Origin of the sequence: Paenibacillus sp. FSL K6-1330 (assembly GCF_037976825.1) — a bacterium.
Lineage (GTDB): Bacteria > Bacillota > Bacilli > Paenibacillales > Paenibacillaceae > Paenibacillus_AQ.
Map to the genome: position 1 here is coordinate 6,034,505 of NZ_CP150269.1, position 57,671 is coordinate 6,092,175.

General features: G+C 52.0%; 52 protein-coding genes and 1 riboswitch (2 of these 53 running past the window's edge). Of the genes, 10 read left to right on the forward strand and 42 right to left on the reverse strand.

The window, feature by feature from the left end; genetic code table 11:
- From NYE54_RS27445 to cobD, 11 genes are all read right to left on the reverse strand, one after another.
- Positions 1–297 carry the 5' portion of an L-cystine transporter gene (locus tag NYE54_RS27445; RefSeq protein WP_076324600.1) on the reverse strand. It extends 1,098 nt beyond the left edge of the window, so 297 of the gene's 1,395 nt are visible here — the first part of the coding sequence; it begins with the start codon at positions 295–297; its stop codon lies beyond the left edge, outside the window.
- 213 nt (positions 298–510) lie between these two features.
- Complete coding sequence (cobS, locus tag NYE54_RS27450; protein ID WP_339267628.1) at positions 511–1,332, reverse strand: adenosylcobinamide-GDP ribazoletransferase; 822 nt, start codon at positions 1,330–1,332, stop codon at positions 511–513.
- A complete protein-coding gene (gene cobU, locus NYE54_RS27455; protein WP_339267630.1) occupies positions 1,329–1,907 on the reverse strand; it encodes a bifunctional adenosylcobinamide kinase/adenosylcobinamide-phosphate guanylyltransferase in 579 nt (192 codons plus the stop codon). Before cobU ends, cobS begins: the two co-directional genes overlap by 4 nt.
- Positions 1,904–2,974, reverse strand: a complete 1,071-nt coding sequence (gene cobT, locus NYE54_RS27460; RefSeq protein WP_339267632.1) for a nicotinate-nucleotide--dimethylbenzimidazole phosphoribosyltransferase — start codon at positions 2,972–2,974, stop codon at positions 1,904–1,906. The genes cobU and cobT overlap by 4 nt, the downstream gene beginning before the upstream one ends.
- 67 nt (positions 2,975–3,041) lie before the next feature.
- The gene (locus NYE54_RS27465) at positions 3,042–3,827 is read right to left on the reverse strand and encodes an ABC transporter ATP-binding protein (RefSeq protein WP_076324604.1); all 786 of its coding nucleotides are present in this window, start codon (positions 3,825–3,827) and stop codon (positions 3,042–3,044) included.
- Positions 3,824–4,870, reverse strand: coding sequence for an iron ABC transporter permease (locus NYE54_RS27470; protein WP_076324605.1), 1,047 nt, complete (start codon positions 4,868–4,870; stop codon positions 3,824–3,826). The genes NYE54_RS27465 and NYE54_RS27470 overlap by 4 nt, the downstream gene beginning before the upstream one ends.
- Complete coding sequence (locus NYE54_RS27475) at positions 4,867–5,871, reverse strand: ABC transporter substrate-binding protein (protein WP_339267634.1); 1,005 nt, start codon at positions 5,869–5,871, stop codon at positions 4,867–4,869. Before NYE54_RS27475 ends, NYE54_RS27470 begins: the two co-directional genes overlap by 4 nt.
- Before the next feature lie 257 nt (positions 5,872–6,128).
- Positions 6,129–6,331: riboswitch (cobalamin riboswitch) on the reverse strand.
- A gap of 152 nt (positions 6,332–6,483) precedes the next feature.
- On the reverse strand, positions 6,484–7,350 hold the full coding sequence (locus NYE54_RS27480; RefSeq protein WP_339267635.1) for a histidine phosphatase family protein: 867 nt from the start codon (positions 7,348–7,350) through the stop codon (positions 6,484–6,486).
- Positions 7,341–8,318 (reverse strand): adenosylcobinamide-phosphate synthase CbiB, encoded by a 978-nt coding sequence (gene cbiB / locus NYE54_RS27485; RefSeq protein ID WP_339267637.1) that lies wholly within the window; start codon positions 8,316–8,318, stop codon positions 7,341–7,343. Before cbiB ends, NYE54_RS27480 begins: the two co-directional genes overlap by 10 nt.
- A complete protein-coding gene (locus tag NYE54_RS27490) occupies positions 8,315–9,049 on the reverse strand; it encodes an adenosylcobinamide amidohydrolase (RefSeq protein ID WP_339267639.1) in 735 nt (244 codons plus the stop codon). Before NYE54_RS27490 ends, cbiB begins: the two co-directional genes overlap by 4 nt.
- 75 nt (positions 9,050–9,124) lie before the next feature.
- Complete coding sequence (gene cobD / locus NYE54_RS27495) at positions 9,125–10,249, reverse strand: threonine-phosphate decarboxylase CobD (protein WP_339267640.1); 1,125 nt, start codon at positions 10,247–10,249, stop codon at positions 9,125–9,127.
- A gap of 175 nt (positions 10,250–10,424) precedes the next feature.
- Here cobD and NYE54_RS27500 point away from each other — a divergent pair, with 175 nt between their 5' ends.
- Complete coding sequence (locus tag NYE54_RS27500; RefSeq protein ID WP_215163392.1) at positions 10,425–11,426, forward strand: lipoate--protein ligase; 1,002 nt, start codon at positions 10,425–10,427, stop codon at positions 11,424–11,426.
- Between the two features lie 87 nt (positions 11,427–11,513).
- Here NYE54_RS27500 and NYE54_RS27505 read toward each other — a convergent pair whose 3' ends face one another.
- Positions 11,514–12,227, reverse strand: coding sequence for a metal-dependent hydrolase (locus NYE54_RS27505; RefSeq protein WP_076324612.1), 714 nt, complete (start codon positions 12,225–12,227; stop codon positions 11,514–11,516).
- A gap of 285 nt (positions 12,228–12,512) precedes the next feature.
- Here NYE54_RS27505 and NYE54_RS27510 point away from each other — a divergent pair, with 285 nt between their 5' ends.
- Complete coding sequence (locus NYE54_RS27510; protein ID WP_339267643.1) at positions 12,513–13,415, forward strand: DMT family transporter; 903 nt, start codon at positions 12,513–12,515, stop codon at positions 13,413–13,415.
- Positions 13,416–13,453: 38 nt separating this feature from the next.
- Positions 13,454–14,260 (forward strand): Cof-type HAD-IIB family hydrolase, encoded by an 807-nt coding sequence (locus NYE54_RS27515; protein WP_215163395.1) that lies wholly within the window; start codon positions 13,454–13,456, stop codon positions 14,258–14,260.
- Between the two features lie 134 nt (positions 14,261–14,394).
- Here the strand turns inward: NYE54_RS27515 and NYE54_RS27520 are convergent, their stop codons facing one another.
- Positions 14,395–15,156, reverse strand: a complete 762-nt coding sequence (locus tag NYE54_RS27520; protein ID WP_339267646.1) for a TioE family transcriptional regulator — start codon at positions 15,154–15,156, stop codon at positions 14,395–14,397.
- A 220-nt stretch (positions 15,157–15,376) separates the two neighbouring features.
- On the opposite strand from NYE54_RS27520, the gene NYE54_RS27525 reads away from it, so the two are divergent.
- A complete protein-coding gene (locus NYE54_RS27525; RefSeq protein ID WP_339267647.1) occupies positions 15,377–15,787 on the forward strand; it encodes a GNAT family N-acetyltransferase in 411 nt (136 codons plus the stop codon).
- 100 nt (positions 15,788–15,887) lie between these two features.
- Here the strand turns inward: NYE54_RS27525 and NYE54_RS27530 are convergent, their stop codons facing one another.
- From NYE54_RS27530 to NYE54_RS27545, 4 genes are all read right to left on the reverse strand, one after another.
- Positions 15,888–16,667: an MBL fold metallo-hydrolase gene (locus NYE54_RS27530; RefSeq protein WP_339267649.1), complete on the reverse strand. Its 780-nt coding sequence runs from the start codon at positions 16,665–16,667 to the stop codon at positions 15,888–15,890.
- 155 nt (positions 16,668–16,822) lie between these two features.
- Positions 16,823–17,059 (reverse strand): hypothetical protein, encoded by a 237-nt coding sequence (locus NYE54_RS27535; RefSeq protein WP_339267651.1) that lies wholly within the window; start codon positions 17,057–17,059, stop codon positions 16,823–16,825.
- Positions 17,056–18,084: a nucleotide-binding protein gene (locus NYE54_RS27540; protein ID WP_339273679.1), complete on the reverse strand. Its 1,029-nt coding sequence runs from the start codon at positions 18,082–18,084 to the stop codon at positions 17,056–17,058. Before NYE54_RS27540 ends, NYE54_RS27535 begins: the two co-directional genes overlap by 4 nt.
- A gap of 112 nt (positions 18,085–18,196) precedes the next feature.
- Positions 18,197–19,477 carry a serpin family protein gene (locus tag NYE54_RS27545; RefSeq protein ID WP_339267653.1) on the reverse strand — a complete coding sequence of 427 codons (1,281 nt, stop codon included), beginning with the start codon at positions 19,475–19,477 and terminating at the stop codon, positions 18,197–18,199.
- Between the two features lie 186 nt (positions 19,478–19,663).
- Here NYE54_RS27545 and NYE54_RS27550 point away from each other — a divergent pair, with 186 nt between their 5' ends.
- The gene (locus tag NYE54_RS27550) at positions 19,664–20,230 is read left to right on the forward strand and encodes a GNAT family protein (RefSeq protein WP_339267655.1); all 567 of its coding nucleotides are present in this window, start codon (positions 19,664–19,666) and stop codon (positions 20,228–20,230) included.
- A gap of 224 nt (positions 20,231–20,454) precedes the next feature.
- Here NYE54_RS27550 and NYE54_RS27555 read toward each other — a convergent pair whose 3' ends face one another.
- From NYE54_RS27555 to cysT, 4 genes are read right to left on the reverse strand one after another with little or no spacing between them, the layout of a single operon-like run.
- A complete protein-coding gene (locus tag NYE54_RS27555; protein ID WP_339267657.1) occupies positions 20,455–21,513 on the reverse strand; it encodes a sulfate ABC transporter substrate-binding protein in 1,059 nt (352 codons plus the stop codon).
- 35 nt (positions 21,514–21,548) lie between these two features.
- On the reverse strand, positions 21,549–22,613 hold the full coding sequence (cysA, locus tag NYE54_RS27560) for a sulfate ABC transporter ATP-binding protein (protein ID WP_339267659.1): 1,065 nt from the start codon (positions 22,611–22,613) through the stop codon (positions 21,549–21,551).
- 1 nt (position 22,614) lies between these two features.
- A complete protein-coding gene (locus NYE54_RS27565) occupies positions 22,615–23,412 on the reverse strand; it encodes a sulfate ABC transporter permease subunit (RefSeq protein WP_098748656.1) in 798 nt (265 codons plus the stop codon).
- The gene (cysT, locus tag NYE54_RS27570; RefSeq protein WP_071222617.1) at positions 23,409–24,224 is read right to left on the reverse strand and encodes a sulfate ABC transporter permease subunit CysT; all 816 of its coding nucleotides are present in this window, start codon (positions 24,222–24,224) and stop codon (positions 23,409–23,411) included. The genes NYE54_RS27565 and cysT overlap by 4 nt, the downstream gene beginning before the upstream one ends.
- Before the next feature lie 299 nt (positions 24,225–24,523).
- Here cysT and NYE54_RS27575 point away from each other — a divergent pair, with 299 nt between their 5' ends.
- Complete coding sequence (locus NYE54_RS27575; protein ID WP_071222616.1) at positions 24,524–24,925, forward strand: secondary thiamine-phosphate synthase enzyme YjbQ; 402 nt, start codon at positions 24,524–24,526, stop codon at positions 24,923–24,925.
- A gap of 180 nt (positions 24,926–25,105) precedes the next feature.
- Here NYE54_RS27575 and NYE54_RS27580 read toward each other — a convergent pair whose 3' ends face one another.
- The 3 genes from NYE54_RS27580 to NYE54_RS27590 form a co-directional block, all read right to left on the reverse strand.
- Positions 25,106–25,699, reverse strand: a complete 594-nt coding sequence (locus tag NYE54_RS27580; RefSeq protein WP_076324627.1) for a TetR/AcrR family transcriptional regulator — start codon at positions 25,697–25,699, stop codon at positions 25,106–25,108.
- A gap of 6 nt (positions 25,700–25,705) precedes the next feature.
- The gene (locus tag NYE54_RS27585) at positions 25,706–26,338 is read right to left on the reverse strand and encodes a YigZ family protein (RefSeq protein WP_339267661.1); all 633 of its coding nucleotides are present in this window, start codon (positions 26,336–26,338) and stop codon (positions 25,706–25,708) included.
- Positions 26,339–26,444: 106 nt separating this feature from the next.
- Complete coding sequence (locus NYE54_RS27590; RefSeq protein ID WP_098748659.1) at positions 26,445–27,800, reverse strand: glucose-6-phosphate isomerase; 1,356 nt, start codon at positions 27,798–27,800, stop codon at positions 26,445–26,447.
- A 197-nt stretch (positions 27,801–27,997) separates the two neighbouring features.
- Between NYE54_RS27590 and NYE54_RS27595 the strand changes: the two genes are divergently transcribed.
- Entirely contained in the window at positions 27,998–28,894 is an 897-nt protein-coding gene (locus tag NYE54_RS27595) for an NAD(P)-dependent oxidoreductase (protein WP_339267663.1), read from the forward strand.
- A 165-nt stretch (positions 28,895–29,059) separates the two neighbouring features.
- A complete protein-coding gene (locus NYE54_RS27600) occupies positions 29,060–29,986 on the forward strand; it encodes a copper amine oxidase N-terminal domain-containing protein (RefSeq protein ID WP_076324631.1) in 927 nt (308 codons plus the stop codon).
- 130 nt (positions 29,987–30,116) lie between these two features.
- Here NYE54_RS27600 and NYE54_RS27605 read toward each other — a convergent pair whose 3' ends face one another.
- The 13 genes from NYE54_RS27605 to NYE54_RS27665 all read right to left on the reverse strand — a co-directional run bounded on the left by NYE54_RS27605 (position 30,117) and on the right by NYE54_RS27665 (position 50,518).
- The gene (locus NYE54_RS27605; protein WP_339267666.1) at positions 30,117–30,434 is read right to left on the reverse strand and encodes a pyrimidine/purine nucleoside phosphorylase; all 318 of its coding nucleotides are present in this window, start codon (positions 30,432–30,434) and stop codon (positions 30,117–30,119) included.
- A gap of 101 nt (positions 30,435–30,535) precedes the next feature.
- Positions 30,536–32,557 (reverse strand): transketolase, encoded by a 2,022-nt coding sequence (tkt, locus tag NYE54_RS27610; RefSeq protein ID WP_339267668.1) that lies wholly within the window; start codon positions 32,555–32,557, stop codon positions 30,536–30,538.
- 343 nt (positions 32,558–32,900) lie between these two features.
- The gene (locus tag NYE54_RS27615; protein ID WP_339267670.1) at positions 32,901–35,915 is read right to left on the reverse strand and encodes a VWA domain-containing protein; all 3,015 of its coding nucleotides are present in this window, start codon (positions 35,913–35,915) and stop codon (positions 32,901–32,903) included.
- Entirely contained in the window at positions 35,899–37,896 is a 1,998-nt protein-coding gene (locus NYE54_RS27620) for a BatA and WFA domain-containing protein (protein ID WP_339267672.1), read from the reverse strand. Before NYE54_RS27620 ends, NYE54_RS27615 begins: the two co-directional genes overlap by 17 nt.
- Positions 37,897–38,152: 256 nt before the next feature.
- Positions 38,153–39,100, reverse strand: a complete 948-nt coding sequence (locus tag NYE54_RS27625) for a DUF58 domain-containing protein (RefSeq protein ID WP_339267674.1) — start codon at positions 39,098–39,100, stop codon at positions 38,153–38,155.
- Complete coding sequence (locus NYE54_RS27630) at positions 39,097–40,086, reverse strand: MoxR family ATPase (RefSeq protein ID WP_339267675.1); 990 nt, start codon at positions 40,084–40,086, stop codon at positions 39,097–39,099. Before NYE54_RS27630 ends, NYE54_RS27625 begins: the two co-directional genes overlap by 4 nt.
- A 476-nt stretch (positions 40,087–40,562) precedes the next feature.
- Positions 40,563–41,678 (reverse strand): IS110 family transposase, encoded by a 1,116-nt coding sequence (locus NYE54_RS27635; RefSeq protein WP_339267677.1) that lies wholly within the window; start codon positions 41,676–41,678, stop codon positions 40,563–40,565.
- 282 nt (positions 41,679–41,960) lie between these two features.
- Positions 41,961–43,640, reverse strand: a complete 1,680-nt coding sequence (locus tag NYE54_RS27640) for a phage tail tape measure protein (RefSeq protein WP_339267678.1) — start codon at positions 43,638–43,640, stop codon at positions 41,961–41,963.
- A gap of 36 nt (positions 43,641–43,676) precedes the next feature.
- Positions 43,677–44,624, reverse strand: coding sequence for an ABC transporter permease (locus NYE54_RS27645; RefSeq protein ID WP_339267680.1), 948 nt, complete (start codon positions 44,622–44,624; stop codon positions 43,677–43,679).
- Entirely contained in the window at positions 44,621–45,550 is a 930-nt protein-coding gene (locus NYE54_RS27650; RefSeq protein ID WP_076324640.1) for an ABC transporter ATP-binding protein, read from the reverse strand. Before NYE54_RS27650 ends, NYE54_RS27645 begins: the two co-directional genes overlap by 4 nt.
- Complete coding sequence (locus tag NYE54_RS27655) at positions 45,547–47,907, reverse strand: hypothetical protein (RefSeq protein ID WP_339267682.1); 2,361 nt, start codon at positions 47,905–47,907, stop codon at positions 45,547–45,549. The genes NYE54_RS27650 and NYE54_RS27655 overlap by 4 nt, the downstream gene beginning before the upstream one ends.
- Positions 47,908–48,365: 458 nt before the next feature.
- Positions 48,366–49,265 carry a formyltetrahydrofolate deformylase gene (gene purU, locus NYE54_RS27660; protein WP_339267684.1) on the reverse strand — a complete coding sequence of 300 codons (900 nt, stop codon included), beginning with the start codon at positions 49,263–49,265 and terminating at the stop codon, positions 48,366–48,368.
- Positions 49,266–49,396: 131 nt separating this feature from the next.
- Positions 49,397–50,518, reverse strand: coding sequence for a deoxyribonuclease IV (locus NYE54_RS27665; protein WP_339267686.1), 1,122 nt, complete (start codon positions 50,516–50,518; stop codon positions 49,397–49,399).
- Positions 50,519–50,643: 125 nt separating this feature from the next.
- Here NYE54_RS27665 and NYE54_RS27670 point away from each other — a divergent pair, with 125 nt between their 5' ends.
- Complete coding sequence (locus tag NYE54_RS27670; protein WP_339267687.1) at positions 50,644–51,117, forward strand: DUF2621 domain-containing protein; 474 nt, start codon at positions 50,644–50,646, stop codon at positions 51,115–51,117.
- Positions 51,118–51,322: 205 nt separating this feature from the next.
- On the opposite strand, the gene NYE54_RS27675 is transcribed toward NYE54_RS27670, so the two are convergent.
- From NYE54_RS27675 to NYE54_RS27695, 5 genes are all read right to left on the reverse strand, one after another.
- The gene (locus NYE54_RS27675) at positions 51,323–52,333 is read right to left on the reverse strand and encodes a glycoside hydrolase family 130 protein (protein ID WP_339267689.1); all 1,011 of its coding nucleotides are present in this window, start codon (positions 52,331–52,333) and stop codon (positions 51,323–51,325) included.
- 86 nt (positions 52,334–52,419) lie between these two features.
- The gene (locus NYE54_RS27680) at positions 52,420–53,364 is read right to left on the reverse strand and encodes a DUF1861 family protein (protein ID WP_339267691.1); all 945 of its coding nucleotides are present in this window, start codon (positions 53,362–53,364) and stop codon (positions 52,420–52,422) included.
- Positions 53,365–53,406: 42 nt separating this feature from the next.
- A complete protein-coding gene (locus NYE54_RS27685; RefSeq protein WP_339267693.1) occupies positions 53,407–54,942 on the reverse strand; it encodes an extracellular solute-binding protein in 1,536 nt (511 codons plus the stop codon).
- Positions 54,943–55,003: 61 nt separating this feature from the next.
- The gene (locus NYE54_RS27690) at positions 55,004–55,876 is read right to left on the reverse strand and encodes a carbohydrate ABC transporter permease (protein ID WP_326114269.1); all 873 of its coding nucleotides are present in this window, start codon (positions 55,874–55,876) and stop codon (positions 55,004–55,006) included.
- Positions 55,877–55,927: 51 nt separating this feature from the next.
- On the reverse strand, positions 55,928–56,833 hold the full coding sequence (locus tag NYE54_RS27695) for an ABC transporter permease subunit (RefSeq protein WP_339273681.1): 906 nt from the start codon (positions 56,831–56,833) through the stop codon (positions 55,928–55,930).
- Positions 56,834–57,161: 328 nt separating this feature from the next.
- Between NYE54_RS27695 and NYE54_RS27700 the strand changes: the two genes are divergently transcribed.
- On the forward strand, positions 57,162–57,671 hold the start of the coding sequence (locus NYE54_RS27700; RefSeq protein WP_339267696.1) for a helix-turn-helix domain-containing protein. 1,815 nt of this gene lie beyond the right edge of the window; 510 of the gene's 2,325 nt are visible here — the first part of the coding sequence; it begins with the start codon at positions 57,162–57,164; its stop codon lies beyond the right edge, outside the window.

The window sequence follows — 57,671 nt, forward strand, 5'->3', positions numbered from 1 at the left end:
TCCGCCCTTCAGCTTCATGATGGCCGATATGATCGACACCATGATCAGCGGAATGACCATCATTTGCAGCAGCCTAACGTAGCCGTAACCTATCAGATTAAACCAATCGGTGGATTTCACCACCACATCGGAGGTCGAAGTATAGATGAGCTGCAGTGCCACTCCGAACAACACACCCAGTCCAAGTCCGGCAAATACGCGTTTGGTAAACGAGTAATGCTTTCTTTGCATCCAGTACAAAATACCGACCAGCAGAATCAGAACAAGGACATTGATGATAACCCAAAGCGTTTCCATCCTAATGATTCCTCCCATTCTTTAGATAAGGATATAGGTGCTCCATCCTCATGTCATAAGTGCGCTAGTATGTATTCATATCCATTACAGCCCACTCTAAACATATCATTACCCGATTGAGAAAATTCCTGCCCAAAATCGTTGTGTTCTCATCGATGCGGATTATGTCGACTATGTTGATCGGATTACCACTGATATCGCTCTACTATCATATCATGTAAACTTCAAAAGGAGAACCACAAATATTAACACAACCGTTTCAATTAGTTCATTGAGGGCTCCGTAAGTATCCCCTGTCAGTCCTCCAAGTCTTTGGGTCATCCGTTCTGCCGTCAAACTGCCAGCGGCCCAGGCTATGAATGGTATGACAAGGATTCCTCCGATTCCAATCATCCCAAGATTAGTCTCGCCTGCCGTGATCCATAGCAAACCTACAATAACTAGCGTTAACAGGACAGCCATTACGCCTGCCAGCGATCTCCTGCCGGCGGTCAATCCATGAAATAGAGCGGCAAGCCCCTCACTTCCCCGTGCCATCGGCCAGCGATACATCGCATGGACCATAAACCAGCGGCTCCAAACCGGAGCGAGCACCAGCAGCCATGCCTCTTGTTTCCATGCCCCGGCTGACAAATCCCATATAGACATGATCAAGGAAGCTTTCAAAAGGAGCAGCAGCATACACGCCATGACCCCCATTGCACCTACACGGCTATCCTTCATGATTTCCAGCATCTTCTCACGCGACCGATGGCTAAGCAGCGCATCAGCACTATCCATCCAACCATCGAGGTGCAGCCCTCCCGTCAGCGCAACCCATACAACCAGCAGGATGACGGCAGCGGGAAAGGAAGGCAGCACAAAGCTTACGCCCAGTCCCAATCCGACAACGATCATACCAATAACCGCACCCACTAATGGATAAAAAACGACGCTCCGTTGTTGCACTTCCGGCGTAAACGGAATTTCCCTCCGCACCGGCAGCCTCGATAGAAATTGAAAAGCGGCCGCAGCCGCTTCGATTATCTTGCTCATATGAGATACTCCTTGCTCTTGATTTCTATCGGAATTCCCGCAGTCACCAAAAATACTTCATCACATATCTGAGCCAGTCTCTGATTCATGATCCCTGCCCAGTCCCGATATATTCGGCCTAGCGGATATTCCGGAACAATCCCCGACCCCACTTCATTTGTTACCAGAATGACCGTTCCCGGATAACCCTGTACCGCTCTTGCGAGCCTGCCGATTTGAAGTCCCAGCCGTTCTTCCATTGCAGCACTTCCTTCAGGCTCAGCTTGCAGCAGCACATTCGTAAGCCACAGTGTCAGGCAGTCCACTACCACCGCAGGAGCATTAGGTTGCGATTGGCCCAGCGTATCCAGCAGTTCCGGGAGGGCGACAGGCTCCTCGACTGTCTCCCAACCGTAGGCCGAATCATGCCGACGGTCTTGATGAATTCGGATCCGTTCCCTCATCTCATCGTCATAGGCTTGCGCAGTCGCCACATACGTTCCGGACTCCGAGCGCTTCATGCACAACTTCTCCGCGAATGAGCTCTTTCCGCTTCTGGCCCCACCCGTGACCAACACGCTTCCACGATGGTTCATACGGCCCCTCCGCTGATTCCGGCGCTCTCAAACGTCGCCATCTCATGCATGATCCGGCACGCCGCCTCGACCAGATGCAGGCACAGTACTCCGCCTGTACCCTCGCCAAGACGCATGTCCATTTGCAGCATCGGATGCAGCCCCAGCTCTTTCAACAGAAGCACATGCGCCTGTTCATGCGAAACATGAGAGGCAATCATATAGGAGAGGGCGTCCGGGCAGATGCATTTGGCAACCAGCGCCGCCGCACTGGATATGAAGCCGTCAATGATAACGGGACAACCGTGGGCAGCCGCACCCAGGATAAGTCCAGCCAACCCGCCAATCTCGTATCCTCCAACTTTGGCGAGCACGTCGATGGGATCATCGGCATGAGGTCTATTAACTTGTATAGCCTGTTCCACAACTCGAATCTTATGTAGCAGCCGTTCATCGGTTACGCCCGTTCCCCTTCCCACGACTTCAGATGGCTGATTGCCGGACAGAACGGAGAAGATCGCTGCACTCGGTGTCGTGTTCCCAATGCCCATCTCCCCGGTCACGAACATTTGCGTTCCTTGCGACACCAACTCGGCGGCTACCTCTGCACCGGTTACAATGGACTGCAGTGCCGCTGCCTTTGTCATCGCGGGCCCTTTGGCCATATTGGCAGTTCCTCTGCCAACGTTCCGCGACTTCAGCTTCTCATCCTTCAGCTCGATCGCGACACCGATGTCCACACAATGCACGTCCGCCCCCGCCTGACGCGCCAGCACATTCACAGCCGCCCCTCCATTCAGGAAGTTCATGACCATCTGGGGCGTTACCTCAGCCGGAAATGCACTGACTCCTTCTTCACAGACTCCATGATCACCAGCCATGACAACGACGGATTTTTTGGTGAACGACGGCTTCACATTCCCTGTAATTCCCGCTAATTGGATCGCTAGCGCCTCCAGCTTACCCAGACTGCCCGGAGGCTTCGTCAGCGTGTCCAAATAAGCGGCTGTTTCGTTCTGAACCTCGACATTCAGCGGTTTAATGTTAGCAATGATGTGATTTAAACGATTAACGATTGTATTCGTCAATGAAACGACCTCCTTGTATCTTGTTCCTAAATCTTACATCCTAAAGCGGAATATGCGACAACATCGGTCAGGACCACGTGCTATTCGCCGTTAACAGCACCTGCGGAGCACCATTCTCGGGATGGGCCACAATCGAGGGCTCCACCCGGAAAATTTGACGTATATACGCCGCTGTCAAAACTTCTTCCGGCTTGCCAACCCCGGCGATCTTTCCCTGATCAAGCACCAGCAGTTTATCGCAAAATTGGGCCGCCAGATTCAAATCATGCAGTACGCTGATCACCGTAATCCCGGACGAGTTCCGCCACTCCGCCACCATATCCATGAACTGAAGCTGATAGTGGATATCCAGATAGGTCGTCGGTTCATCCAGCATCAGCAGCGAAGGCTCCTGGACCATCACCTTGCCGAGCGCGACACGCTGGCGTTGACCGCCGCTTAACTCGGTAAGCCGCCGTTCTTCCAGACCATTCAGATCCAGCTTTCGGATAATGGCCTCAATAAGCGGGGCTGCATCCTTATCTTCACGGCCAAGCCAGTTCAGGAAGGGGAACCTTCCCATCTCCAACACTTCCCGGACGGTAAAATCGGTAGGATCAAGCCCTTCCTGCTGAAGCACCGCCACGATCCGGGCCAGCGTCTTACGAGTATAGTGTGCAAGCGCCTTGCCCCGAAGCGTCACACTTCCTTGCGTAGGATTCTCCACACCGGATAACAGCTGCATGAGGGTGGATTTACCGCTTCCGTTCGGACCGATGATCCCCCACCATTCCCCTTCGGCAATGTGAAGGTCCACGCCTTCAAGAATCGGCACCTTGCCATATGCTTTGCCAAGTCCTTGAGCTGTAATCATGATAGACCCTCCCTGCGCCGTTTTTTGTTCCGGTATAGCAAATACGCAAAGAATGGAGCGCCTATGAATGCCGTAACCACACCAAGCGGTATTTCCGTTGGTGCCAGCACGGACCGTGCCGCCGTATCGCACCAGACCATGAATATCGCGCCGCCCAGAGCCGACAGTGGAACAATGACGCGGTAATCGGAGCCGGTGATCAACCGGATCATATGCGGTACCACAAGTCCCACGAATCCAATCACGCCGGATACCGACACGGCTGCGGCGGCGAGCAGGGTAGCAACGATGAGCACGCTGGTCTTCAACCGATCCACATTCAAGCCCATATGGGCGGCCTGCCGTTCCCCCAGCGACAAAATATTAAGCGCCCGCGACCTGCTCCATAAGTAGATAAAACCTGCGATAAAATACGGGAAAAGGATGGCCGTATACGACCATCCACGCATGCTCAGGCTCCCCATCGTCCAGTACAGGATCTGGTTTACCGTATCTTTGGACATGACCGTCAGAAAGGAAACGACGGCGCCCAGAAACGACTGCATCACCACGCCGGACAGAATGAGCCCGTGGATCGGCAGTTTTCCTTGGTCCCTCGCCAGCAGCAGAACGGCCCATAAGGTGCCTGCTCCGGTCAGAAACGCTACAAGCGGCAGCGTGTAACCTCCGGCAAAGGAATATTCCATCCCGAAAAAAATCAGGGATGCTGCGCCAAGCGCAGCACCCGAGGATACACCAAGCGTAAACGGATCCGCCAGCGGATTGCGCAATACCCCTTGAAAGGCGGCTCCGGCGACGGCCAGGGAGGCTCCTACGAGCATCCCCAGCAATATGCGCGGCAATCTCACCTTCATTAAGATTTGCTCGGATGAAGCTTCCCAGCCCGGAACGATGGAATCGCCGATTCCCGGCAGCCGGTGCAGCAGCATCGCCCCAATCTCTCTCACAGGCAGGTGCACGGAGCCGATTCCGAGACTGACAACCAAGGTTAACAGTAATAGGATGATGCCGGCCGCACCGAATCCTGCAAGTTTTTTACTCATGGATTCATCAGTTCCGGATAAACGGCCTTCGCCACTTCCACCAACCCTTGCGTCACACGGGGACCAGGACGGCTGAGCAGGTTCGCATCCACGGATATGACCTGATCGTTCTTGATGGCTTCGATCTGATCCCAGCCGCCGCGCTCCTTAATCAGCTGATCCAATGTTTTCTTGGTTGCTTCATCAACCACATCGTCCGTGTACAGAATGACGTCGGGGTTCGCAGCAATAATATTTTCCTCACTGATTTCGAACCAGCCTTCCGCATCGCCGGCTGCGTTGACGCCGCCAGCTAAGGTGATGATCTCATCCATAAACTCGCCCTTGCCGACGGTCCATCCCGGAGAGAATTCCACATACACTTTCTTCTTGTCTTCATCCTTCACGGCTTTCACGGCTTCCGTAACGGTAGCCAATTCCTGCTTCATCTGATCCACGACCGCTTTCGCCTCCGCTTGACGGTCCGTAATTTGTCCGATCAGTTCGATGTTCTCCATCACGGCATCAATGGTTTTCAGATCATTGACGAACAGGGTAACGCCAAGCTCACGCAATTTCTCGGCATTCTGAGCATTCATCGAAGCCGCAAATACCACATCGGCATCGGCTGCAATAATAGCCTCTTCATTCACTTGGAACCCGCCCAATTTAGGCTTAGATTTGGCCGCTTCCGGATAATCGTCATTATCGGACACGCCAACGATTTCCTCATCCAGGCCCAAAGCGAACAGTTTTTCCGTCTCGGACGGTGTCAGGGATGCAATTTTGGCCGGAGCTTTCTCAAACGTCATTTCAACCCCGGTTGAATCCTTAACGGTCAGCGGATACGTCGTTTTAAGCTCTTCGCCGGAATCCGCCGGAGCTTCGTTATTCTGCTCTTCCTGCTGTGCAGGCTGCGTTGTATCCTTCGGCGCCGCTTCTTTGTCTCCACAGCCAATCAAGGCCAGAGCCATCAGTATGGCTACTAGAAGTACGGACCATGTTTTGTTTAATGCTTTCATCTCTTAAAATCCCCCTATGCATAATTGAGAACCTGGCGCTTTCGAGTTTACATTCCTTCGACCGATCCTTACCGGGAGAAAAACATCAATCGTCATACTCCAAAGAAAAGCAAAAATCCCTGACTCCTCGTAAACAAGGACTCAGGGATTACGTTTTAACATAAGGACATCTGGATAACCGTTCACAGATAGCGCCTTAAACTTCCGCCCACACATGCTGCATGGGTCCGGCAAACGTAATCCTCTCCTCGAAGGACCGTCATTCATTCGCCGAGGGCAGGTCTCCTGACTTGCAGGCTGTAACGACTTCTCCGCCTTCCCAAGCGCTATGGCTCAGTGGCATATGAAGAAGTCCCTGCTTCACAGTGGCGGGACCGTGCCGGACTTGCACCGGCTTCCCTATTAACCCGGCAGAAGGCAACAACGCCTTCTGTCCGGGACCCTCGCAAATAATATGAATTTATGTATGTTAGGCCAAGCATGGTTTCTCTGCCCAAAATTATAGGCGATAAACCTTCCTCTTACAACCGAAAGAATCGGTCATTTCAAATGCCTTATGATACGGATTTATCCCGTTATCGCCCATTCCGCACCGATATCATACGATTTCATTTATTCGCTTAACCGCACGCCTTCCCAGCGGTCTCCATCCCATGTCAATTGCAGCTTGAGCTCCTCGCCCGGTGACACTTGCGTTTCCCAGAATTCCGTATGCGGAAGGGTAGCTGCCGCGATCTGCCGGATGACGCCCCCATGGGTGACCACAAGCACATCCAACTCAGCCCTCTGTGTCCCAGAACCATAACCGGCTCGCTCTGCCTCTGCCTCTGCCTCTGCCTCTGCCTCTGCCTCTGCCTCTGCCTCTGCCTCTGCCTCTGCCTCTGCCTCTGCCTCTGCCTCTGCCTCTGCCTCTGCCTCTGCCTCTGCCTCTGCCTCTGCCTCTGCCTCTGCCTCTGCCTCTGCCTCTGCCTGCACAAGGGTATCCGGATCTTCCTCCACATGCAACAGTTCCTTCAAATCCAAATACAATCCGGTCAAGAATGCCTGAATCCGGGAACAGAACGCTTCCCAGCTCTCCCCATTTGGCGGCGTAACTTCTGCGGGGTTATCAATCCAGCGCCGATAGGAGATATCCGACTTCAAGTCCTCGTAGATGTTCCCTTCCCAAGCCCCGAAATCGAGCTCACGCAGCCGCGGATCATACTCGACACCTGGAATAAACCTGCCTGGATCTTCATCATCAGGAATAGCGGACATTGTTGAGTCCGATAAGATAACATTCAGCGTCTGCCTGCATCGAAGGAGATCACTGCAATAGATCCGGACGAACTGCTTGGTACAAAACCTTTCCAGCAGCGGGAGGAGCTGCTGTCTTCCTTCCACCAGAATCCCCTGATCCTCGTGACCGAGATAACGGCGCTCCTCGTTCCACAACGTGCGGCCATGACGGACCAAATGCAGGGTAATCCTCATATCCATAAGCTTCCTCCTGCTGCGGTCACAAGTCCGAGCACCACGGTACCCAGTAACGTAAACAATACTGATACGCCCAGCAGCAGACGATTTGTCACCTGAATATCCTCCGCTTCAAGCGGTCGTTCGGGATCCCCCATGTAAGCCCGGAACGAGATCACGCCTTGATAGGAATTCTCGCCTCCCAGACGAATGCCCAGCGCACCAGCTACAGCCGATTCCGGGAAGCCGCTATTCGGACTGGGGTGCTTTCGCGCATCCCTTCTGACCATCTTGATCGCTTTTTTCCATTGCAGCGAAAACATCGCAGCCACTATGGTCAACAGTCCTGCGGTCAGGCGTGCCGGTATCCAATTGGCGATATCGTCCAGCCTTGCGGATGCCCAGCCGATATGCTGGTATTTGTCGTTTTTATAACCGACCATGGAGTCGAGCGTGTTCACGGCCCGGTAGGCCATCGCCAGCGGCGCTCCCCCGATCAGGGCAAAAAACAGCGGAGCGATGACCGCATCCACGATATTCTCCGCAACCGTCTCCACCGTTCCCCGTACGATCTCCGGCTCATCCAGATGGCCGGTGTCTCGCCCGACAACCATGCTGAGCGCGCGCCTGGCCTCCGTGATATGGTCGGAGCGAAGATGGCCGTAGACCTCCAATCCTGCTTCACGCAGTCCCTTGATGGCAATCGTAGTCGCAATAAGCACGATCTCCACTCCCCACGCAAGCCAAGGATGAATCGCTGCACATAACAAGAGGAGCAGCCACGCCAGCACGAAGGAGCCACCGGCCACGATCACCGGCAGCAGAATGCCCGTCCACTTCAGGCTCTGAGCGGAAGTCGCCCAATGGCGTATCCAGCCTTCAACCCGGCGGATGGCTTTCCCCATGCCAATGACGGGATGGGGGAGCCATCTCGGATCTCCAATCAGCAGGTCCAGTACGACCGCTGCCCAAATGACCCACACGACGGTCATATCCGGTCCTCTCTTTCGGAGACAATGCTTTCCGTAACACTCTCGTAGACAAGGCGGCCGATCATGCCGCCCAGATCGGTTGCGGTTCCGGCATAATGGTGGTTCACGCCATACGCTGCATTGCCGCTGACCCCAAGGACCATCGCGTCCGTCGTCGTTCCGGTCGCGACGGCTCCGGTTTCATGATCCTTCACCCCCAGATCATGTAGCGCCGCGGCTTTCGCTTCCGTCGCCGTCAGCATGGCGTTCACCATACAAGCCGGCGTCATCATCCCATCCACCATCAGCATGATATTAATCGTGCCCGGCTGGTAAGCGGCAAAGGTCGTACGGCTCGACCCAGCGCGGGCTGCATTGCCCACGCCGGCGGTGGTGCAGCACAGGATGGAAGCCTGTTCACTCTGCTCTTCCTGGATGGAGGCATACTTCAGTTTTACCGCGGTCATCAATCCAGCTGTAGATTCAGCCGGATAACCGTGAGCAGCTATAAAGTTAGACATATCGTTCACGGGGGCGCTGCAATCATAATGCTTGTCCACATAACGATTCACGATATGATCCAAGCTTACGAATCCGCCGCCGTATATGGCGCTGCTAATGGACTCAGCTGGCTCCGGAAGCGATATCCGGATATGAGGCTGTTCCAGCTCTGATTCGAGGGACACCACCGCTCCCGGCCACGCATTCGAACGATATAGGTGATTCTTGCCTTTCAGAAAAGGTACTGCCATGTTTCTCTCTCCCTGCTCTCTATGATCTAAATCTGCTTGATCCCCAGCTTCATTGGTATGTGCCGTTTAATACCCTTAAGTTGCGTCTTCAGAAGAAATGCCAAGAACCTCCGCCATAATGGCAAGCAGCCTGTCGTTATCCGCGGCATGTTTAACGGCTAGCCGGATATGACACTCCCCAAGGCCCGGGTACATGGCGCAGCTGCGGACAAGCACGCCGCGTCTTCCCATCTCCGACTGAAACATCTCGGCACGCCATGGCCGCGGAAGCTCCATGAGTAGAAAATTAGCCTCGCCCGGCGTAACGTCCAGCCCCAATGCTCGTAAACCTTGTATGAGCTTCTGACGCTCTGCGCGAATCAATTGCAGCGTATTCTGCTCGTAGTCCCTGCCGCTGCCAAGACAAGCCTCGCCCGCAAGCAGCGCCAGTCCATTGACACTCCACGTCACCTGCTTGCCTGCCATCTTGCGTATCACATCGGGATGCGCGGCCGTATACCCGAGCCGCAGGCCCGGAATCGCATAAAACTTGGTCATCGATCTGACAATCACGGTTCGAGGATAGTCATGAAGCTCTGGCATCAGGGTCTGTCTGTCTCCCAGCGGAATAAAGTCGATAAAGGCTTCATCCAGCACCAGCCAGGTCCCTTCTTGCTCTGCGCATGCCGCTATTTCGCGGATATCCTCAAGGCTGTACTGAACCCCATTTGGATTGTTGGGCTGTCCCAAAAACACGAGATCCGTGCAAGCTATCAGCTCCATCACATCCGCCTTGTCTGCTCTCCAGTCCCTCTCCGGATGTCCGCACACGGAGCGGATGTCCGAACCAAATTTTAAGGACAACTCCCGGTATTCGGAAAAACACGGGTCAACCACGCCCACAGTCCCTGGCGATAGCCCCATCAACAACAGCGCCATGCACTCTGCCGCTCCGTTGCCGACAAGGATTCGCTGGGGATCGGTGCCTAGCTCTGCTGCGAGCAGCTCCTTGAACTTGCGGTGTCCCGGATCCGGATAACGAATGACCGCACTCATTCCCTTTTGTAAGGCCGTAATAACTCCTTGCGGTGGTCCAAGCGGATTAATATTGGCGCTGTAATCCAGGAAAGCCGAGGCTTGCCTTCCGAATGCGGCAGCGGCCGTCTCCACGTCCCCTCCATGGCCGTACACCTCGATCAAGGGTTGTTTTTTGTCGTTCATAAGGGCTCCTCCTGTTCCATGCCCTGGACTCTTGCAAGTCCTGCCGTTATGTAATGCCATCATTATGTCGCTACTGTCCCTGACTCGTCAACATGGAATCCTTTGTCTCTGTCTTAAAATTGGTTTACAATAGTCTGGAAGCACCACATTTTGAATTGTGACGACGGAGGATACTATGCTATTTATCGATAATCAGGGGATCCACGATCCATCCATTAATCTAGCAATTGAAGAATATGCCTTGAAGCACTTGTCCATGGATGAGAGCTACCTTCTCTTTTATATCAACAAGCCTTCCATTATTATCGGAAAGCATCAGAATACGATCGAAGAGATCAACCAGGAATACGTTCGTGACAACAACATTCAGGTTGTACGCCGGTTGTCCGGGGGCGGAGCCGTATACCATGATCTCGGCAACCTGAATTTCAGCTTCATTACGAAGGATGACGGCCAGTCCTTCCACAACTTCCTGAAGTTCACGCAGCCGGTCATCGACTTCCTGCAAAAGATGGGCGTGCCCGCCGAGCTCAGCGGCCGGAATGACCTGCAGGTCGGCGAGAAGAAAATTTCGGGGAACGCGCAGTTCTCGACGCGGGGACGCATGTTCAGCCACGGCACGCTCATGTTCGATCTGAACCTGGATGATGTACAAGCCTCGCTGAATGCCAATCCGGAAAAATTCAAATCCAAGAGCACCAAATCCGTCCGCAGCCGCGTGGCGAATATTAAGGAGCTGCTTGGTACGGATATGACCATTGAACAGTTCCGTGCCGAGCTGCTTCGCTCGATTTTCGGTATGGAGCCGGATCAAGTACCGCAATATGTCCTTCAGGAAAAGGACTGGGAGATCATCAACCAGATTTCAAAGGAACGCTATCAGAATTGGGATTGGAACTATGGACTCTCCCCTGAAAGCAATGTGAAGCATGCCAAGAAGTTCCCGGTGGGCATTATTGATATCCGCATGGACATCCGTGAAGGACATATCGGAGAGATCAAGATTTACGGCGACTTCTTCGGCGTCGGCGATGTCGCTGATATCGAGAACCTGCTTCGCGGCAAACGGTATGAAGAAACTGCTGTGCGCACGGCGCTATCCGGCATCAACGTCAAGCATTACTTCGGCAACCTTGAGCTCGACGATTTGATCGGCTTGATTTTTCTTGAGGAATAGAGCCGGCTCGTATTAAATAAGCCTCCCGCCCGTATGCTACATGCATAAGGGTGAGAGGCTTTTCATTTCAAACAGGTATACCTCGGATCAAGATGAGGCCATAAACACATACCAAACAAGGACCAGTGTTAACACGATACATACATTCTCTACCGTGCGTCCCCATTTGCTTCCGGTGCTCATGATTTTCAGTTTAATTCTCCATTTGAACGGAGGAAGCGGACGGATTCCGCGATTGGTCAATGCATCTGCAAGCAAATGGATGGAGTAGGATAAACCGCCGGCAAACCATAAGCTTTCCCCGCCGATCTTGCCCTGCGATGCAAAATATAGCAGGCCCGTCCATCCGGCAGCGGCATAGACGGTATGGGTTAACCCCCGGTGGGTCACCAAGGAGCCTGCAATGAGCACGCTGCCTGCGATTGTGTTCCATGGGCTGAAGCCCTGCCCGAAGGAGATCAGTCCGAGACCGATCAGGAACATGACGATATGGCGCAGGGTCCGGCTTGGCAGGTACGAAACAACCCCGATCAACCCGGCCAGGGCGATGTTCCATGGGGCATACTCCTTGCCGTAGAAGACAACGAAGATGGCTGCGCCAATCATCGCTAGCTGGAGGATCCGCAGCAGCCCGGAAGGAATGGCTTTGCGGACCAGCAGGGAGTTGGGCTCGTCGATGTCGGGAAGCAGTGCGCTAACCAAAGCCACTGCGGCAGCTGGCAACGTGACAGGCACTTCGCTCATGCCCATGACGGATAACGTAACCCCTGTGCTAATAATCAAATGAGCTCTGCCCATCATGATGACAATCTTCCTTTCTAAGCTCAATGCTGACTATGGGATCGATGGAGTTGCCGGTCTTCACGTCCAATAGCCCAGGGTCATGAGAATATACGTTCGGTTCATTAGTATAGCAAAATCATCCTCTTTTTGTCTACCCCTTCCACTTGGGTTAGGCTTAAAAATGGTTGTCCGATTCTCTGATATGGGATACAATTTGATCACTTGCCTCAAGGTTACGACCGGGGACGAATGTACGGGAATCTCATCAGGAGTTTCACATCTTCAAGAAAGGATGACTTCCGAGTGAATCGCTCACGAATTGCCGATCTCAGCCTGCTTCTGGTGGCCATGATGTGGGGATCTACGTTCCTCATCGTTCAGCATGCGGTCCGCGTGCTCCCGCCGATGGCCTTCAATTCGGTCCGCTTTTTGGGAGCGGCCCTGCTCCTTGTATTGATCATTACCCTCTTTTACCGGAGCCAGTGGAAGCTAATATCCGGCAAAATGCTGCTGCATGCTTGCCTGCTAGGTCTTTTTTTATTTATAGGGTATGCCTTTCAAACCGCGGGCCTTCTGTACACAACCACGTCCAATACAGGCTTTATTACCGGCTTGTCCGTCGTGCTGGTCCCTTTCATATCCTATGCCCTGTTAAAGCACTCCATCTCCAGATTCACCTGGATCAGTGCCTTGCTTGCAGCAGCGGGTCTGTATCTGCTTACCTTCACCGGTTCCGGCATGAGCTTGAATAAGGGGGATTTGCTCGTATTCGTTTGCGCCATCGGTTTTGCGCTCCATATTGGTTATACGGGCGTTTATGCCGGTCGGTACCCTGCTTTGCTGCTGGCGGCGCTCCAGATGGCTGTCGTGGGAGTATTTAGCTTAGCGGCATCTGCACTAACCGAACATGTCGGCAATGTGACCGACCTGATGGAGAAGTTGACCCAGCCGAACGTGCTGTTGGCACTGGTTGTATCCATCGGACCCACCAGCGCATTCGCCTTCTGGATCCAAACCGTCTGTCAAAAATATACGACGCCATCCAGGGTGGCCATCATCTATGCAACGGAGCCAGTATTCGCCGCGCTGACCGGAATCCTGTTCGCGGGAGAGCGGCTTACGCTCATCGGCGGCATCGGTTGTCTGTGCATTTTGGCGGGAATGGTGATTGCGGAATTGAAGTCTGCGCCACAGAAGGTACAATAGAGTTAAAGACAGAGACAGAAACAAAAGGAGAGATACCCATGACAACTTACAAATTGATGGCCATCGACATTGACGACACCTTGATCAATGACGATAAAGAAGTAACCCCCGGCGTCCAGCAGGCGCTTGAGCAAGCCGTAGCCCACGGTGTCGTCGTGACACTGGCAACCGGACGTGCCTATGCGTCTGCTCAAGCAATTGCGCGTCAAACCGGACTCAATGTTCCCATTATCACCTACCAGGGTGCCTTAATTAAAAATCTGCTCGACGAGAAGGTTCTCTACGAACGCTTCGTACCCGTCGATGCAGCCGTGAAGCTGTATGAATACTGCGTTGAGCACAATCTCCATCTGCAAACCTACATCGATGACAAGCTGTATGCCCGTGAAGAGAATCAGAAGCTGATCGATTACTGCGCCCTGAACCGGACGCCGTATTATATCGAGCCTGATTTTATGAAGATGGTTCAGAAACAGACCCCGAAAATGCTCATCATTGACGATCCCGACTATCTGGATGAACTGATCCCTGTATTCCGTGAGCTGCTGGGCGATGACATGCATATTACCAAATCCAAACCGCATTTTCTGGAGTTCATGCATAAGGAAGGCACTAAGGGACATGCCCTCACCTTCCTTGCGGATCATTTCGGCTGCGATCTCAAGGAGACCATCGCTGTCGGCGACTCCTGGAACGATCACGAGATGCTGGAAGCCGCCGGTCTAGGCGTCGCCATGGGCAATGCGATCGAGCCGCTTAAAGCGATTGCCGATTACGTTACGCTCGGGAATAATGAGGACGGCGTGAAGCATGTCATTGAAAAATTCGTGCTCAACCAAGGTTAATATACGGGACAAATAGATCTACACAAACAAGCCTCCATGATATCCATGGGGGCTTGTTTGTGTCCATAAAAAACGCAGCCATTGCGTTCCCTAACCGGTCACCTGGGGTGGCGCAAAGGCCTTGCGCCTGTCCGTTATTCCCGGTCCGGGTTAAACGTCAGAATCGGCTTCAGAAGTGCCGCATCGTTGAACTCCAGCAGGCCTACCTCCATGCACAGCTCCATCAATTTATGAATGCCGTTGAATTGCTGCAGATTCCGCTTATGAATGACGGATAACGCTTCGCGAACCATTTTTTGTGCCTGCTCAATGCTCTGATGCTCCACGGCCTGAATAATCTCCTTGATACTCTCCAAGAAATATACAGTCCGCCTTAGCGAGCGAATCAGCAAAATCTGCCTCACTTGCGACGGGGTGTACAGCCGGTATCCATTCTCGGGGTTTCGATCCGGAGTGATCAAACCTTCCTTCTCCCAGTGACGGATGGCGGACGACTCCACGTTGGTCAGCTCGGCGACCTCGCCGATCGTCATATGGGCTTTGAGCTTTTTGTCCTTGATGATGTTAAGCTCGGGATTCTCAAGCAACGCAAGCGTTTCATCCGCAATGTTTTTTTCCTGCAAAAGTTTGACTTGCTCCCCATTCACGACCCAGAGGGCTTCATCCATCTCCCTCTTCTGAATGTGGCGAATCACATCATAAGTCACCGCGTAACCAAAGCCCGGAAACATGGCGCGCAGACAACGGAAGTAGGCCATATGCATTTGCGTGTATAAACGGTAGCCTTTCTCGTTCCGGGCAGGAGGGGGTACCACTCCCCAAGCTTCATAATGCCTTAAAGCACTCGTGCTGATGTGCAGCTCTTTGGCGATATCTTTCGGCTTGTAGTAATGCATGCCGTTCCCTCCCCAATCACGATTGAGAACCTACTTTACCAGAATCGCAAGCCATTGGCAAACCTTAAATTAAAACATTAAAGTGCTATGAGAAGGCCTGCGGGATAACACCGTTGACTTGGTTAGATTCGCTACAAGACATCTTCTCACTTGCATCAATGTTGTATATTGAGTGGTGTAGAGACGAGTTGAACTTATTCTTAACAGCGGGAGGCTGATTATGATGAACGTGCACATAACCGAGGATGTTCCACAGAATAAAGAATACATGGATCTTAGAGTAGATGCAGGACTGCCTGAGGTTGAGATTTCGGCCATAGAGACAGCGCTAAACCGCAGCGTGCTGTCCCTTCTGGCCAGAGACGGCCATGACCGGCTGATCGGGATGGGAAGGGTCGTAGGTGACAGCGCTTTCTATTTTCAACTGGTGGATATTATGGTTGCGGCCTCTCACCTTGATCAGGGTGTTGAAGAGATGATTGTGTCCGAGCTGCTCTCCCGCCTGGAAAAAATAGCGCCAAGCGGAGCCGAGGTCACTGTCATCACGGACGTGCCCGGAATCAAGCTGTACCAACAGGCCGGCTTCAAGCTGCTGTACCCTGATCGATACGGCATGGCCAGGTCTGTGTAAGAGAGCGGTGCCTTCAAACCTGTGTAAGGCATCCCACTGGGCTGCGTAATCGCTTCCGCTACATTTTCACGCTCCTAGTCACAAGAACTCATAATTTTCTTCACTTGCTCAGCTTTACTGTCATCCCCGCCATCGCCACACGGACTCCCTCTGGAAGAGGCAGCTCATTCCGAACGTCGACGTCGTGCGACATATGGGTATACACCGTTTGGCGAGGCTTCACCTCGGCGAGCAGCTCTGCCGCTTCCTTCATGTCATAAACGGAGCGCGTCTCGAATTTGGCAGTTTCATGAACAAAGCTCGTTCCCAGCACCAGGAGATCCACGTCCTTCAGCGGTTCCTTTTCCGCAGGGCTCAGATTAATCGAGTCTGAATTGTATACCCATGTGTACCCTTCCTTCAGGAACCGGTATGCGTAGGAGTACCCGTTCTGTCCATGGTTTACTTTCCAGCAGGAAATCTCCCAGCCGCCAAGCGTCATCCCATCGTCCACGGCCGTCATCTCCATCTGACGTGGAAGCCATGGATACTGGCGTACAATCTGCTCCAGCACCTCGGCAGGGGCGTATAACCGACCTTTTTCCCTCTGCCATCTGCAGGCATCACTCCATTCCGGAAGACCGCCGATATGATCAAAATGGGCGTGCGTAATCAGCATATCACTCATCTTCCGCTTTCTTAGCCCCTCCATCATAGAGCGCCAATCCGGGCCGCAGTCGATCATGAAAGTCGTTTCTTCGCCCCCCACCATCACGGCAGAGCGCAAACGCCGATTGATTCCCGTATTCCGAGCTTCCGTGCATACCTCGCAATCGCAATATACCCGCGGAACGCCCATGGCATCTCCCGTTCCCAAAAAAGTCAATGTATCCCCGCTCACATGACATCCCCCATTTGTGTTATCGATTCGTTCTTGGTTACGCAAACCTTGTCCCTATATTGTATAAGCGCACGAAGAAAAAACAAAGACCGCCCGGATCATCCCGAACGGTCTTTCGTCATTCCTGCCTAACGATACGGTATCATAGCCATTCACTAAGCAAAAGAGGGCTTATTATCGTCAACAGCTCCACTGATGACCTTGACGTATTTCTTATCTACACCTTCCACGGAAGGACCAACATATACACTGCTCTTGCTTGAGCGTCTGACCGAGCGCTTCCGGGTTTTCAGCGTACTCATCATCGGTACGGGTCCCCGAACCACCCAGCTGCTGCTATTGGCGGACCCCTGCGGATGACCTGACGTTCTCTTCTTCTCATTCCTGCTCACGACGAATCCCCTCCAACTAAATGCCTGATGGTACGAAGCAGCTCACGATTCTGTTCTACAACCTCCGCGAGATCTTCATCCGTAAGAATCTCATGTCCCGTAAAATGCACGGACAATACATGATTTACACCTAAAGGATAGCAGAACACATACACCTGCGCAACTTCCTCTTCGTGATAAAATGCCCATTTCCCACTATTATAGACATCTATCACGTAAATCGACTGGTTACTTGGCGAATGTTCCTTATTCCCATCGAACGGGAAATACCGTCCTCTACCTACATTACCCCCAATTTGGGCAATGCCTTCATCTCTTCGGCCCCAGAACGCGGCGCCGGTCACCCTGAAGTCCCCTGCAGCCGGTGGGAGCAAGGAGTTTCGGACAGCTTCACTCAGTGCATGATATTTTTCAGCTTCATCATTCACATGCACATTTCGGTTATATTCCCAGAAAAAATGCAGCACGCTTTGCTTGCGCCTCAGCTCCGCATCCTTCTGCTCAATCACGGTGCTCGGGTTGTTGTAGAACCCTTCGGTTTCGATCGCACTCAGAATATGCCCGCAAGCGACATCGACCGCTGATTTGTAATCATCATCGCTTCGCAGTTCGTATTCGAGCAGCGTTAAGCCCTGCAGGTCGGAGAGTAGATGGTAATCCTTAACGATAACGTCTTGAACGGAACTGCTGTCTGCCTCCACTTGATCCGGGATGATGCAGTACACCCTTCGCCGCCCGAGCTTTCCCCAATACAGCCCCATCTCGAACAACGTGTTGTCGCGAGTAACAAATACATGTTTGCCTCGAATGAGGGCCACATCATCCGGAGAAAAGACGAACACACCAAAATCACTGGACGCCAGCTGCTTCTCCAAAGCTTCCATCGTATACATGTTCGCCCCGAACGTCCCGCCGTACCAAGGTGTCACTTGAGCGGATCGTTTGAGCTGTTCGTGGATCGCCCGTGCATACTTGATGGCCTCTCTGGAAGAACCTATGAATAAATTCGGCTTCGGTATGGTCATAGGCACATCCTATTCTCCCTTTGTTATACATTTTAGTCTTATTCGACCATTATAACAAAGTTGCCTATTTTTGGGTGAAAATTATGGCAGGCGCATGTTGGTATAGTATATGCTAAGGTCTCAAAACAGACCCCATAAATAACCATGTGCCTGTGTCCCGATCTTCAATGGCAAAGAAAAAAGGGCGGTCAACATTCATGACGATCGGCTCGGTAAGCTGAACGGCTCCTGTCTCAACCATAACCGCTGTAATCGCGGCGGCCTCCGTGCCCTTCTCACTGACATCCACCACCGTTTTGTGTTTTACCTTTTCAATCCAAAATTTCTCTCCATCGTCTGCCATGGCGCTAAAATCAGCTGCATCCCTGTCGAATGCCTGAATCATTCCCAGGCTTTGAAGCGCATCCGGCAGCTCGAAGGTCTGTTCCACCTTAAATTTGGGCAGCCCAAGCTGGATGGTCTCATGCGAGAAATCGTCTTTCCAGGCGGACGCATCCTTCCACAACTGCTGCTGCAGCTCATCCATAGATGAGGTTTCCTTTGGCAGGATGACCAGCATGTGCATTCGGCCATCTCCATAAGGAATGCGGATGGCCTGCCAGGACGCCCCTTCTTTGTAACTGTATCGTGCTTCCCGCTTCATCATCGGAATTTTTTGCGTGGTGCCGTCAGAAAGCGTGAATTCTTCCTCTACGGTATTCGCCGGATCAAATTCATCCATCCACCCGCCGTTAAAATAAATGGCATTGATCAGAACCGCAACGCCGCCCGGAGGTTTATCATATATCGAAGGGATCATGCCGCTGGTCTTGTCGTTTACCCACTGGTTTATAGCATCCATGGCATCGGCATGCATCAAGTTGGCCTCCTTAACTTCAGCACGATAGCTATCCTTAACGGTCTGCAAATACGGCTTCTTCATCTCAAGTCCTTGCTGGTGCCACACGGAATTGGCCACGTTCAGCACGACCCCGCCCCCGTTCTCCAGCAATGATCGCAGCTGGCGGTTCCCATCGTTTATATCCGCATCATTCATGCCCTTCCAGCCAAGCATATCGGACATCTCGGCCGCCGTATCGCCGGCTGTGCCGTTATAGGCAAGTGCCAAAGCTTGCGTGATGCTGTATGGAGAAATAATCAGATTACCGTTCTTGTACTCAGGGCTATTCGATAACGCTTGATGCAAGCGTAAGCCAAAATCATTCTGCGCTTTCACCATGCCGGTATCTACCTTGCCCAATACCTCTTTGCGTTCCTGAGCTGACAATTCCTTCACTTTGGGCTCCTTATGCACAATTGCTTGCGGTTCCCCTGACTGGATCCCGCTGCCCTGAGCGCAAGCGGTAAGCCCAATAAGCAAGCACAGGCCTGTGAGTACCTTTCTTTTTCGCATAACCTTGTCCCCCTTCAATGTCAGATTCTTTATCTGCTATTGACGGAATGACACCACCTAATGTTTCATATAAAGGATCATTTATCCAAATTCAGTTGGCAATCAACTTTATCACCGTTACAATGTAGAGAACTCGCACCGTACTTAAGGCATATACAGAATACAGAGCGAAAGGAGTTTCTACATATGCAAAAAATTCGTCTTGAAGGCAGCAAAGTTACGCTAAGATCCAGAAAACCCGAGGATACCCCAGTTTTATATAATTTGATCTATGGCAATGAGAATCCGGAATGGAAAAAATACGACGCTCCTTATTTCCCGCTCAAGCAGATTTCCTATGAAATTTTTGAAACGCAGTGGAACGCCGACTTCGAAACCGATCAATTTCCGAATGACCTGCTCATCGAAGCCGAGGGAAAAACGATTGGCATCGTCACGTTTTATTGGGAGCATGAAACCTCACGCTGGCTGGAAGCCGGAATCCTGATTTACGATCCGAGCCATTGGAGCGGTGGCTACGGTACGGAAGCACTGTCGCTCTGGATTGAATGCCTGTTTCAAAATCTCACCATCGCCCGTGTTGGCATCACCACCTGGTCCGGCAATCCGAGAATGATGCGCTGCGCGGAGAAGGTTGGCATGTTGCTTGAAGGCCGCATGCGGAAGTGCCGGTATTACGAGGGCGTCTACTACGATTCCATTCGTATGGGCATTCTGCGAGAAGAATGGGAAGCGCAGAAAGCCCAAGTATAAAGCAAGATTGTTACTGCACAATCCCTATAAACAGAATACTTGCAGCGCATGAGGCATTATTCAGACGATTGCTAATATTCTGTACGTACAAATAAGCGAGCCGGCCCAGGAGATCCTGGACGGCTCGCTTTCTCTTTTTTTGATCGACGGGCCATTTACGAAACGGGACTTAGCACACGACTATCCCTCATGAGTCCATCCAACCATCCGTCTGCCATCAAGTATCATAGCCCGGCCAGCACCTGATACCAGACTCCACGCTTGGAATACAGCGTCTCGCGCACCTCATCCCATCCACCCAGATACTCGATATCAAATAGCCCCGGCGGGTTGAAAAACCGATCCTTCGTCTGTTCAAACACCGATTCTTCAACCGGACGGAACCCATATTTCACGAAGATGTTCTGCGCCTCCGGTGTGCGCAAGTACTCCACAAAAGCGGCCGATACATCCTGAGTGCCGTGCTTTTCAGCAAAACGTTTGACGACTGCAGCCGGATTCTCGATCAGCATCGTATGCTGCGGCACAACGATATCATACTGGACGCCTTGGGCAATCCGGGCAAGCAGCTCGTTCTCATACGTTACGATCACATCTCCGACCCCGTATTCAAAAGCCGCCATGGAAGCCCGCCCGCTTTTATCGAGCGACTCCACATTGCGGTGAACCGCTTCAAGGAAAGCTTTCGCTTCGGCAGGATCACGCTTTCCGTTCTCTTCGGATTGTTTCAGCCCCGCGCCGTAGATCGCGTTAATATCCCACTGGGCGCCGCCCGAGGTCTTCGGATTCGGATACAGCACCTTGACGTCCGATCGGGTCAGATCGTCGAAATCCCGTATCCCTTTCGGATTTCCCTCGCGCGTACCGAGAACGACAATCGATCGTGTCACCATGCCGTTATACGGCTGGGATTTCCATTCCGGGTCCACAAGCCCTTCCCTGACCAGCTTGTCGACATCCCCTTCCATGGCAAGCAGCGTGACGTCGGCCTCGAATCCGCCCGTGATGGCACGAGCTTGTGTTCCGGAAGCCTCGTAGGATTCCTGAAACCGAATCGTTTCTCCCGTCTGTTCCTTCCACTGCGCTTGAAAAGCAGGGATGATCTCGGACAGGGCATCTCTGGCCACGCTATACGCGCCCAGAACGATCGTTCTCTCTCCGGTTGGGGTTATCACTTCTTCGCTATCGGGCGGGTCACTCGTGCATCCTGCCATAACAAAACTGAAGAGAAGGGCCATGCCAACCAGCAGGAATGAGTTACGTTTCATATTCAAGATCCGCATGAATGAATCCACTTCCCTTCGGATATTTAGAATCATCAGATCATAATTGGCATCGGGTCAACCTTCAGTCGATTCTCCTCGATCCAGCTGTGGTCTTCATTAAAGAGATAAGCCCGGTGAACGAGGACGCGGACCTCTTGACCCGGATACAGCGTTTCCTTCTCCAGTGAACGGTAGGTGATCAGCTTATGTCCCTTAACCTCTACCTCCACCAGCCATTCGCTGCCGCGGAAATGCAGATGACGGACGATCCCCGTCTCTGTTGCGGACAACACGCTGAAATCATGCTTGCTGCCAATCTCGATATATTCCGGACGAATCAGCGCACGCGTCGCATTCTTGTTAGCCGCTGCCTCAAATCCCTTCAGCTCGGCCGCGCTCGAAATCACGGTGGATTCGCCTATGAACGAAGCAACGAACGGCGTCTTCGGCTCCTTGTAAATATCCCAAGGCGTTCCCTTCTGCTCAACACGCCCCTGATTAATAATCATAATTTCGTCCGCGACTTCAATCGCCTCATCCTGGTCATGCGTCACAAAAATCGACGTTATGCCGACCCGCTCGATCAGCTCGCGAAGCCAGGAGCGCAGCTCCTGGCGGATCTTCGCATCGATGGCTGCGAACGGTTCATCCAATAACAGCAGCTGCGGTTCAGGCGCGAGCGCTCTGGCAAAGGCTACACGCTGACGCTGTCCACCGGATAACTGGTGCGGATAGCGGCTCTCGAAACCTGTTAAACCGGTCAGCTCCACCAATTCCATGACCCGGTCCTTGATTATGGCCTTGGGAGTCTTCTTCACCTTCAAGCCGAAAGCGATGTTATCAAATACGGTCATATGCTTAAACAAGGCATAATTCTGGAACACAAAGCCGATTCCGCGCTCCTGCGGCGGAAGATCATTGACCACTTGACCATGAAAGGAGATTTGCCCGGAATCCGGATTCTCGAGCCCCGCCAGCATGCGCAGGATGGAGGTTTTACCGCCTCCGCTGGGCCCCAGAAGTCCAATCAGATGTCCCTTCTCAATCTCGAAGCTGACATCCTTGACGGCATGAAACGTACCGAAATGCTTGTTCAGATCGCGAACTTCCACATGCATATCAATGCACATCCTTTCTTTTTTTGGCCCATTCCATCAGCAGCAAGAGTCCCACCGAGAAGGCAGCCAGTACCAATGCGACGCCATTCGCCGCAGCCACATTAAAATTCTCCACATCCTGATATACAAGCGTCGTCGCCGTCTGAGTTTTGTTCATGATATTACCGGACACCACCAGCACTGCACCAAACTCGCCCAATGAACGGGCTACCGTGAGCACCAGGCCATATACGACAGCCCATCGGATGGAAGGCCATGTTACCTTTCGGAACGTTGTCCATCCGTAAGCCCCTAACGTCGCTGCCGCTTGTTCCTGATCATTCCCAATTTCCTGCAGGACAGGCATGACCTCGCGAACCATGAGCGGAAACGTGACGAAGAGTGTCGCGATCACCATGCCCGGGAAAGCATACACCACCTTAAACCCGATCCCTTCAAAAAAACCGCCCATGATGCTGTCGGGTCCGAGCAGCAGTACAATCATCAAACCGCCAATGACCGGCGATACCGCATAGGGCAGATCGACAATGCTGTTCAGAATGCCTTTGATCTTGCGGCTGAGCCAATTCGCCCGTACCAGGTACAACGCCATCATGATGCCAAATAGCGTATTAAAGAACGTAACGAATACCACAATAAGACCCGTCATCATCAGGGCATGCAAGGCTTCCGGCCTGAACAGACCTTCGGCAAACCCATTCAGCCCTTTATCAAACGCACCGATCGCAATTCGGGACAGGGGGATGATTAGCAGAATGATAAATACGGCGTACGTAAGTCCGATCCACAGACGTCTCAAACTCGTCTCCCCCTCTGCTGTACGGCATTGATCACCCAGAGGATGATGAAAGAGAGGGTAAGGAGCAGAATAGATACGGCAGCTGCTCCAGCAGGATTATCGCTCTCGACCTCACCAAAAATAAAAACCGATGCAATCAGCGTTCTTCCCGGAATGTTGCCGGCCACCAAGACAACGGCCCCGAATTCGGCCAATGCTCTTGAGAATGCCAGCATGCCTCCGCTTATAATCCCTGGTAGCATCGACGGCAGGATAACTTTAAAAAAGGTTCTCGTCCTGGAAGCTCCCATCGTATATGCCGCTTCTTCCTCCAGCGGGTCGAGCTCCTCCAGCAGCGGCTGAACCGCCCGGATGACAAACGGAAACGTGACAAACATCATCGCTATCACAATCGCGGGCTGGTGGAACACAATTTCAAAACCCAATTTCTCTGCCAAACCACCGAGGAAGCTCCCGGGGCCCAGCAGCAGCAATATCATCAGACCACCTACAGCTGTCGGCAGCGCAAAAGGCAGGTCGACCAGACTGTTCAGCAGCGTCCTTCCCGGAAACTTATAACGTATGAGCACCCATGCAATCATCGTTCCGATAAGCACGTTGATGAAAGTAGAGATGACGCCCAGCTTGATGGTAAGCAGCACAGCCTTCCACGCTATCGGATCCATAATGCTCTCCGTAAAATGACTCCATCCTGCAGAGAATGATTGCACATATACCCCAAAGATCGGCAGTACGATCAAGGCAAGAAAATAAAGCAGTACGGTACTTCGAAAACCCCAAGTCCAACCTTTATGACGAATCCATGTTGTCATATCGTATCCCTCCCGCCTCCGGGTGGCATCCCGGTCGACACTTTCACAAACCATCTTTATATTTCCTATTTGTATACTTGGTTTTCTTTACACATACTTTACCAAAAGCTGAATCCCATCGTCAATCCATCTTTTGCACTTTATCGGGTAAAATAATAGAAATGGTAAGAAAAACGTCTGTCGACGTACTTTCTCAGTAGACAGACCGCATTTAGCGGAAGTTTTTCTTGCGAGATAAGGATGCTAAGCCTCGGATGTTTATACTTTCTTATCTCTTAAAAAATGAGGAGGTATTCTACATGCTGTATACCGGTGAATTAGATACGCAAGGCCGCGATGAGATGAGGGATATTACAAGGGAGATCCACTCCTACGTGAAACAGAGCGGGGTCCAGCAGGGAACGGTGCTGATCTATTGTCCGCATACGACGGCGGGGATTGCCATCAATGAGAATGCGGATCCTGATGTGAAACGGGACGTCCTGATGTCGCTGGATGAAGTCTATCCATGGAATCATCCCAAGTATCGCCATGCGGAGGGCAACACCGCTTCCCACCTCAAATCGATCACCTGCGGCCCTTCCCAGACCGTGATCATTCAGAACGGACACCTGCTTCTCGGACGTTGGCAGGGCATTTATTTCTGTGAATTTGATGGTCCGAGGCAGCGCCAATATCATGTGAAGATCATGGAAGGATGATCCCTTAAATAAGATTTTATGTTGACGCCAGCACATGTATAACAACACAAAAAGCAGACAGGCACATGCTAGGGGGCGTGGACCTGTCTGTATTTTATTCATTAGGTGATTGACGTTTCAACGCTAGATCGTTGTAACGGATTGAAGTATCAAACTACACGTCTTGGCAACATTTCAAAATCAGACCCTGCTGTATAGACTCCGGCATAACACTTTGATATGGGTAAGAGCGGCTGGTTTAATCTCATCAAAACCAATTCTGTCCTGAATATAATACGATATAAATCCATGCAGCGACAAAAACAAAGTCAGCGGAACGGTTCGCCGTTCTTCCTCACTGTAATTCTCCTCAAGCAAATACTGACGGACCAGCATAGCAAACATTTCAAAACAGCGTCCCTGCTCAGAGCGACAGTAGGACAGCAGTTCTTCGTCCCGAATCATGAACATGATTTCGTATTGGTAAGGATTATCCAGACCGAAACGAACGAATTCCAGCATCAGCTGCTCCAGCTTCGATACCCCGTCACAGGGAGGCTTTCCTGAGATTTCCAACAGCAAATCATTTAGATCATTAAAGTCCTTCATGACAATGGCGTAGAAAAGCTCCGCCTTTTCCTTAAAATGATAATACAAGGAGCCATGGCTGTAACCCAGATGCTGCCCGATGCTTCGCATCGATATGGCCCTGTATCCTTTGGTTATGAACAAATGCCTGGCTGCTTCCAGTATCCGCTCTCTCGACAACTCGCGTTCTACTGCTCTTCTTGCCATATTATTTTATTCCCCTTCAATAAAATAAAGCCGCTCTCCCTCTGTGATCAAGGACTGCCCCTGTGTCAAATCCACCATCCAAGTCATAAAGCTTTGCGCATCACCATCGAGCGGCAAGCAGGTCAAGGTCACCGTGTCGGCAAAGTTTGTCTCTCCCATACGAACGCCCCGGTTACGAAGCTCGTTCTCCACCTTACCCAGCCAGGTATAATCCAGCTCCACGAAAATCTCCCGGTGCAGAACCCTTGTAATCGGTTCGCCTGACTCAATCGCAGCCACGGCTCCGTCGGTGTACGCCCGGATCAATCCGCCCGCACCCAGCATAATGCCGCCAAAATAACGCGTGACCACAATGGCTACATTCTTCCGCCCCTGATTGCGGATCACCTCGAGAATCGGCTTCCCCGCCGTTCCGCTCGGTTCCCCGTCATCCGATTGCTTCTGAATCTCATCCCGCTCTCCGATCATATAAGCAGAACAATTATGGGTAGCATTCCAATGTTTTTTCTTGATCTCTTCAATAAAAGCGACGGCTTCCTCTTCGGTTTCAACTGGCATTACGTGCCCGATGAAACGCGATTTCTTGATGACGATCTCTTTGGAGCCCATCTGACGTACCGTTTTGTAACGATCCAGCATGAACCTACAACCACCTCTATATTGCCAAGAAAGCAGTCCACGGCAATGATATGCCAGCGGACTGCTTCCTTCAGCGTCTTACGTCTAATCTAATGAAAGTGTCAGATTATTCGGAAAGTCTAGCTTCCAATTCGGCCTTCTCTTTCTCATACCCAGGTTTGCCGAGCAATGCGAACATATTTTTCTTGTACGCCTCTACGCCCGGTTGGTCAAACGGGTTGACACCCAACAGATAGCCGCTGATACCGCAGGCCTTTTCGAAAAAGTATACCAGATATCCGAACGAATAGGGAGTGAAATCTGGAATTGTCACAATCAAATTCGGAACTTGTCCGTCTGTATGGGCCAGCATGGTGCCTTGGAAGGCCTTTTTGTTGACAAAATCCAATGTTTTCCCGGTCAGGAAGTTCAATCCGTCCAGATCATCCGGATCCGATTCAATCGTAATATGCTCGGATACGTTCTCAACCTGAATGACCGTCTCGAAGATGTTGCGGCTGCCTTCCTGGATGAATTGACCCATGGAGTGCAGATCGGTAGAGAAATCGACGGATGCCGGGTAGATCCCCTTGTAATCCTTGCCTTCGCTCTCGCCGTAAAGCTGCTTCCACCACTCGGATACAAAATGCAGGGAAGGCTCGTAGTTCACGAGGATCTCGATGCCTTTGCCTTTACGGTAAAGCGCGTTACGAACCGCCGCATATTGGTATGCCTCGTTCTCGGCTACGTTCGGGCTGCTGTATTCCTTGGATGCGTCAGCCGCGCCTTGCATCATTTCTTCAATGTTGATGCCTGCCGTAGCAATCGGAAGCAGACCCACCGCTGTCAGCACGGAATAACGTCCGCCCACATCGTCAGGGATGATAAAGGACTCGTAGCCTTCCTCGGAAGCCAGCTTCTTGAGGGCGCCCTTCGCTTGATCTGTCGTAGCGTAAATACGTTTGCGAGCTTCTTCCTTGCCGTATTTCTTCTCCAGTTCCGCACGGAAAATACGGAATGCGATAGCCGGCTCCGTCGTTGTGCCGGATTTGGAGATGACGTTGACGGAGAAGTCTTTGCCTTCAATCAATTGAAGCAGGTGGGTCACATAAGTGGAGCTGATGTTGTTACCCGCAAAATAGATTTCCGGTGTCTTGCGCTGGTCCTTCGACAGCTCATTATAGAACGAATGCGACAGCATTTCGATGGCCGCGCGTGCCCCGAGGTAGGAGCCACCGATTCCGATAACGATCAGAACGTCCGAATCGCTTTGGATTTTGGCAGCCGCTTTCTGGATGCGCGAGAATTCTTCTTTATCATACTGCGTCGGCAGGTCGATCCAGCCCAGATAATCGGAGCCGGCTCCCGTACCGTTATGTAACTGTTCATGAGCTGTGCGGATCGGCTCAGCGAAATAATCAACTTCGTGCTGATTAACAAAAGTCAGTGCTTTACTGTAATCAAACTTGATTTTTTTAGACATGCCTTAAAACCTCCTGTGAATTTAGAAATAGGATACTTTAATTTAATAACGACCGCAAGTTTCACGGGCCAACCGTCATCTATTCTTCATGCGCGGATCTCCTTACCGCTTCCATTCCTCACAAACGCTGGCTTCGTTTCGGGAACCCATGCTAAGATAGAGTGGATCAGGAATCCATAATCGAAGGTGATATAGCTATGAAAAAAATCGGGTTTATCGGACTGGGCACCATGGGCGCTCCCATGGCCTCCAATCTGCTGAAGCAGGACTACGATGTGACCGTGTATAACCGCACCCACGAAAAATGCCGTCCGCTCGCCGAACAGGGAGCCTCCATTTCGGAGACGCCTCGTGAAGCGGCTGAAGGACAAGATCTTGTTATTACGATGGTAAGCAACGACCAATCCATCCGCGATGTATTCTACGGAGAGAACGGTCTGCTTGGCTCCCTGAAGAGCGGGATGACCGTCATTGACTGCAGTACGATCTCCGAGAGCCTTGTCAAGGAGATTGCTTCCGCCGTATCCGGTCTCGGCGCTTCCTTCCTGGATGCCCCGGTAACCGGCAGCAAGCCTGCAGCGATTGATGGAACCTTGGTCTTCATGGTTGGCGGCGATGCCGCGGTCATCGAAGCCCATGCAGACGTATTTGACACCCTGGGCAAAAAAGTCATCCACATGGGACCTAACGGAAGCGGCGCTGTCGCGAAGCTTGCGCATAATACCATTGTGGGCATTAACAATCTGGCGCTTGCCGAAGGCTTCGCCATCGCCGCGAAGTCGGGCATTCCCGCTGACAACTTCCTGGAGCTCGTGCAGTTGGGATCAGCTGGCAGCAAAGCGGCAGAGCTGAAGGGACGCAAAATTATCGAGGGCGATTTCAGCAACCAGTTCTCGCTTGCGCTCATGCTCAAGGACCTTAAGCTGGCCTCTTCACTCACCGATGGCATCGGAATGCCTTCCCCGATGCTGAATCTGGCAAAGAGCCTGTTTCAAGCCGGTGCCAGCGAAGGCTATGGCGAAGAGGATCTTTCCGCTGTCGTGAAATGCTATGAAGCCTGGATCGGCCAGAAAATCGGCGAACAGCAGCCATAATACCAGCTAAACCATGCTTTACCTTACACTGGCCTCCTTTATACTGGTTCCGGATTATCCGGACCAGGAGAAGGAGCCAGTTTTTTTGGTCTTTTCATGTTTTTACTTCCAGAAGAAACTTTTTGCATTTTATTTCGTCTACTATGCGAAGGGAGGAAATACAACATGAAATGGACCAAAGGTTTAAAAGCAGTGACAGCCGCTGCCCTATTAACCACTGTACTATCTTCGGTAACAGCTGTATCACCGGCTTCTGCCGCAGCCAAACCAACCGCTTCGATTAACAATGTGACCGCTAGCGGTGAAGTGCTGATTAAGCAGGGCTCCACCTTTGTTACCCTAACCGATCTCAAGCCTCTGGGTAACTATGTCATGAAGTACGACAACAGCAAGAAACAGGTGACGATTCAGGGTGACCACCGAACGGTGATTCTCACGGCGGGTAGCACCCGCATGGAAGTGAACGGAGTTCAGAAGACGCTGCCTGCAGCCCCGCTGCTCCATAAAGGCAAGACCATGATTCCCCTGAGGGCCGTAGCCCAAGCTTTTGATGCCGACATCGACTGGAATGGTTCTCTAAAGACGGCTTATATCAATAAAGCAGATGCCGTTATGCTTGCTGACTTAAAGAGCTCCGATCTGGCCACCGCCCGGAATGCTGCAGCCAAGCTGCCTTATTCATCCCAACTGCAGAAACCTGAGCTGGAAATGCTCCCTGTGGAAATGCAAGGCGTGAATTATTATTTTCCAAAAGGCAACTCCAATCGCTTCTTCCTGGTCGATAACGACATCGCTGAATATTACGAGATCCAGGGTGGCGTCAAATACTTGAAATGGCAAGGCAAGCTGGACTACTCCGCCAAAGCGGCTGCGAATCAGAACCTGTTCTTCCTGCCCCCGATTCAAGCAGAGATCGGTAAGCAGCCGGATGCCAGGAACTGGACTGTAGCCGAATTCGCATTCCGTTATCCTTCCGGCGTCACCAGCTACAAACTGCTCGACCGCGGCAAGGAATGGGGCGAAGGATACGTAGAGCTTGATAACCACTCACCAGGCTACAAAGGCGAGATCGTGCCGATTCCGGAAGAATGAATCCATTATAACAACCACCGTTAACGGCATGCGTTGATATCTGGCATTGACAATAAGGGTTCAAAGCCAACGGCTTTGAGCCTTTTTGTTGTGCATTTACGGACACGAAATCACATCAGCATTTAATTTATTACATGGTCGGATAAGAGCAGCAATAATCCGTAACGGTGCGGATTTCCAGCTTAAAGCTTGAATTGCCCGGAACGTTAAAGGTCGCGGCCCCTTGAATCTCTAACCACTCCTGCTCACCGGGCAGCAGGACACGCAAATCGCCCGACAAAATTTCCATAATCTCAGGGCCATCCGTGCCGAATTCATAGCTTCCCGGAAGCATGATGCCGAGCGTTACCTTCTCGCCACTGTCCAGCAGCACCGTACGGCTGGTTACCTTCCCCTCATAGTAAACGTTGGCTGCCTTTGTAACGGTAGCATTCTTAAATTGTGTCATCGACAAACTCTCCTCCTCCAACATCGTTATGGCTTGATATATGGACGGCACCCGCATGATGCGGGTGCCGGAAAATCAATATGGGGTTAGATCCGCCTGGATTACAGCAAGCCTTTTACGCGGCTAACCACATTCTCAACGGTAAATCCGTACTCGGCAATGACACGGTCGCCAGGAGCCGAAGCGCCAAATGTGTTGATGCCCAGGATGTCGCCTTTGTCTCCGACATAACGCTCCCATCCGAACGGATGAGCCATTTCAATAGCCAGACGGGCTTTTACGTCAGGAAGCAGCACGGAATCTTTGTATGCCTGATCCTGGCTGTCGAACAGATCCCAGCTCGGCATGCTGATGACGCGTACATCGATGCCTTCTTCAGCCAATGCTGCTTGCGCTTTAACGGCAAGCTGAACCTCAGAACCCGTTGCAATGATTTGAGCTTGCACGTTGCCATCCTTCGCATCGGCAACAACATAAGCGCCGCGTTTGATGCCTTCACGTGCATGATCCACCGTACCTGGAAGAATCGGCAGATTCTGACGTGTCAACACCAAAGCTACCGGACGGTCGGTGTTCTCAACCGCATAAGCCCATGCCGCGGAAGTTTCGTTAGCATCCGCAGGACGGATCACCGTCAGGCCTGGAATAATGCGCAGGGAAGCCAATTGTTCAATTGGTTCATGCGTAGGGCCGTCTTCACCGACAGCGATACTGTCATGAGTCAGCACATACGTAACCGGCAGCTTCATGATCGCAGCCAAACGTACAGCCGGACGCAGATAATCCGTAAATACGAAGAACGTACCGCCGAAAATCTTCAGTCCGCCATGGAGGGCGATACCGTTCATGGCACCGGCCATTGCGAATTCACGAACACCATAGTACACGTTACGGCCTTCGTAGCTGTTCGCTGTGAAAGAGGCCAGGTCGTTCAAGTGAGTCATTGTGGAGCTTTCCAGGTCAGCCGATCCGCCGAGCAGCTGCGGTACGCCTGCAGTCAACCCGTTCAGCGCTTTACCGGAAGCTACGCGGGTGGAAACCGCTTTGTCATCCGCGCTGTATTTCGGAAGGTCTTTGTCCCATCCTGAAGCCAGTTCACCGGATTCGCCGCGCTCGAATTGCGCTGCCAGTTCCGGGTAAGCTTCTTTGTATTTCGCAAACTGATCAACCCAAGCTTGATAAGCCGCAATACCGCGCTCTTTCACTTTGCCGAAATGCTCGCGCACTTCCTCAGGCACATAGAAGTCCTCTTCATATACCCAATTATAGAAATCCTTGGTCAGCTTCGCTTCATCAGCTCCAAGCGGAGAACCGTGCGTACCGCCATGGCCGCCTTTACCTTGTTTGTTCGGGCTGCCGTAACCAATGACGGTCTTCACTTCGATCAGCGTCGGACGGTTCGTATCGGCTTTCGCTTCCTCGATCGCTTTCTCGATCGCAGGCAAATCGTTGCCGTCTTCTACGCGCAGCACTTGCCAGCCATAAGCATCAAAGCGCTTCGCTACGTTCTCGGAGAATGCCAGGCTGAGCTCGCCGTCAAGGGAGATATCGTTGGAATCGTACAACATGATCAATTTGCCAAGCTTCAAATGACCTGCCAGGGAAGCTGCCTCGGAAGCCACGCCCTCCATCATGTCACCGTCGCCGCAAATCGCATACGTATAGTGATCAACCACATTGAAGCTGTCTTTATTGTAAGTCGCGCCCAAATGAGCTTCAGCCATTGCCATACCTACAGCCATGGCCACGCCTTGTCCAAGCGGACCTGTCGTTGCATCAACGCCGGCCGTGTGGCCGAATTCCGGGTGACCCGGGGTTTTGCTTCCCCATTGACGGAACTGCTTCAGATCCTCAATGGACAAGTCATAACCGCTCAGGTGAAGCAGACTGTAGAGCAGCATGGAGCCATGTCCTGCAGACAAGACAAAACGGTCGCGGTTAATCCACGCCGGCTGGTCCGGGTTATGGTTCATCGTCTTCGCGAACAGTTGGTAGCCCATAGGTGCAGACCCCATCGGCATGCCCGGATGACCGGAGTTGGCTTTTTCGATCGCGTCGATCGCCAATGTCCGGATCGTTGCGATGGACAGGTTGTCGATCGTTTGGTTATGTTCAGTTGTCATGATTCGTCCTCCTCAAATCTTTTCCATAGTAAGCTTCGAAAATGAAGGCTTCTTACGTCCCGCCAGCCCCAATCCACATAGTATCAGAGCAGTTAGGAATGTTGAGAATATCATTTTGACTCTTATTGTATCACCACACGTCTTTCATTTCCATAACGTAATTGTCAAAGTTGTGTAAAGGCCGTCAGGGAGAGCGACATCCCCCTTGCATTATTTCCCTTAATAGTCCGGTTATAACCGGATTCGACATCCGTTAAACGATTTTATGGACTTCGGCGGTATGGAAAAAGTTACTTCACTCGACAAATGAAAAAGCTTCGGCCTAAGCTGCACATTAGACAGCTTAGGCCGAAGCGTGAGGCCGCACATCAGCGCGTGCCGCGTTTTTTGGCTTTGAGGAGGCGATCCATGGAGGAGCCTCCTTCCGGAGCCGGCCCGGTTCTCTCGGGCCGTCCTTGGCCGTCCCCCTGCGCCTGCGGCGGCGGGGGAGGCGGCGCGGCCGGCTTCGCCTGGGCCGGCCGCTCTTCCCGCAACGGGGCATCCGCCCGCTGCGAATCGCGCGCCTCCGGCGGGGCCTTGCGGCCCCCTGCCGGAGCTGCGCCGGGTGCCGGGGCGGGGTTCCCGCCCCCGGCACCGTGGCCCGCGCCGCTGTGCTCGCGCGCGCGGGCGGGGCCTGCGGCGGCTTCGCGGAGCTGCCGCCGTAGAAATCGGCGGCGCGGGCTTTGCGCGCCGCCAGCCGCTCGAGGCCGGCGTCACGCGCGGCCTCGCCGACAGGTGCCGGCCGCCTGCGGAGCAGGGCGGCCAGCCTAGCGCCGATGGCGCCCCATGGCAGAGCCAGGCGCCGCACGGCGATGTCGGCGACCCACAGCAGCAGGGCCGCCGCCAGCAGCGGATAGCTCCAATCATGGAGATTCATCCGCGAGGTTGCCTGCCGGTCAAACACTTCGGCCGGGTTGTCCCAGGATAACACGCGGCCTCCGGTCGCCTCGGCCAGCCGCTTCATGGCTTCCTCGCCGCTGCCGGAGGACAACCGGTATTCCGGCGAATACGGCACCACAAAACCGGTGCCTGGCACGGCCTGCAGCGCTTCTTCCCCGCTGGCATCCTCAAGAGACAGGAGGAATGCCCCGGGCTTCGTGACATTGACGAGCCCGGTATAACGGCCGGGAGCTTCCTGGATAAGCTCCACCGTCTGCTCGCCAGCTTCATCGTCCCCGATCACCGCATTCAGCTTCTCCGGCGGATTCTCGCCCTCTGCCATAACTTGGAGCTTGACTTGGTTGCCGGCCGTCTCGGTAGTCACTTCATAGGGCGACGACGTAAACTGAGGGAACGTCCACTTCACGATTTCAGTCAACATGTTGGCAAAGCCGGACCACGATACCCATTCCTTGGACCACTTTCCGCTTAAATCGCTCGTCCATGCCACCGTTCGACCGGATCCGTATTGCCAGCGCGACAGGATCGGGTCCGGCTCCGGACTGGACAGAACCGTCTGGGCGGAAGACTTCGGCGTTGTCGCTACATAACCATATAGCGCCGGTACGCCCTGCTGGAATAGACTCGCCCAATCGCCCGCATTCTGAACAGCCGGGATAAAGGGTTTATCCACGATATAGGATTTGGCCAGCATCACGGCCTCCCTGCTGAATACCGCCGGCAGTGTCGTTTCATCCTCAACGAAGTAATAACGGCCTTTAGCCGCATCCGCCAAGGATTGAAGAAGGTTCGTATCGGCATCCATCCCGACCGCCACCGAAGACATCGTAATTTTGTTCTCCACCATCGTATCGGTCAGATCCTGATAACCGGAATTCATGGCCGATTGTCCGTCGGTCATCAGAATGATATGTCTGCGCTGGGCGTTAATCTTCAGCATTTCTTCAAGTGCGGAGGAAACGGCAGGATAGATGTTGGTTCCTCCGGCGCTCGGAATCGACTGGATGCTGCTGAGCACCTCTTCCTTGTCCCCGAGCTTCTGCGGCGGAACAACCCACCACGGCTGATCGTCAAAGGCGACGACGCCGACCGTATCCTTGGCTCTCAGCAGCTCAACCGTGCGCATGGCCGATTCTTTGGCCAATTCGATCTTATTGCCATCCATGCTCCCCGAACGGTCAATGACGAGGATGAGACCAAGCGATGGAATCTCCCGTTTGCCTTCCAGCTCCATCGAGACCGGCAGTGCTTTTTCAATCGGGGTTTTAAAATACCCGCCCATCCCAAAGCTGTCCTCGCCGCCCGCCATCATAAACCCGATGCCGAAGCTTCGGACCGCCTGCTCGATCAGCTCCATCTGCTTGCCGCCGACGTCACTGCCCGAGACGTTATTAAAGATGATGCTGTCGTACACGGCATACTTCGCCGCTTCCAGCGGAAGCAGCTCTGGCTGAATCACTTCGGTGCCGATCATTCCGGACTCCAGTGCTGCCGTGATATTACCTGACGTTCCCGGGGTTCCTTCAACGATCAGTACGTTCGGCGGACCTTCCACCCGGGAAAAATCAAACGCTGCATTATTGGCGGATGCCTCATCCCCATCCATGAAGATTTCGGCACGGTAACGGTGAAGTCCCGGGCTCTTAGCCAGGCCTTTTACGGCATACCGGTTCTCGCCCGGGGTTACGTCGACGCGTTCCCGGCCGATCTCACGGTTGTCCTCGTAAATGCGCAATTCACCGGAGGTCTTAAACGTGCTGCGGATCATAACCTCCACATAGAAAGACTCCGCTTGATACAGCTTATCCGGTACCTTTAGTTCCTCCACCGCAACGTCACGGATAGCCTGCTTCGGAGTTGGAAGCACATCAACCGCAATGCCCCGGTCCTTCAGCAGCCTTCCGGCCGCTGCCATGCTGCCCACATTCTCTTCCCCGTCCGAGATCAACACAATTCTGGAATCGCTGTTGCCCTCGAACAGGCTCCCTGCAAGCTGAAGACCGGACTCCAGCCCCGTAAACTGCTGCTCCAGCAGCGCATTTAAAGAGGCTCCTGCATTCTCCGTAGAAGATAATCGCCGTTCCACAGCGCCCTCAAGACCTGTAGAAACAACAGCGGTGCCATCCTTCTCGCCTTTTGCCGCAAGGGAATCGTTAATCCAATTCGTGATCCGGGCCGAATCCCCCATACTGTCGGAACGGTCCGCCAAGTACACCACCTGTTTATCCCGCAAGACGGTATAACCGTGCAGACCCGAAATCATAAGAATCAATAACAGAATGACGCAGGTTCTAAAGAATAAGGCCAATTTCTTGCGAAAACCGCTGAGCCGAAAATCCGATTTGTATGCGTAATAGAGAAAGACTCCTGCCGGGATCAACAGCAGCAAAAACCATGGTTGGCTAAATTGAACGCCCACGCTGGTACACCCCCCATTCCGCTACGATCACAGCCAGTGCCAAGGCCGCCAGCCATGGCATTAACGAACCGGCATCCCTTGCCGTCTCACTGTGCCCAGACGTCCCGGCACGTTCACCAGCTGCCGTATCCGAGTTCGGTGACGTTTGACTCACGACCGGGCCCTGATCGTTGCTCCAATCTGCCTCGTACGGGTCTGCCGTTACTGCCAGCCAAAACTTAAGCTTCTCACCCGCTTCATTCTGCTGTTCAAAAGCGTACAGCCCCGGATATTCCGGTACGAGCTGTACCGGCGATATCCCTTGCTCGTTCCGGAGGGCTTCCGCAGCAGGAAGGCCGTCAACAAGAGCAAGACCACTCTTAGGTACCCATTTTGCCGCTACCGTATCCGCCGCAATCGGTATATCCGCTTGCGCGCCCGCCATATATCGGCCAAGGCCGCTCCCCTTGCCCGAGGTCATCCACTCCAGTGCATTGCTAACCATGACCGGGAATTCCGGCGATAACGGAAGATCGCTATCCTGAAGCAGGAAATTAAACGACAATCGCGGTCGCCCGTTTTCGCTTCCCGCATAGACGATGGGTTGATCCCCCAGCTTGACCACAGGTTCGCCCCAAGCAGGGGCCTGATCCACCAGCGTACCGAAATAGACGCCCGATAAGGTTACATAGGCGGTCACCGGATGCTTCGCAAGCACGGCGCGTCCTCCTTGGCTTCCAACTTTGGTGCCTTCTCCGCCGATCGTCCAGAGCGGCGTTTTGGCGGCCAGCTCCGCCCACTTCCCTTGCTTGAACCCTTCCGGCATGCTCCCGTCTATGACGAGCAGATCAAATTCGCCATCAGGTACGGGCGGTACATCCGATGCTGTGCCATTATCCGTATTTTGATCCGTGCCTGGATCCTCACCCGTCTTGTCTTCGGAGCCATCCCAGGCAACCCGGGTGACTTCGGCTCCGCTTAGCTGCAAGGCCTTCTCCAGAAACAAATTGCCCGAAGTCAGCAGAAGTACGCGCGAAGATCCGTGACCCAATCCGAATGCAAAGGAATAATTGTCTGCCGCATACCCGTCATCCTGGGATAACTCAAGCCGATACACCTCCGCAAACGGGAGATCGGCAAAAGATTCGGTTAATTTCTTCCCCGGCGTAAGATTCAACACCTTGCTGGCCAGCAGCTGTTCATCCCCGTAAAGATTCACTTCGGTCGACATCGCTTCCTTGGCATTCGTGCTGAGGACAGCGACCGCCGCATAGGATGAACCTGTTTCACCTTTGAGTGAAATGCCGAATTGGTCGATGGAAACGTTAAGAGGGTGCTCCCCCTGTACCTTCTCTACGGATACTGGAACCTGAAACGATATGGGAGCCGTATCCTGCTTCCAGTAGCTATCTGTAAAAATAACGACTTCTGCATCATGTTCTTCCCGTGTCAGAGCGGAAGCGAGCGATAAGGTTTCCCTGTAGGATGCCTGGCCGTAATAGGGCCGCAACCCATCCACGGCCTTATCGATGGCCGCGCGGTCGCTTTCATGGGAGACCAGCGTCGTGGGACTTGCTCCCACAGACAGAAGGGTGATCTCGCTCCGTCTCCCTTGGTCCTTCACGTACTCCTTAATTCGTTCCTGCATCATTTGTAGCCTGGATGTGGCTTCGCCTTCTGCCGAAGGCTGAATCTGCGCGCTCATGCTGCCCGAGGTATCGGCAACGATGACCACATGGGCGCTGCCTCCGCCAGACACCTGCATAAAGGGCTGCATCAGTGCGAAGACCATCAGCGCAGCAGCAAACAGCTGGAGCCACAGCAGAAGCCGGTTCTGCAGCTTCTGCCACGGCCTGTTAGCCTCCAGGTTCCGAAGCACCCGCTCCCACAGCAAGTGGCTGGGAACGGTTGTATCCACATATTTTCGTTTGAACATATACATAAGCACGATAGCCGGCAGCGTTAAACCGAACCATAGGCTCAGCCAAGATTGAATCCCCAACGTGTCCCCTCCTTACTCCCGTGGACCCTGACTAACACGACTTGGTTGTTTTCTCAAAGCATCGGATGAAGGCTCGTCCATCTTTTCCTATTTGAATGAGTTCTCTTCTTATTTGTTCTAAAGATCACAGACAGATGCTCGTGAAGCCTGCATTTCATAGCGTGTCTATTTACCGGTCTTACCCTGTCTACAAGCTTCCCAAAGCGTATGAAGTCCGGCAGATGCTTGGAACACTGCGTCCTGTATGGGGCTTGCCTTATCCAGTAACCAGACCTGCTCCTGCCAGTACCCCGAACATCGCGTCCGTAAGCGGCATGTCCGCCGGAATGAGCACGTAAGACATGCCCCGCTCCGCGCACACGCGGGACAGCATCGTCCGATACCGCTCCAGCTCCTCTTTGTAAGCATCGAGCACTTTACCCGTCAACGCTACTTCCTTGCCGCTCATCGTTTCGCTGTCGACCAATCGCAAATCGCCGGTCAATTTAGGCTCTAGTTCTTCCCTCGACAAAACATGCACCAGCACCACTTCCTGCCCGGTGCCGGACAAAAGGGATAGCGCCCTGAACAATTCCTCCTCGCCGCCCGCCAGCCAAAAATCCGAGAACACCCAGGTCATCCCCGGCTGCCGAGGGAGTGCGCCAGGAACCGCAAGCGCGGCGCCCAAACTTCCCTCACCTCCCGTTTCTGCCCCTTGCAGGAACGAAAACAGGCGATGGGCCGAGCCCTTTCCTCTCATGATCGGAAGACGAGCATGAATCGAACGGCTGTAACAGGCGACCTGCAGCCTGTCGTAGGAGGACAATGCCATGTAGCCGATGCTTGCGGCGAGTTGACGTGCGAGCAGCCATTTCAGGCTTCCCTTCGTTCCTGCCGGATCCGCAGCGGATAGTCCGGATGACGATGACATGACAGCCCCCATCGATGCGGAGCAATCCACGAATAGGCTGACTGTCAGCTCCTGTTCGTCCATGAATTGACGCACGAACGCTTTTCCCGTACGAGAATAAACGCCCCAGTCAAACCTGCGGACATCATCCCCGGGCGAATACACTCGGTAATCGGCGAACTCGAGGGATGATCCGAGCCGGCGGGATCGTCTCTTTCCCTGCAGCGTTCCGGCAACCCGTCGCTTGGCATCAAGACTCAATCGCTCCAGGCGCGGAAGCCATTCCGGAGGAAGCAGGTGCCCGGCCCCGCTCACGCGGACACCTCCAGCGCTTGCAGAACCTCCTGAATGACATGGTCTGTTGTAATGCCAAGCGCCTGCCCCTCGAAATTCAGGAACAAACGGTGACGCAGCGCAGATAAAGCCACGGCGCGAATATCCCCTGTCGATACATGCATCCGCCCGCTGCACAAGGCCCGAACTTTGCTCACCGAGATGATGGACTGAATGCCCCGCGGTCCGGAACCGTACTGGACGTATTTCCGTACCGCCTCCGGTGCCGCAGCCTCCTCCGGATGCGTCATCATAAGCAGACGAACCGCATAGTCCAGAATCTCCTCGGCAACAAGCACTTCCTTGGCTCCATGCTGGATTTCCAGCAGCTCTTCCCCCGTCATTTGCCGTTCCACCTGGAATTCGTGGGAGGACGTCGTCCGCTTTACGATTTCCTTCAGTTCATCCGCACTCGGATACGATACTTCGATCTTTAGCAGAAAGCGGTCAAGCTGCGCCTCCGGCAAGGGATACGTCCCCTCGTTTTCCAATGGGTTTTGCGTCGCCAGAACAAAGAAAGGTTTTGGCAGCTGATGGGTTACCCCGCCCACCGTGACGGTCTTCTCCTGCATGGCCTCCAGCAATGCACTCTGGGTTTTGGGCGTGGCCCGGTTAATCTCGTCGGCCAGCACGATGCTGCTGAACAGCGGACCCTTTTGAAAGGTCATTCCGGTGTCTCCATGCTGCCCGAACGACAAGATGTTGGTGCCCGTTATATCGCTCGGCATCAAATCCGGCGTGAACTGAATACGGGAAAAGGACAATTCCAACGCTTCCGACACCGTGCGAACGAGCATCGTTTTACCGAGACCCGGAATCCCCTCCAGGAGGGCGTGCCCTCCTGCAAAGATACACCAGAGCATCTGCTCCACAACATCCTGCTGCCCGACAATCACCTTGCCAATATGTTCCCGCAGGCCTGATATTTTCTCCATCCATTCCTGTGGTCTCACTGCAATATCCGACATGGACGAAACCTCCATCTTCTTGGTAAAGTTCAAATACTCATTCTATATAAGTTGAACTAAAGATTCTTAGCCTGAGCATCACTACGAATGCGGATTATTCTTCCGATCGCTGATATGAACGAGAACTGTCAAATAGCAGTTTGTAACTCCCTTGTTTTTCCCAATCCCCCTTTATACAAGAGAGGGTGTAAAAACTGAACTAGAAGGCAAAAGCTATCAACGGTGAGCAGTCTGATATCCGCGGGTTTTGTATACCGCATGTTTTCTCTCCGTCTGCAGAGAGTGCACCACGAACTGTTGTCGTGCGTCGTTTCCTTTGGAGGGATGGCACATAGCGATGGACGTGGATTCTCTCTTACGGCTTTTCCCTTTGCCTTCTAACTCAGTTTTTCATCTTCCACCTGTTTTTTTGGGGAACGGGATCACCTTGAATCAACCATTCTCACAATACGACTAGATTCCAATAGGAATGGTGATCACCTATTTATCCTTTTCTCTTCAAGTTCTCGGGCAATCGACCAAATAAATCCACTTAGTTCACGCGCCACGGCCACAACTGCTTTGCCACTAGGCTTACCCTTTGACAGCATTTTCGTGTATTTTCGATGTAGTCGATGCTGTGCCTTCCAGGATATGGCCTGAATTTCAGGAGATTTTCCTTGTTGACGTTTCTTTAACTCTCCTTGTAGCGCAGGTTTATAGCGGTAACTCCAAGCGGATTCGACCAATAAACGACGAAGGTGCGTATTCCCCGATTTCGTAATGTTTCCCTGCCATCGGCTTTGGCCACTTGAGTATTCCCTCGGCACCAAACCTGTGTACCCCATGAAAGCCTTCGCATTACCAAACCGGGTAAATGAACACACTTCCGCTACGATTCCTGTTGCTGTCGTTTCAGCTACTCCACGTAAGGTTTGAAGGGCTTGTATTAAGGGGGCGTGGTGCCCTTCCGTGGCTTCTTCGTGAATGGCTGCTTCCAAACGCTTCAGACGTTCTTCATTTTCATCCATCTGATGCAGCATTTCCTGCAGAACCAAACGTTGAGAAGCGGACTCGAATGGAATACGTCCTAACCATAACCGGTATTTAGCCGTCCAGCGGCGAAGTGGCTCTTTAGGTGCAATCTGATGACGAAGGAGAAACTTCCCGATCCGCTGCCGGATTCGAGCTCGGTCTTCCTTAACATCTTCACGCATTCGTACCAAATCACGAAGCGCTTCTTCCTCTGGAGTAGGTACATGCACACGTGTTAATTCACCTGCTCGAAGTAATTGTGCCAGACGCATCGAATCCCTACGATCCGTTTTTACCCGTTCTCCTGGACGACTAGGCATAAGTGATGGGGCGATAACAATGCAGTCATATCCATGTGCAGTTAGCAAACGAACTAAAGGATATCCTGTTGGACCTGCCTCGTAACAAACGCTTAATTCATTGGGTTGGCCTAACTTCCTCAATACTTTCAAGATGTGATACTCGGTATGAGGAATCGTGCCCAAATACCGAGCGCCTTCTCTTCCTGGATCTGCTACAGATACAGCAATATTTTCCTTCGACACGTCTAAGCCTACGTATTTTATGGTATCCTTCATAGTACAGACTCTCCTTTGCAATTTAGCTCTGATTTTGGTTTTGGTTTAGCTTCTACTACACCATTATTCCCAAAATTAACCTAAGATGTTGCAATTACGGGGAGTCTGTCTCGTTCATGATAACTGTTGCCCCCACATTTCTTCTATACATCCATATCATGGTTAAAATCCGGTGAGAAAGGCGACCACTTCGTTTCTCCAGAATAATTCCGCCTTCTCCGTTGAAGTTCATCTTTTCTTTAGTTCAATCTATATAGCTTCCGTTATTGGCTCTTCGATCCTTTACGGATTCGGATTGATTTGTATGAAATATTCTTCAACCAACCCTTGCATCTGGTCAGGCAGTTGATTGCGATCTAATGTTTTACGCGCTTCGGTCTCATAATCGCGGTACACTTCCTCATAAGGCCTAGACATGCCCGGAACGGTCGGCGAAACGCCGCCCTTCTGAATATCACCGCCACTGCCCTTGATCTCGCCGGAATCGTTCTGCACATTGCCGCTGCCTTTGTAATCCCGAGGGATCGTCACAAGCTCGCGACCGCCAGAGCCAAAGCCGGCTCCGCTGCCGGTCCCGCTTCCCGATCCTCCGCTGCCACCTGAGCCGGAGCCTGCTCCTGATCCGGAGCCGCTCCCCGAACCGGACCCACTGCCGGCGCCTTGACCTTCACCGGCTCCGGAGCCGCCTTCCCCGGAGCTTCCCTCCGAGCCTTCGCCTTCTTCTCCCGAGTCTCCCCCAGATCCCGCCTGCGCCAACGCCTCGGCACTGCCGCCGTTACTCCAGGCATCGGATACCGACATCCCGGCAGCCGTCATCTGATCGGCCAAGCTCAGTCCTTGCGAAGCAAGGGAGGACGCCAGCGAAGCGGCGGATTGCGACTGACTATCCGACGCGGCTTTGGCTTGCGCCGCTTTAGCCAGCTCCTCGGCCAACTGCTGGAGCGCTTCTTCCAGCTCCTTCGGCAGCTGGCCTTCCTTCAGCGAGTCCGCTGCTTTCTTGAGCTCTTGCTCCAGCTTCCCGTCCTCCAGCTGCTTGGCAGCTTCCTCAGCCAACTTTTTCAAAGCATCGGACAGCTCGTTCTTCTCTTCTTGGGACATCTTTTTCACCTGCTCGGTGAGTTTCTTCATTTCCTGCTTGAGCTCATCGGCCATGCCTTCGGCAAGCTTTTTCCCCACCTGGGACAACGCCTTCTGCTGCTGCATTTTTTGGGCAAGCTCAGACAATGCCTTCGCTTTTTCCTCCTGCTGTTTCGCTATTTTTTCAAGCTCTTTCATGGCTTCTTCCAGCTTCTCCAGCGCTTCCTCGGGACGCTTCTCACGGTCCAGCGCTTTTTTCAAAGCATCCAGCTTCTCCTGCAGCTTCTTCCTGTCGGCAGGATCGAGCGTTTCTTTTGGGAGCTCCTCCGCAAGCTTTTCGGTTTTGGCTGCCTGCTCCTTCATCCAGCTCTGCGCCTCTTTTGCCGCTTCCACCTTCTTGTCCATCGGGTTCGGAACAAAAACAAGGATGAGCACGGCAGCCAGCGAAGCACCACAGATCAAGAGATGTCTTTTACGACTAGGGTAAGGAAGACGCTCCGGCAATTGCTCCGCAAAACGTGCACCATAGCGTTCCGCCTGCTCACGCTGCCATTTAGCGGCCTGCGATTCCTGTTCTTTGAACGATAGTGCCGTGACCATCATGTCGCTTCGCTCTGCTCCGTCCGGAACATGATCCATCGCTGAAGCGGCCTCTTCGATCGGAACCCGGTGCAGCCATCCCCATAACAAGCCTACGAAACCTGTTCCGACAGGAACGGCCACGGATGCGACGGGAAGCCAGGCAATGGGTACAAATCTCCCCAGCACCAGGAGCAGCAGCAGCGCGGCAAACCCTGCCATCAGTCCGTATAAAACATATGTTATGACGCGAAATCGCTGCAGCCGCCGTCTCGCAGCTTCGATAAAACGCATGATGTTGTCCATTGCTCTTCCTCCTTACCGTACTCTTATGCTTTAAGGTTACGCTTCATCCCGCGTCATTTCCGGTACTTGCGGGAGCTGTGACTCGTCCTTATCCTTACGTTTCCGCCTTGCGATAGGACGTATTTTCCGTATGGCAACCCACAGGGCAAGAACAATCACAACCGAATACACGATGAAGAATTCCAGCCACAATTCAATGGGGGCCTTACTGTTCAAACTTCCGCCGTGCAGCAGGAACACTTCCTTGGAGAACGACGGGTTGAACAAACTCATCATCGCTCCGCCGGGATTCAGACCCAGCAAATATCCGACCCATGAATAACTGCCCGGTGTAGGCGTTATCCCGCTTTGATACATATTCCGCTGTTCAATCCCCATGAAGAACAGATACAGCAGGCCTGTGACAAGGAATATAATAAGTCCCGCACCGTAGGCGACAATAATCGCGACGATGGTTCTTTTGAATAAAGTCGAGAACATCACGCCAAGCGAACCGAGCAGCAGCATCACGAATAAATAAAAAACAAAAACGGATATGAGCTGTTTCGGCGAAATCCCTCCATACAGGAAAACAATGCTGTATATCGGCAGGGTGGCCAGCACGATCAGTGTCATGAAGCTGAGTGCCGACACCAGCTTGCTCAGCACAATCGTGGCTGAGCTCTGCTGCGTCGTCAGCAGCATGCTCAGCGTTTGCTTCTCCCGCTCGCTGCTGATGACGCCGGCGGTAAGAGCAGGTGCCATGAACGCGATGAGGACAAGCTGAGCAAAACTCAGCACATAGAACATCATTTGGCTCATCTGCGGATCGAATCGCTGAGGTCCCCGCTGTCCCAAATATAAGAAGAGGTAAATGAAGCCCATCGCAACAGCTCCGAGCGCCAACACATAAAATAACACCGACAGCATAGAACGCGTAGAACGCATCCGCAGCCGAAATTCCTTGTCAATGACCGGATTAATTAGCTTTCTGCTCCAATTCATTCGCGGGGTCCCCCTTTGGTAATTTCGAGGAATACATCCTCCAGATTGCTCTGTGCTTCCTGAAACGAGACAATCGGAATTTCCCAGGAGACCACCTGCCGCAGCAGAGCGCTTTGCTGCGCATCATCCCCGCCGTAATGAACATGGACACCGGTGTTATCTGTTAATACCGACGAGACAAAGGGTTCGTCCCGCAGCTTCTCGGCCAGTTCCTCTTCACGCTCGAGCGTGCGGATATGGATGACTTTTTTCACGCGGAGACGGCTCTGAATATCAGCCACCTTACCTTGGGCAACCATCTCGCCGTGTTCAATCACGCCGATTTCATCCACCATCTCCGCCAGCTCAGGCAAAATATGCGACGAGATGATGATCGTCTTGCCCATAAGCTTCAATTCCTTCAAGATTTCACGCATCTCGATCCGCGCCCGCGGATCCAGCCCCGAAGCCGGCTCATCCAGAATTAATACGTCCGGATCATGCACCAGACACCGGGCAAGGCATAAACGCTGCTTCATGCCGCGCGAGAGACTGTCGACGTACGTATCTGCTTTGTCGCTCAGGTTGACGAGCTCCAGGAGCTGCGGAATGAGCTGCTCCCGCTCGGCGCGCGGAATGCCGTAACTTGCCCCGTAAAAATGCAAATATTCGGTAGATTTCAGCTGGTCATACACGCCAAAGAAATCGGGCATGTAGCCGATCCGCTTGCGGACCTCTTTGGGATGCTGGGTCACGTCAAAGCCGCCGACTTTGGCAACGCCCGAGGTTGGCAGCATCAGGGTGGCCAATATGGACATCGTCGTGGATTTGCCTGCTCCGTTCGGGCCGACAAATCCAAATACCGTCCCTTTTTCGATATGAAGACTGATGTCCTTCAACGCATGGAACGTTCCGTATTTTTTACTGAGGTTTCTAATCTCGATCATGGAGTGGCCTCCCCCTTCACAGACAGCTCAGGCATCATAAAGTTGGTCTGATCCTTGGCGGTGATCATGAAACGGATCCGATTTCCCACGATATACTGCTCCGTATTTTTGGTAATGGTATGCACATTGTTCACGTCTGTAACAGGCTCCCATTCGCTCTTCTTCGAGTTCCAGATCTCCATCATAACGTTGTTGTTGAATTTGGTGCCTCTCATGGACAATTCCGAATACTTCACGTTGCCTTCCGATATTAACGGGAATTCGGCGATCAAGCTGCCCTGTCCCATTTCGACCCCATGAGGGTAAACCCCATACATCGGCGCATTCACCTGCGATATCTCGGGAGACAGGAACCCGTAAGGAATGTTGATCTCCCCGTTCAGTCCCCAATCCATCTCCACGGGCTGTATCCAGAAATTGAGCTGATCACTCTCTACCTCAGCGCCTTTCAGCGTATAATTCGTCAAATGATCCTTGCTCCATCCCAAAATGTAAGCATCCCTGTTGACCATTCTGTTGGAATATCCGTATTGGGACAAAATATCGCGCTCACGCTGTTTCGGATCATTCTGCGAATAAGGGTACAGCATCCCGGATAAGTCACCGCCCGTATACTTGATGATTTGTTTCGGGTCCTCAGGAACGGCAGCCGCCTCTCCCTTCTTAATATCTCCCAGCTTATAGGCTTTGCCTCCAATAACCAGTGCAACCTCGGTCAAATCGTTAATCGTGTCATTGGTGACCTTACCGTTTAATTCTCCTTTGGCATCCAGCTTCAAATCCATGCCGAGGCGCCCCATCTCCTCGGTTCCTTGACGGTCCACCCATACCTTGGCTAATGACCATTGGGACATGTCGCGAAGCTCCAGCGTCGTGGACGCCTGCTCCATTCGGACAAAATTTTTATTCTCGCTCATTCCCCCAAACGTGTTCCGGGACTGCCCCGTTCTCAAATACGTATTCTCCGGAAATTCCAAGGCATAGTTCCCGCTTCGAGGCGTGAAGAATGCGGAAGCCGTCGATTTAACCGCATCCCCCTGACCGTTTAGTTCAATCAAGTTGATAGTGTGTGCGAGTTCCCGCGTCTTGTCCGATGAACCGGCCACGTAAACGGAACCGCTCGCGATGACGGCAATGATCGGGATCAAGAACCAAGCCCATTCCCGTTTGTCCGCCTTTTTCAAGATGTAGTAGAGCAGCGGCGCAACGACGACCGCATAAATAATGAGCATCCACAACAGCAGCGTGAAGGAAGGCATCTTCAGTGATGGAAAATACTCCAGAACGTAATTCAAATTGTCCATAAGCGAATTGTAATACATACCATTCTGCGCACCCATCATGGGAAGGTTATTGCGCAGTATCGATGCCCAAGCATCCGGATGGCCTGCCCATGAACTCACCGGTTCCATAGCCAGATCATAGGCCGCATATTGAACACTTCCTTGGCCATAGGTCTTCGAAGCAAACAAAGGTTGTCCATCCGCTTCAATCCCGATTTGGGCGCCTTCCACTGCTTTTGCTGTAGAAATGGTAAATGCCCCATCCAGTTTCAGCGGTTTCCCGCCAAGCTTCTCCAGCTCCGCCAGCGAGTTAACGGTGGTGGTGCCATTCGCAACAACCGGCGTTATGTCGGCAAACGGTGCCGCTGTTTTGGTATATCCCGCGCCTCCGGCCAGAATCAGGGTGCCGCCGCCATTTACCCAATCCGTAATCGCCTTGAGCTTCAGCTCTGACAGCGTATCGGAAGCAAAATTGTTAATAACGATAACGTCCAGTCCGTTCAGCAGCATTCCATCCGATGGAACGCTGGCGTTCTTAAGCGGGAACACATTCACGCTGTTGCCTTTGCCGTTAAGGACATTCATGAAATTCATCGTATCCGGATCATCCGATAACACCGCAATAAGTGCGCCTTGATAAGGAGAAGCCTGCACGTAATTTTTACCTGTGGCAAACGGAATCTGCTTCCCCTTGGTATAAGATCCTTCATAGAAGAGGATCTGGTTATTATCTTTATTCAGCATGGCCCCTGGAATGCCGATCACGACTTCCTTCGGCGTATCCTTCGGCAGGTCCACCTGCTGGACGTAGGAAGTTTGATATCCGAAGCCATTGTAGTTCTGAATCTGCACGACCACGTCACCGGATATATCCCGGTCACTGGTTAAGGTCAGTTTGAGCGGATTCCATTTATCATGTTTAATCTTGCCTTGATAACCCATTTCGGATTGAATGCCAATCTTCGCTCCGTCGGCGTAGACGTTTCCGGACGGAATCGACAAGGATAACGTGGCAACAATCAGCAGCGCCACCATCGGCAGCAACATCCACGTTTTTTTTGTATAAAACGACAACTGATGATTCCCCTCTCCACATATAAATTGCTTTCACATGAAAAATGACACATATGTTCAGAAGACGTATGTAAAGGTTCTCTTCACAAGTTCAACTATATTGACGAGTCGAATTCATGAAAAGTTTGACGTTTCCTTCCATAAAGAGATATATTGGCCTGTATTTTCAGCATCCCAGAGGTTTTTGGTGTTTTTTACCAAGTTGGTTATAAATAAAAATCCCACTCCAATAAGAGGAGCGGGATCAAGGGGTAATCCATTGCAGCGTTAAAGTGTTGGGCTGCTCCATTGTACTATCTATGATGAATCGTCCGAATACAGCCTCATATTCTTACATGAATCTCAGGCACAGGCCCGGTTACTCTGGCATGGCTCGCCATTGTGTTCGTGCTGTTTCCGAACCTGCTGGCTGTCTTCCTGTCTGGTCATACGTACGCTTGCAAATCTTTTGCAAACCGTTAGTTGAATACAACCGTTTTATTGTTATGCACCAGAATCCGATCCTCGACATGCCATTTGACGGCTCTTGCAAGCACCACGCGTTCGATGGTACGGCCAATACGCTTCAACTCGTTGACATCGTCCCGGTGGCTAACGCGCTGCACATCCTGCTCAATAATCGGTCCGCCATCCAGCTCTTCGGTTACATAATGGGCGGTTGCTCCGATAATTTTCACCCCGCGGTTATAAGCTTGCGCATAAGGCTTGCCGCCGACAAAGGCCGGAAGGAAGGAATGGTGAATATTGATAATCCGGTTCCGGTAATGTTCGATAAAGGTTGGCGAAATAATCTGCATGTAACGCGCTAGGATAATCACGTCGATGTCATCGCCGATCACATCCAGCTGACGTTGCTCCGCTTGAGGCTTCGTATCCGCCGTAACCGGAATGTGGTGATACGGAATACCGAACGATTCTACGTACTCCTTCATATCCAGGTGGTTACTTACCACCAGTGCGATATCCGCATCCAGATCGCCAGCCTGCCATTGCCACAACAGCTCTACAAGGCAGTGATCTTCTTTTGAAACAAAAATCGCCAGTCGTTTCTTACGGACCGCATGATAGATATTCCATTCCATATGGAATTGATCGGCAACTTCCTGGAAGGACTCCTCCAGCTTGGGAAGCTTCGTATTCAAATCCTCCAGATCAAATTCAACCCGCATAAAAAACATGCCGCCGGCCGGATCCATCGTATATTGGTCAGACTGAACGATGTTCGCGCCATGCTGGTACAGAAACTGGGAGACCGCTGCCACAATTCCCGGTCCATCCGGACAAGAGATCAGCATACGGGCACGATTAGGGTACTGACCTGCCACAGACGGCAGATCCTTCTTGATGTGAATTTCCATGAGACTCGGTGATCCTCCTTTTAAATCTGCAATTAACATGAACGGCACCTCTCAAGAAAAACAAACCGCAACATGCGGAAGTTTTCTTGAGAATGCCTTAGTACTCTTAATATAAAGCCATTTAATGAAGCTTATGATGTCAAGGAAACACCGGACAACCAAGCGATCAGCCGTTGATTGATCTGCTCCTCCGAAAGGTCGGACAGCAGGCCTGCTGCCATGACCATATCATACAGACGCTCCATGGGTTCGCGAGGATCCGCCTTTTTGGCTTTGGCATCATTCTTCAGAAGTGTCCAGGTATCCAGCACGAACGAACGGGATTCAATGCCTTCCTTCGCAAAGAAAGCACTCAGCTCTTCTACTTGCTGAGCAAAAGTTGGCCCGAAACGGCCTTCCACATCCCCACGCAGAAGCGCAATCTCGATCTCATACATCGGACGCTGCGTCTTCGGATCTTTACCGATCCACGGCGTCTCCAGAATGAACGGTCTGCCCTGGAGCTTCTCATGATGAACCACTCTTTGAATGGCTTCATAACCGATCCATCCGGTTCCAATCGGCGTATGACGGTCTTTACCCGCTCCACGCGGATTCTTGCTGTCGTTCACGTGCACAACCGTTAACCGGTCGAGTCCGATCAGCTTGTCGAACTGCTCCAGCACGCCGTCCAGATCATTTACGATATCATAACCCGCATCATGAATATGGCAGGTGTCGAGGCAGATGGCCAAACGGTCATTGTACTTCACCTTATCAATAATGGAAGCAATTTCTTCAAAACTGCGTCCCATCTCAGTGCCTTTGCCGGCCATCGTCTCCAGCGCAATCTTCACTTCGGTCTCATCCGTACCGCCGAGCACTTCATTGAGGCCTTCGGCAATTCGGTCGATGCCGTATTCCGCGTCCTTATCGGTATATGCACCCGGATGGAGAACGATATTCTTCACGCCGACCGCATGCGTGCGGCGAATCTCCTCTTGCAGAAAGCTCACCGCCAGCTCAAACGTGTTGGGCTTGTACGATCCAAGGTTGATAATGTACGGCGCATGAACCACAATCTCATCAATCCCACTTTCCTGCATAGCGGCTCTGCCTTCTTCGATAAACATGGAATCGATCGGCTTACGGCGCGTGTTTTGCGGTGCGCCGGTATATATCATGAACGAGCTTGAGCCATATGATGTAGCTTCAGCCGTCGCAGTCAGCAATCCCTTGTCCGAAAACGACACGTGGGAACCAATTTTCAACATGCTGTATCCCCCTTTTTTAACACACAATTACACCTATTTTAGCTTGTATATCGAAATAAATCTAGAAATGCGTTATAATTCTCATGAAAGTGTCATGTGACAATAATCATTGAGGTGATATACAAATGAAGAGCACAGGGGCCGTCATGGGCTATTTGTCGTCCAGTGCGCCGCCGTCATGGTTCATGAACTCCATTGCCTTCTGGGGATGGGTCATGCTTGGGCTTATGGGCATCGGCGGATTTTTCATGTTCCGCAAGTTTCTAAAGGTACTGCCGAAGGCTGACGGTAAATCTAAGCTTGACTGGCAGAACTACTGGGTGGAGAAGAGCCGCCCGCTCTGGAACGAAGACTCCAAGGCCTTTCTGGGTGAGCTTGTAATGCCGGTTCCTGGCCCGTTCCGGGATATCGCCAAACACTCCATTGCAGCCGAAATCGGCAAAATCGCCGTCGAATCCGGCGCAACCGAAGTCACCCGGGATCACTGCATCAAAGGTTACATCGTGGCTACGCCGAAGCGGGATTACAAATTTTTAATGAACTTCCTGCACAAGAAAGGCATTGATTATACGCCTTACGAACACCTGATTAATAAATAGAAGTCTGTTGAGTTTAATTGACCGGACAGGCTTACAAAAAAAGAGAAACAAAGCCCAGCCAGCCCGTGGTGCATGGCGGTTGAATTCCGCACATGCCCCACGGGCTGGTTTGTTCCACATCAGGATGTAATCCGAACCGCAGGTATCATGCCATTATTGTACTAATTTGAAGACGGAAAGATGCGGCGTTCCGCCTGCCCCATCCTTATCCCTCCAAACAGAGCCGGATTAGATCGTCCACATGAGCGGTAGCCAAGCATTCCACCGTGTCGGCGGCCCCGTAATAGATTTTCACTTCTCCATCCTCCTCCAGCACCATGCCGCCGGGGAAAATGACATCATTGCGGAAGCCCCCATCCGTCTCGTACAGTGCCTCAGGCGCAAGCAGGGGCGATGCGCTCATACCAAGGATCTTCTTCGGATTGTCAAGATCGAGCAGCATAATGCCGGCAGTATACCGTTTCTTCCAGGTCGGCTCCCAGCCGTTCTTCCCTCTAGCGGAATCAATATCCACCGCATGGAACGTAGTGAGCCAGCCCTTTTCTGTCTTCACCGGCGGTGCGGCCGGACCGATCTTGTCATTGGCGAACGGCACCTGCTCCACCGCCAGCAGGAGCTCGGAACGGCCCCAATAGATCAGATCCGGCGACTCCGAGATCCAGGTGTCGAACCGGTCCACTCCGCCGCGGCTATACACCGTGAACGGCCGTTCCAGCCGGACGTAGTTGCCGTTGATCCGCTCCGGAAACAGCACCATATTTCGCAAGTCTGGCGTTGACATGCTCAATACCTCAAAGGATTCAAAATCGTCCGTTACTGCGATACCTCCCCGGATGCCGTGCCGCGTATCTACCGCGAAGCACATGTAGCAGCGGCCGTCAATGACCGTCAGACGCGGATCATAGGCGCGAAGAATCTCTTCGTCGCGCAGCTTGAAGATCGGCTTTGGCCCCGCTGTCCAGTGAATACCATCGTCGCTGAAGGCGATGCCGAGATCTGTCGTATGATGCGGATCAATGATCTGCTTCTCCAGCGAGCCATAGTCATTGCGGAATACCATGATGTAGCGGCCGTTAAACTTAACGACGCCTGCATTGAAGACAAGTGCGGTGGGATACGGTACACGTGCTGCGTCCAACACGGGGTTGGCGGGATGGCGGCGAATGAACGGGCTGGACGCCAGCGTTCCGATGTTGGGCATATTCGTGGTTTTCATCTATTAATATCCTCCTAGTAAGCTGGAAAGTACAATTTCCGGGTTATCATGTGGCCTATTGCGGATTCGCATTCACCCATATGTTTCTAAACAAGAAGCCCATGTCTTGCGAAAGGATAGTCGATCGTAATCCGTCCTGCCTGACAATCGCTAAGACCGCTGTAAAGATCAGCCTTGCCGTCCGGGCGCATGACAATGCCTGAAGAAAAGACACAGTCAACCAAATACGGTGCCTTGGCAGGCCCCACCGGGTAGCAGGAACGACTTCCGATCAGATGAAGGTCAGATGACTCTCGGGTGGTTGGATCGAAGACGAAGGCCATGTTCAGGTACACCTTCAATTCCCCTCCGCTCTCATCCTTATCCTGGTAGCAAATGTGGCCAATGATGCCGATTTTCCCACTGTCGAGAAGATAAGCTTGATTGACGCCTCCCCATTCGCCTTTCCCGAAAATGCCGTGAATGTACGGTGCGTTCTCGATGACGTCCGCAGTCAAATCTTCCAGTCTGTCAACGACCGTAAAGCCGATCATGGATTCGCTCCCATATTTACCTGTCATCTCGGCACTCCGCGGACGCGAGAAGACGCCGATCTTGCCGTCAGACAAAGGAACAAGACGAATATCCTTCATTTTGTTAGGTCCGGTAGTAAAGTAGTACAAATTATGGAGGTCGGTGCCCCGAAAGAAATAGCCGAAAAATGTGCTGTATCTTCCACTCTGATATTGCACATGAGTCCCGCCCATGACAAGCTCATCACCGATTTCACTGATGTAAGGGTCCTCCAGAGTATAGATCATGCTATCTTCCACCACGCTCCATTCATCCTGTCCCGTTTCCTCGAACAGGCGGACCCAAGAGCGGGCCCATTCCTCGCGACGTTCTACCCGCCCGAACAAATAGCACTTCCCATCCCGTTTGAATGGAATCGAAATATTGTAGACATCAAAACCATCCACGCCATGAAATTTCAAGGTTGCACTTTCATAGATCATTTTTGTCGCTTCAAATTCAATTCGTTGCTTCTGCAAGGTCAAAATTCCTCCACACCTTCCTTTTGTTTTTCAACTCGTTTATTTAAGTGAAGCTTGATACTCCTGGAATTGCTTCTGGTATTCAGCAACCACTTTATCCAGACCGGCTTTCCTCATTTTTTCTAGTGCAGCCGGGAAGGCCTTATCGTATTCTTGGACACCCATATAAATCGGAGTGATGCTTGCCGAAGCTTCCGACAAAATATTGGTGTATTCAGCCCTTACATTCGTCGGGTCAAAAATAAAGTTCGCCGCGATACTATTGATTGCATTCGGATTTGGCTCAAACAAGACTTTGTTGTTATCTGGAATGCTGTTCTCCAAGTCAAATCGCATGAAGTTTACGTTGCCGTTTTGCGAATCAGAACCTCTAAACCCCGGATTATTATTGTTATTCGGATCTTTGATCGGCTTAAAGCCCGTCTCACCGTCCTTGGTGTAGTGCTTGCCTTCAATGCCATATTGTACAAGATCATAATTTTCCTGACTTGCCAGCATCCAATCCATGAATTTGACGGCCGCTTCCGGATTTTTGCTATTTACCGGTACGGCATTTCCGTTCTTGAAGGTGAGCGGACGCATATATTCTTTCTCCGGGTTAAACCATACAACGCCGATATCGTTTACAGTGGCTTCTGGATTGTACTTCTTGAGCCCGTTCAAGCTTCCGCCAGTTCCCAAACGGACGAACCATTCACCGCTGTCGAGTTGTGCATCTACCTGCTCCTGCTTCATGACCAGGATATCGGGATTGGTAATACCCTTTGTGTACAGCTCGCGCATGAAAGACGCATCTTTCTTGAACTCTTCGGTCTCAATCCAAGACTTGACCTCACCGCTTTGATTCACATAAAAGAACTTATCCCTCACGGTAAACGGGAACGTGTCATAAGTCCTGTGCAGGATGGACGTATGCAGGTAGATCGGGTCAAAGTCAGCGCGAGTGCCAAGATAGGGCTTATTGCTTCCCTTCCAGTTCTTCATGACAATCTCCCAAGCGCTGATCAATTCAGCTGGAGTCGTCGGCTCTTCGAGATTATTCTCAGCGAGAATGTCACGACGAATATTGAATTGACCTTCACTCGCCATTTCAACCCAATAAGAGGGAACGGCATAATACTTGCCATCGATTTTAGCTCCGTCGAAGATATCATCAGGAATATATTTCTTCAGATTTTCTCCATGCTTTTCGATCGCATCCGTGATATCTGCCAGTGCACCGCGGTTATAGTAGCTCGAGAACGGCGTGCGGTCCTGCATGACGTGGAACAGGTCGAAATCTTCCCCAGTGGACAGCATTAAGTTCAGTTTCTGATCCCACGCATCCCACGGTATATATATTTTTTCCACCTCAACGCCGACACCGTCCGCAGCCAGCTTCTCATTGACCTTTTGGAACACTTCCTTGTAGTCTTTCGGCTCTGTGCCTGGAACTAAATATTTGATTTTGACCGTATTGGCAGGCTTGTCATTATTCTCTGAATTGGAGACTGAAGAATTGTCTCCCTTACCGCATCCAATTAAAGTCGAAAGCACAAGAACCACAGCCAATAGAAACACACCATACTTTTTCATATTAAATATTGACCTCCTTCTATAAAGTGCTTAATTTATGTTAACCCCGAAGGGGAGTATATCAGCCTTTGACAGAACCAATAACCAGGCCTTTCACGAAGTACTTTTGCAAATACGGATAGAGTAAGACGATCGGCCCGATCGTCACGATCGCTGTTGCCATCTTGACCGATTCTGAAGGAAGCGTGATGTCGCTTGTTCCGGCCAGCATCGTCATCTCGTTCAGCATGCTGATCTCCGATTGCATTTGCAGTAGCATAAATTGCAGCGGGTACAAATCCTTGCTGTCAATCAACATGATTGCATTCCACCAATTGTTCCAGTAATCAAGTCCGTAGAATAGCGCAATCGTCGCCAATACCGGTTTGCATAAAGGAAGATAGATCCGGAAGGCAATCGTAATATCGCTGGCCCCGTCTATGTTTGCCGACTCTCGCAGCGAGTCGGGAATCCCGCTCATGAAATTCCGCACAAGGAAGAGGTTGAACGGGCTGAACAGCAGCGACGGAATGATCAAAGCGAAGATGTTATTGGTCAATCCAAGCGACCGATTCATCAGATACCAGGGAACAATTCCCGCGGAAAAAATCATGGTAATAAAGAAATAGAGCGCCATTGGATTGCGGTATTTCACATTTTTGTTCGCCAACGTATAGCCAGCCATGGACGTAATCAGAATCGCCAGCACCGTACCAACAATTGTGACGAAGATGGAAATACCGTAGCTCTGCATGACCTGGGAACCCCCTGTAAAGATTAGCTTATAGGCATACAAAGAGAACTCCTCCGGGAAAAGGCTGTATCCGTTCTTCAATATGGCATCCTCATCCGTGACCGAGATCATTAAAACCAGAAGCATTGGAAGCAAACAAAGCGCCGAATAAACCGTAATGAGAGCATACATAATCGTCTTGCTGAATGAAAACGTCTTCACTTCTATACCTCCTAAAACCATTCTTCGGGAATCTATCGCCGAAACCGGATTCTAATACAACGCGCCATCTTTAAAAAATTTGCGGGTAATGGAATTCGTGCCGAAGACTAAGATAAACCCGATGACGGACTGGAACAATCCGACAGCCATAGCTTCGGAAGGGTCGCCAATCTGACGCAAAGAGCGGAATACATACGTATCAATGATATCCGTGGTCGAATACAAGGTGCCATTGTCGCCAATCAAGGCGTAGATCATCCCGAAATCGCCGTACATGATTTTGCCGACCGAGAGCAGCATCAGTATAACCACCGTAGGCATCATCAACGGAATCGTAATGCGCATGCACATCTGCCACCGGTTAGCCCCGTCAATCTCGGCAGCTTCATACAAAGTCTCATCAATCCCAGTGATGGTAGCCAGATAAATAATGGCGCTCATCCCTGCTCCCTTCCACACATGCATGATGGTAAGAATAGCCGGCCATACCTGCGGCTCGGTGTACCAGTTGACCGAGACGAGGCCAAGCTGGTTCAGCAATTTGTTCACGATCCCCATATCCATAGAAAAAAACGCATACAGCACATAGCTGATGACGATCCAGGAAATGAAGTTCGGAAACAACATCATGGATTGGCTGATTTTGACGAACAGCTTCTTGCGCAGCTCGTTCAGGATCAGTGAGATGGCCAGTGCCGTCAGCGTTCCAAAGACAATAAAGAGCAAATTTAGAAAGATTGTGTTAAAGGTGACCGTAAACGCCTTGCTCGACCCGAAAAAGAACTCGAAGTTCTTTAATCCTACCCACTCGCTATGAAATATGCCCTTTGTATAATTGAATCGTTGGAAAGCAATCAGTATATACGGATACGTCATATACCCGAAAATAAACGTGTAAACCATCGCCGGAAGGACCAGCAAGTAAGATGTTCCATTCCTACGGATATCAGAAAACATGCCGAATGCCGGTCGCTGTCTCTTTTCCAATTTCTTATCCTCCTTCTTTGCAGTGTACATTTTGGGGCTGCGTTGACGCTTGCTCTAACTCTATAGCAGCGGGTCAGCGTTTCCAATTTCAAATACCGGACATCGCTTTCACGATTCGATTAAAGGGCTTTCACATTTCGAATTGATTTTCATTGCACAAGAATGGAAATTATTGATATAAAGCACAAGCCTTTCAAATTATCGAAACGGCTTTCATTTTTGCGAGAAGGAGTACCTTTTTAGCCAGATATGTCCTATAGTGAAGAGGTTATATTAACGGCATTGGGAGGAATTCTTCATGCGGAACACCATGAATCGGCTTGTTCGATACAAGGCGTTTCAAAAACTTACAATTTCATATTTCCTGCTCGTTCTACTAACCGTCAGCCTGCTGTCCGGCGTCCTCTTCCTTCTCTTCTCCAAAAGCGCCGTCAAGGAGATCGACCGCAATTCCAAAGCCATGTTATCCCAAATCACTTACGCCTCGGAGGTCGTCTATAACCAAGTCATGACAATCGGCAATGCGCTGCTCATCCAGCCGGAGATCACCTCATTCCTGAATGACAAGTTGGAGGACAAGACGAACAATTATCGGATATTCCAACAAATGAACCAGATTATAAGTGTTTATCCTTATATTTACAGTGCCGGGATCTACCGGCCTTCTACGGGAACAGCCGTCGATACTGCCGGGCTTCCATTCGACTCCTCGCTCATCACCCTTAGCGCGGAGCGGTACATGGAATTCTATCCACGTAGCTTGACCGTTGCCGACCGCAACAACGATGCGCCGCTTCAGCTCCTGACC

Excerpts from the sequence above, each read along its gene's own strand:
- cobS (WP_339267628.1), bottom strand. The coding sequence starts at position 1,332 with ATGAGCAAGATAATCGAAGCGGCTGCGGCCGCTTTTCAATTTCTATCG.
- cobU (WP_339267630.1), bottom strand. The coding sequence starts at position 1,907 with ATGAACCATCGTGGAAGCGTGTTGGTCACGGGTGGGGCCAGAAGCGGA.
- NYE54_RS27465 (WP_076324604.1), bottom strand. The coding sequence starts at position 3,827 with ATGATTACAGCTCAAGGACTTGGCAAAGCATATGGCAAGGTGCCGATT.
- NYE54_RS27470 (WP_076324605.1), bottom strand. The coding sequence starts at position 4,870 with ATGAGTAAAAAACTTGCAGGATTCGGTGCGGCCGGCATCATCCTATTA.
- NYE54_RS27475 (WP_339267634.1), bottom strand. The coding sequence starts at position 5,871 with ATGAAAGCATTAAACAAAACATGGTCCGTACTTCTAGTAGCCATACTG.
- NYE54_RS27480 (WP_339267635.1), bottom strand. The coding sequence starts at position 7,350 with ATGGATATGAGGATTACCCTGCATTTGGTCCGTCATGGCCGCACGTTG.
- cbiB (WP_339267637.1), bottom strand. The coding sequence starts at position 8,318 with ATGACCGTCGTGTGGGTCATTTGGGCAGCGGTCGTACTGGACCTGCTG.
- NYE54_RS27490 (WP_339267639.1), bottom strand. The coding sequence starts at position 9,049 with ATGGCAGTACCTTTTCTGAAAGGCAAGAATCACCTATATCGTTCGAAT.
- cobD (WP_339267640.1), bottom strand. The coding sequence starts at position 10,249 with ATGAACGACAAAAAACAACCCTTGATCGAGGTGTACGGCCATGGAGGG.
- NYE54_RS27500 (WP_215163392.1), top strand. The coding sequence starts at position 10,425 with ATGCTATTTATCGATAATCAGGGGATCCACGATCCATCCATTAATCTA.
- NYE54_RS27505 (WP_076324612.1), bottom strand. The coding sequence starts at position 12,227 with ATGATGGGCAGAGCTCATTTGATTATTAGCACAGGGGTTACGTTATCC.
- NYE54_RS27515 (WP_215163395.1), top strand. The coding sequence starts at position 13,454 with ATGACAACTTACAAATTGATGGCCATCGACATTGACGACACCTTGATC.
- NYE54_RS27520 (WP_339267646.1), bottom strand. The coding sequence starts at position 15,156 with ATGCATTACTACAAGCCGAAAGATATCGCCAAAGAGCTGCACATCAGC.
- NYE54_RS27525 (WP_339267647.1), top strand. The coding sequence starts at position 15,377 with ATGATGAACGTGCACATAACCGAGGATGTTCCACAGAATAAAGAATAC.
- NYE54_RS27540 (WP_339273679.1), bottom strand. The coding sequence starts at position 18,084 with ATGACCATACCGAAGCCGAATTTATTCATAGGTTCTTCCAGAGAGGCC.
- NYE54_RS27545 (WP_339267653.1), bottom strand. The coding sequence starts at position 19,477 with ATGCGAAAAAGAAAGGTACTCACAGGCCTGTGCTTGCTTATTGGGCTT.
- NYE54_RS27550 (WP_339267655.1), top strand. The coding sequence starts at position 19,664 with ATGCAAAAAATTCGTCTTGAAGGCAGCAAAGTTACGCTAAGATCCAGA.
- NYE54_RS27555 (WP_339267657.1), bottom strand. The coding sequence starts at position 21,513 with ATGCGGATCTTGAATATGAAACGTAACTCATTCCTGCTGGTTGGCATG.
- cysA (WP_339267659.1), bottom strand. The coding sequence starts at position 22,613 with ATGCATGTGGAAGTTCGCGATCTGAACAAGCATTTCGGTACGTTTCAT.
- cysT (WP_071222617.1), bottom strand. The coding sequence starts at position 24,224 with ATGACAACATGGATTCGTCATAAAGGTTGGACTTGGGGTTTTCGAAGT.
- NYE54_RS27575 (WP_071222616.1), top strand. The coding sequence starts at position 24,524 with ATGCTGTATACCGGTGAATTAGATACGCAAGGCCGCGATGAGATGAGG.
- NYE54_RS27580 (WP_076324627.1), bottom strand. The coding sequence starts at position 25,699 with ATGGCAAGAAGAGCAGTAGAACGCGAGTTGTCGAGAGAGCGGATACTG.
- NYE54_RS27585 (WP_339267661.1), bottom strand. The coding sequence starts at position 26,338 with ATGCTGGATCGTTACAAAACGGTACGTCAGATGGGCTCCAAAGAGATC.
- NYE54_RS27590 (WP_098748659.1), bottom strand. The coding sequence starts at position 27,800 with ATGTCTAAAAAAATCAAGTTTGATTACAGTAAAGCACTGACTTTTGTT.
- NYE54_RS27595 (WP_339267663.1), top strand. The coding sequence starts at position 27,998 with ATGAAAAAAATCGGGTTTATCGGACTGGGCACCATGGGCGCTCCCATG.
- NYE54_RS27600 (WP_076324631.1), top strand. The coding sequence starts at position 29,060 with ATGAAATGGACCAAAGGTTTAAAAGCAGTGACAGCCGCTGCCCTATTA.
- NYE54_RS27605 (WP_339267666.1), bottom strand. The coding sequence starts at position 30,434 with ATGACACAATTTAAGAATGCTACCGTTACAAAGGCAGCCAACGTTTAC.
- tkt (WP_339267668.1), bottom strand. The coding sequence starts at position 32,557 with ATGACAACTGAACATAACCAAACGATCGACAACCTGTCCATCGCAACG.
- NYE54_RS27630 (WP_339267675.1), bottom strand. The coding sequence starts at position 40,086 with ATGTCGGATATTGCAGTGAGACCACAGGAATGGATGGAGAAAATATCA.
- NYE54_RS27635 (WP_339267677.1), bottom strand. The coding sequence starts at position 41,678 with ATGAAGGATACCATAAAATACGTAGGCTTAGACGTGTCGAAGGAAAAT.
- NYE54_RS27640 (WP_339267678.1), bottom strand. The coding sequence starts at position 43,640 with ATGGACAACATCATGCGTTTTATCGAAGCTGCGAGACGGCGGCTGCAG.
- NYE54_RS27645 (WP_339267680.1), bottom strand. The coding sequence starts at position 44,624 with ATGAATTGGAGCAGAAAGCTAATTAATCCGGTCATTGACAAGGAATTT.
- NYE54_RS27650 (WP_076324640.1), bottom strand. The coding sequence starts at position 45,550 with ATGATCGAGATTAGAAACCTCAGTAAAAAATACGGAACGTTCCATGCG.
- purU (WP_339267684.1), bottom strand. The coding sequence starts at position 49,265 with ATGGAAATTCACATCAAGAAGGATCTGCCGTCTGTGGCAGGTCAGTAC.
- NYE54_RS27665 (WP_339267686.1), bottom strand. The coding sequence starts at position 50,518 with ATGTTGAAAATTGGTTCCCACGTGTCGTTTTCGGACAAGGGATTGCTG.
- NYE54_RS27670 (WP_339267687.1), top strand. The coding sequence starts at position 50,644 with ATGAAGAGCACAGGGGCCGTCATGGGCTATTTGTCGTCCAGTGCGCCG.
- NYE54_RS27675 (WP_339267689.1), bottom strand. The coding sequence starts at position 52,333 with ATGAAAACCACGAATATGCCCAACATCGGAACGCTGGCGTCCAGCCCG.
- NYE54_RS27685 (WP_339267693.1), bottom strand. The coding sequence starts at position 54,942 with ATGAAAAAGTATGGTGTGTTTCTATTGGCTGTGGTTCTTGTGCTTTCG.
- NYE54_RS27695 (WP_339273681.1), bottom strand. The coding sequence starts at position 56,833 with ATGTTTTCTGATATCCGTAGGAATGGAACATCTTACTTGCTGGTCCTT.